The sequence below is a fragment of the Pseudophaeobacter sp. A-200-2 genome, from assembly GCF_041008815.1.
GTDB classification, from domain to species: domain Bacteria; phylum Pseudomonadota; class Alphaproteobacteria; order Rhodobacterales; family Rhodobacteraceae; genus Phycobacter; species Phycobacter gallaeciensis_A.
The window spans coordinates 455,624-513,294 of sequence record NZ_JAXGFU010000001.1 but is presented as its reverse complement, the minus strand read 5'-3'; the positions used below and the strand labels follow the sequence as shown (position 1 = coordinate 513,294).

The following is a 57,671-nucleotide window of genomic DNA, read 5'->3' as shown; positions in this document are numbered from 1 at the left end:
GAGCCGCGTGTGCGACGGTTGGGCCTGGCGCCGCGGAAGCGCGGCGCGGTGGCGTCAGTCCGCAGGCGTCAGGAGGCTTAGCGACCTCTGGCCCAGCGTGTCTTGGTCCTGAACAGTGGCGTCTTTACCGTCAGGCTGACCAGCGCATAGGCGGCAAACCCCAGCGGGTCGCGCAGGAAGAGACGCATCAGACCCGATGCGCCGAGACTTCGTTTGTCATCGTTTTCCAACAGATGCGGAAATCGCTTGGCGATTTCCTCGACGCCGACATTCTGCCGTCTGCGGACCCGCACAAGATTGGCAAAGCCTTCGACCATCGGCCAGTCATAGCGGGCGGGCACACGAAAGCGCTCGGCAGGGGCAAAGGACAACCGTGCGAATGTGTCGTCCGAGATGATGTCGGGCCAGTCCTGCCAGCGCTCACGCCCGGTACGAGTCATGGCGAAAAGACCAAAACCGGGGGCGCCATCCGTGACAAAGGGCAGTCTGGACCAGAACTGCCCATAGGCGCGGGTCAGGGAAGAGCGGGCCGGGGCGACACGGGGGCTGCCACTGGCATAAAGCGGTCGCTCTGGCGTCAGAGCCCCTGCCAGTTGCGCCAAGAGAGGCGGGGTAACCGTGACATCGGCATCAAGATAGACCAGCACAGCGCCGCGAGCCCGGGTATCCCCGGCGTTGAGCGCGGCCAGCTTGCCGCCCTGTGGCAGGTCGGCCACCTCGCGGGTCCACCCTCGCGGCAGGGTGACGGAACGGGCAATTTCAGCGGTATCATCGCTGCAACCATTGGCCAGCACCAGCACCTCAGCCGGGCCGGGCAGCGGATCCGAGGCAAAGAGCGCCTCAAGACAGGGGCGGATATACGCCGCCTCGTTATGGGCCGGGATCAGCACGGATATCAGGGGCGTCATTTCACCGCCTCCAGCACCCGCCAACGCGGGTTGTCGTCGCTGAGCGTGCGCCGCGCACCCCAGCTGCCCCATTTGCCGGGCACAGCCACATCGGCATAGGCCGCGAACAGGGTGCCGCCATGCTCGGCCCAGCCAGTCAGCATTTTCGTATAAAGCGCGGCCATTTCTTCGGTGTAATTAAAGTGGGTGAAAAAGCCGGTCAGCTCTGCGTCCTCGACCATCTGGCCGACACCCACCACATGGCTGCCGCCCTCGTACATGATTAGGTCCAGCCCGTATTCGTCGGCGACGGATTTGTGATAGGGCAGCTCCTTGTCCAGAAAACCGGCCATAGCGCCATTGCCGTCCTCGCTGAGGAGGCCATCCTCGATTTCGAGCATAGCCTGCGCCGTTGCCACATCGTACTGATGCGCCTCGATATAGGCCGCAGCCTCAGCGCCCTGCAGCCCCAGATCGGCGGCGGTAGAGCGGGCCCGGTCGCGGCTGTCGGCGATCCAGGCGCGTACCATGGGGGCGCTGTCGCGCAGGCCAAGCGTGCCGCCGAAATAGCCGGTGATCGCATAGGCATCGAAATAGCGCGCCGGGGGCAGGCGGTCTGGCGCCCCGGCCACCCAGAGCGGTGCGTTCAGCACCTGTTCCTCAAGGCCCGGCCAGCCGGTCTGACTTGAAATCACCCGCACCAGTCGTTGGTCGGCGTCTGCGCCAAAGACATCGGTCCAGATCCGCGACATTTCCGCAGCGCGCCCGCCATAGAACTGCATCCAGAGGTCCGAGCCACCCCAGACGGTCCGGGCCTGCTCGTCGGCCCATTGGGCCTGTGCAAATTGCCAGTTCCAGACCTCGTTGGAGTATTCCACATAGGCACGTAGATCCTCGTCCAGGCCACCATCCACCAGCTGGGCGAAATTGCGAAGGTAGCTGTCGTCGGCCATATGGGGCATGTTGAACCAGGGATCGGCGCCCAGCGTATTGGCCAGCGCCAGCAGGATCTCGGCCGGAACACCCTTGCGCGCCCAGGTGTAGTCGGAGACCTCCGGGCGGTCTTCCCAGCCAACCTGTTCGGAATCATTGGTTTGCATCCAGTCCATGAACCGCAGCACGTCAAACCCATCCAGCATGTCGAGCCAGAGTGGGTTGAACAGGGCGCCATCTGCATAGGCCTTCAGCTGATCGGCGCGCACCACGGTGATGTTGCGTACATAATCTGTCCCGCGCCCGGTGCGCTGAATGCGGATTTCGACCGGGCCGGGGCCGGGGGTATAGTCAAAGGTGACCTCGCCCTTGCCGTAGCGGACGTTTTCGGCGCGGCCAGAGACCTCGACAATGCCGGAGCCGTCAAAGCGCAGCACATAACGCCCGGCAAGCGAGTGCGCCGTGGCGGGCAGATCGGTCAGAATGACGGTGCCGATGGAGCCAAGCTCGGGCGGCATGGCGGTGGGCCAGCCTTGCGGGTCCAGATAGCCTGCAGCGGCAAGATCGTCATGGCCGACACCGCCCCAGCGCCCAGGTAGGTGGCCGATCCACGGGCGGGCGGTTTTGAAGTGGTCAAGGAAAGGTGCCTGCGGGCTCCAGTCGGCGACCTCCATCAGGTTCATGGCGATCGGCTGGCGCGGCGGTCCCTTTGCGGTGATTTCCGGCGCGTGGGCAGAGGCCGCAACCTCCTCATTCAGGCGTGGCGCAGCGGGGTCGGAGGGCAGCGGCGGCGGGTCGGGCGGCAGGGCGGCGGTGCGCACCTCCTCGCCCTGGGCCGCGGCCCAGGCGATCTCCTGCAGCCGCCGGGCCAGTGCGGGCGCAGGCGCCGGATAGGCTTTGCCCCAACGATCCTTCAGCCGGTGCGGCAGGCCCATTGGGCTGTGTCCGGTCAGAACCGCATATTGCAGCGCGCTGATATAGTAGAACCCGGTGGCATTTGGGTGGATGTCATCGGAAAAGACTTCGGAAATCTCGGTGAGGCCCGGCACCGTTCCGGCCCGGATGGCATCGTCCAGACGCGCCATGGCCTGCCCGGCGGGAAGTAGGCGCATATCACCACCGACGCTGTCGTTGACTTCATCGACCACAGCCTGCCAGCGGGGCAGGTCCTGCTCCAGCCGGTCACGCCAGGCGATATCGGCGCCTTCGTCAAACGGCACCTCGGTGCCGGTTCCGCTGCTGAGGCTGTGCCAGGTTTCCTGCAGATAGACCGCGGCAGCCGGATTGGCATCCTTGGCCAGCTGGTAATAGCGGGTGACGGTCTCTTCGGTATTGCTCCATTTCAGGTGATTGGCCAGCGGAAGGCCCTCGGTGAGGATCACCGCGTCGACTGGGGTCTGGAGCCGCTCGCGGGCGTTCACCCCTTCGGCGCTGTCGCCGTGCTCCCAGTTATAGCTGAGCGGCGCGCCATTGATGATCTGCGCTTCGACGGTGGCACTACTACTGGACTGGCGCAACAGCTGTTCCAGCATGGCGGGATTGTCCTGGCCAAACAGCGAATGGCCCACCATCAGGACCGAGGTGATCAGTGTTTCAAGGTTCATCCGTTCTGGCCTGCGTCAGAGAGACCCGTGCGGGGGATCCCTGTCACCACCTGCCAGACGATTTGCTGCACCGTCTCGGCAGCGGCCGGTGACAGCGCCGTCGCTGCCTCTCCATCCGGACGCGACAGCTGGTGCGGCAGGCCAACAGGGGAGCGGTGATAGAGCACGGCATAGTGGGCGAGGGCGACAATGTATGTGCCCAAGTCATTGATATGAATAGTGTCCTGTGCGCCTTCCGGTGTCTTGGCGAAAAGATCCGAAACATCGCTCAGCCCGTCGATCTGGCCTGCATCAATGGCCCGTGCGACAGCGGCCATGACCTGTCCGGCGGGGATCAGGTAGACCGGGCGTTTGGGATTGCGACGCGTGTCTGATCCGAGCACCTTGCCCAGCCAGAGCCGGTCCAGATCGCTTGCGATGCGCGCCTGCCAGCCGTCCGGGTCATCAAGGTGATGCCAGGTCTCATAAAGATAGATCCGCGTGTCAGGCGAAGCATCACGGGCCAGCGCGGCCCAGCGGCGCATGTATTTGGCGGAGCCGAAATACTTCACCGCGTCGCGCAGCTCGACCATTTCTGTCAGCACCACCGCATCATAATCGCCAGAACCGATGGCCTCTTTGGCGTCGCGCCAGATGGGGGCCTGATTCACCAGATCGAAATGAAGGATCGTCTCCTCCGGCTCCCAGTGCTGCTTTAGCGATGTGCCCGACCCGAGCTGGCTATTCCAGCTGTGCCCCTTGGGGGCAAGCTGCGCCAGCATATGCGGCATCACGGGGCCAACCAGAGAGTGGCCAAGGTGATAGACCTTCATTGGCTGCTCTGGTGGGGTCAGCACCGGCAACGGAAACGGCGCGGCCTGCAGGTGCAGGCTGGCCCAAATCCCGTGCAGGCAGGTCGTCAACGCCAGAAGCAGAGATCGTTTTCCCATTGCTCACGCCTCCAGGCTTGCTGCGGTGAAAATGATACCTTCCCCGATGACATAGGCGCCGTTGATCCGGGCGCCAGTGCGAAACGGCGGGCGGTCGACGGTGAAGGCGGCTATGAAACGTCCGCGCCGGACCGTTTCGCACACGTCTTCTGGTTCGATTTCCAATTCCATGCCGTCAAAGCCGAAAAACTGTTCACTGACAGTATACTGGCACTTATAGGCGGCTTCCTTGGCGGAGAAGATCAGCTTGGCCATCTGGCCGGGGTTGTCCTGCGAGCTCAGCCAATCCTGTTCGCGGGTAGAGCAGATCGCCGGGCGCAGGTCGTCTTTCAGGGGCGTGTCTTCCTCGACGTCGATGCCAATGGCGCGCCGGGTCTGTGTTGAGGTCACGGCGGCAAGGGCGCAGCTGTGGGTATGGGTGATCGATCCGGTCAGCCCTGTGGGCCAGATGGGCGCGCGGGATTTGGCAATCACGATGGGGCAGGGCGCCCGGCCAAGATCCTGCATCGCCCGGTGCGCAGCCGCCCGCCCGGCGGCAAATTCGCGGCGGCGTTTCTCCACGGCGCTGGGCGACAGGCAGGCGCGCTCCTGCGGGAAGGGATCGGGCAGCGCCCCCAGCGGGTTGGCCGCCCCCAGCGATATGCCCGCGCCAAAGAGCGGCCGGACCAGAGCCAGCCGCGCATCGGTTGTCTGATCAAGGGGGGCGGGGCTGTCAGTTATCATCCGGTCCGGGCTTTGCGGCTGGCGCGCATCGCCCGCCGTTTCGACATGGTTTCCGATTTGGCCGCCTCGGCTACGGCGGCCTGTTCTGCATCGGCCGGATCATCCGGCGATTCCGCGCCGCCTGCAAGCCCTTCGATATGGGCGGCCAAACCGGCCAGCGTCGGGAAGCGGAAGATGTCGGTGATCGACAGTTTCGGCACCTCCAGCGCCGTGCGGATGTCCCGGTGCGCCTGCACCGCCAGCAGGGAGTGACCGCCAAGGACAAAGAAATTGTCCTGCGCGCCGATCCCATCGAGACCAAGAATCTGCCCCCAGATCGCGGCGATCTTGCCCTGCGCGCCGCCCTTGGGAGGGGTCACTGCGGTGGGTGCGGCAACCCGCGCCGGTTTTGGATCCGGCAGCGCCTTGCGGTCGATCTTCTTGTTGGGGGTCAGTGGAAACGCATCCAGCGTCACGATATGCGATGGTACCATCACCTCGGCCAGCCGGGCCGAAAGCGCCTGTTTCAACGCAGCCTCCTGCACCGGAGCAGAGGTGGTGATATAGCCGACCAGTTGTTCCCCCGCGCCGATCTTGCGCGGCATGACAACCGCGCCGGTGACGCCGGGCTGGACGGCCAGGGCCGCTTCAATCTCTCCAAGTTCAATACGTTGGCCGCGGATCTTCACCTGATGGTCGGTCCGTCCCAGGAAATCGAGCCGCCCATCCGCGCGCCAGCGCACCAGATCGCCGGTGCGATACATCAACCCGCCGCCAAAGGGATCGGGGACAAACCGCTCCGCTGTCAGTTCGGGCCGTTGCAAGTAACCTGCGGTCACCCCGTGTCCGGCGATGAACAACTCCCCCGGTGCACCGATGGGCTGCGGTGCGCCCGCAGCATCCAGCACGTAAACTTGGGTATTGGCGATGGGTCCGCCGATATCGGCAACGCCTGCCGGGACGCCATCAAGGGTTTGCATGGTCGACCAGATGGTAGTTTCGGTCGGCCCGTACATGTTGTGGATCTGCCCGGGTCCAGCCTCGCGCAGATCACCGGCCAGATCGCCGGGCAGCGCTTCGCCACCGACCAGAAGGTGCTGCAGATGTGGCAGCACCATGCGGGCCTCATCGTTCTGCACAATCATTCGCGCCATGGAGGGCGTACATTGCATATGGCTGACGTCATGGCGCAGGATCTGCGCCGCAAGTGAAAAGTCGTCCGCGGCCAGTTCTTGCGGGGCGTTGGACAGGCGCAGCACCTCGGCCAGAGGTTTCAGCCCCTCGAGCACCACCTCGGGCGCGATGCCATAATCGATCAGACATGCCACCTCATCCACGCCGATGCGTTTCAATTGCTCCACGCGGGCAACGCCATCCTGCACGGTGCCGAACAGGCCTGAGTCCTCGAAATAGCGTTCGAAGGCAAAGTCGAGGATCGCATCCAGTTCTTCCTCGGACAGGATGCCAAGATCCATTTCAAAGGGATTATTGACGCCTTTGGGTTTCTTAAAGGCGGGGAAGGCCCAGGCGTATTGCTTGATCAGACCGGCGGCCGAGCGCAGGTAATCCTTCATCGGCTCGCGCGCGGTCTGACGGGCATCCTCGCGGCTGTCGGCCAGATAGGTGTGCAGCATCAGCGTTACGGTGAACTCCGCCGGATCATGCCCGGCGCCGCGCAGGGCGTCGTGATAGATGCGGATCTTGCCCGCGACCTCATCGATGCTTTGCCCCAGAAGGTGGGTCAGGACATTGGCGCCGATCTCGCCCGCTTCGCGCCAGGTGTCGGGGTTGCCGGCCGTAGTGACCCAGACCGGCAGTTCGCTGGACACGGGGCGGGGCTGCGTGAGCACCGCATGGGTGCCACCATCCTTGCGCGGGAAGGCGACCTCTTCGCCGCGCCAGAGTTTGCGCACGGTTTCGATGGCTTCGTACATCGCCGGTTTGTTGGCAGGCGGCGTGTTCTCGGGGCGCAGGATGAAATCATCCGGTTGCCAGCCTGCGGCAAAGCCGATACCGGCGCGCCCCGCCGTCAGGTTGTCGATCACCGCCCATTCCTCGGCGATGCGGGCGGGATGGTGCAGCGGCGCCACGCAAGAGCCGGAGCGCACACCGATATTCTGCGTCACCGCCGCGACGGCTGCCCCGGTGACCGAGGGGTTCGGGTAGGGACCGCCAAAGGCGTGAAAGTGCCGCTCGGGCGTCCAGACCGCGTTGAAGCCGTGCTGATCGGCGAATTTCGCACCCTCCAGCAGCAGGTTGTATTTGCGTGGGCCGGGGCCATCATCATTGCCCCAGTAGAACAAGTTAAAATCCATCTTCCGGTCCGAGATGGCAATTGGCCCGTTGGATAGCTGCAGGCGGCTTTCATCGCTGGAGAGCACCAGTTTGAAGCCGCGCGCGAGGGTCCAGAACAACTCCAGCACCGAGATATCAAAGGAGAGGCTGGTCACCGCGAGCCAGGCATCGCCGGGCTGATGGGGAATGCGCGCATCCATTGCGGCAAAGAAATTCGCCACATTGGCGTGGCGCACCATCACCCCCTTGGGCAGGCCGGTAGAGCCGGAGGTATAGATCACATAGGCCAGATCCTGTCCGGTGGCGCCGCCATCAACAGGCGTTTCACTCGGGGCCGGGGCATCCGCGCCATCCAATACCAGCAGCTGCGCGCTTGGGGCGGGCAGGCTGCCTTGCAGGGCGTCTTGTGTCACGATGACATCGGCGCCGCTGTCCTTGATGAAATGGGCAATCCGATCCGCAGGATAGGCGGGGTCGAGCGGCACATAGGCGCCGCCTGCCTTCATCACCGCGAGGGCAGCCACCACCAGATCCGGACTGCGGGAGACGTAAATCCCCACATGGCTGCCGGGTTTGACGCCCATGTCCTGTAGTCTGGCCGCGACCCCGTTGGCGCGGGCATTGAGGTCTGCGTAGCTGAGGCTTTGATCTTCGAACACCAGAGCGGTGGCCTCGGGTGTGCGGGACACCTGCGCGGCAAATGCAGCGTGGATGGTCTGATCCGGGCCCGTGTCTGCGGCTGTCTGGTTCCAGTCGCTGAGCAGCACCCGGCGCTCATCCTCGGGCAGGACCGGCAGATCGGCGAGAGGGCTATCTGCGTGATCCGGGGTGGAAATGGCGCCCAGCAGCAGCTCCAGCCGCGCGGCGAGCAGCTCCGCGGCCTTTGGTGTCAGCTGGGCACCATCCACATGGAGCGCAAGCACCCCATCCGCCCATGACACGGTGGCGACGCAGCCTGGCAGAGCTGCATCCCGTCCCATGGACAAACCAATGCCGGGCTGTGCTTGCGGTGCCAGTTCCGGCGCGCGGGCAATCAAATCCTCGGCAAACCCGCCTGTCGCGCGGGCTTTTTCGATCTTTTTGGCGACGCGGTCCTGCAGATCCGCGAGGGGGTCGTCGCGCTGTCCCTGCACCGGAACCCAGCCAGAGACAAGCCCCGCCAGCGGTGTCATGGTCTCAAGGCTGAGGGCAATATCGGCAGTCTCTTCCCCCGCACTGCGCAGGGCCCAGGTCAAGACTGCGGCGGCGATCTGTGCCTCTGTCAGGCCATCCGGCGCTGCAATGGGACGGCGGGTGAGGCCGCTGTTGCCGGTTGGTTCAGCAAGGGGAACAGTGACCGGGCGCATCGCAGCCAGCGCGCGGCGCCAATGGCTTTCGCCTTTCTGTGTCTTGGCAAGGGCTTCGGTGATCGCGTGCTTTTCCGCCGCATCCAGGACCGGCAGCGCATCGCCCGGCTTGCACAGATCGACAGGCGCCCGTTTGCGTCCTGCAGGATCGGTCAGACCGCTGAGCCGCACCGCGCCATCGCCGCAGGCCACGGTCAGGCTGTCCTTGCTGACCGCGATCACACTGCCGGGCGTGCCTGCGCCCTCCGCCGCGTCAGCACTGCCGACCAGCAGGATTTGCTCTCCGATGGTACATTTCGCGGCGCAAAGCGGGTTCCAGTAGCCGCCAAAATCAAGCGCGCGCACCAGACGGGTGATCGCCGCCGCTGGGGCGGTGAAATCGATCAGCGCGCCTGCCGCGGGCCGATCGCTACGGGCGTAATAACTGCGCTGGCTCAGGTCCTGTGGCTGGCGGTTGAGTGTGCCTGCCTCCAACTGGTCTATCACCGTGCCAAAGCTGTCCATCGCGGCGGCATAGCATTTGGAGTTGAGGCTGAAGGCGGTGTCATCCGCCGCCACATCGAACAGGCGCTGGGCGAGGATATCGCCCTCGTCGATGCCGCCTTCGATCATGTGCCAGGTGATGCCATAGCTGTCGGCGCCCTCAATCAACGCCCAGTTCGGCGCGTTGAGGCCGGCGTAACGTGGCAGCGGCCCGTCGTGAAAGTTTACCGCGCCCTTGGCCGCCAGCGTCAGCACCCGGTCGGGAATGACCCGCAGGTTGGCAATGGAGAGCAGCCAGTCAAAGTCTTCGTTCAGCGTATCCGGGCTGGCGTGTACTGGGATTCCGTGTTTCTCGGCCCAGCTGCGAATGCCATCATCCTGCGATACGACGGCAGAGATTTGATGCCCGCGCGCCAGCAGCGCATCGCCGCATCCCACCGCGAGGGATTCATTGCCGATGATGACTGAGGAAAATTGGCTCATTTCTGTTCCTCCGGAACATGACTGTGAGGGCGCGTTTCACGTATTGCTGTCTTGGGGCGGATCGCCGACCGCAGCGCGTGGATCAGCAGATCGCGCAGAAAATGCGGCGCATCCGCGGCTGGCTTTTTCTGGATCAGTCGCCGCAGCCCATAAAGGCCGCAGCCGAGGACGCGCGCCAGCGTGGCGAGGGCGGCGTAGATCACCCCGTGCGTCTTGACGAAATAATGCATGCGGGAATCAAACCAGTAGGTCGGTGTGCGGTCCCAGGACTTCATCCCGGTCGAGGCCGAGCCGAGATGCGCCACGGTGCTGGTCGGTACGTAATGCGTGCGCCATCCGGCCTGCGCGGCGCGCTTGCACAGATCCGTTTCCTCGAAATAGAGGAAAAAACTTTCGTCAAAGCCACCGATATCCTCGATCACTTCGCGGCGGATCATCAGGCTGGCGCCGGCGGTCCAGTCGACCTGGGTCTCCTGCTGCGGCATATCCATCGCCACCACTGCATGGGACAGCAGCCGCGTCACGATACCGGTGCGGGCGGCCATTTCGAACTCTCCCGCGATCGAGGGAAAGCGGAAGGCGGTGCGGTGGGGCACATCATCCGTGCCATGCACAAAGGATCCGGCTAGGCCAGCTCCCGGGTTGGAAAGGAGAAATTCCCGCAGCCGGGAAATCGTTGTGCCCTCTACAAAGGCATCGGAGTTCAGCAGGTAATAGAACCCCGGCGCGCTGCCGTCGGGCAGACCGGCATCCATGCCGATGTTCATGCCCGCGCCAAAGCCACCGTTGACGGGCGAACGGATCAGTCGCAGTTTGCCGCTGTCCAGCCAGCCCCGGCTGGCGGCGCCTGCCTGCAACTCTTCCCACGAGTTATCGCCCGATCCGTTTTCCACGATCACCACGGCGCCGGGCAGATCTTCCATTTCCGCCAGCGCTGCCTCTGCCGCCTGCAGCGTCATCTGCGGGGTGCGGTAGTTCAGGATGATGGTCAGAACGCTGTCGCTTTGGGTCTGTGGGGGAGGGGCCATGGACATCTACTCCGCCGCCTGATTGCGCACTTGCTCGGCATGCACCGGTGCTGGCGCAGTATAGCCAGCCTCGGCCCGGTCCAGCCGCGCTTTGACCTCAGCCGCCAGAACGCTGACGTTGGGTACCAGCACCATGCTGTCGTGGTCACCGGGCACTTCGATCACCTCCATCTCCGGCGCCCAGCGGGTCCAGTCGTTGTCGGCAAAGACATACTCCCGCTCGGCGCTGACCCAATTGCCACCAGAGACCTGCCAGTGCTGGTCCAGTGGCGGACGGAACAGCGACATGGCGCCGTCCCAGGGCTGCAATTCATAGCTGGCAACAGCGGCGCGGAAGCCCATTTCGATCTGCCGGTTGTTAAAGGCAGGCGCGGCGCCTGCATCGTTGCTGCCCTGGCGACGTTGGCGTTTTGTGATCTCCCAGGCAACGCGGTTGCGCGCCCATTCCGCCAGATAGGACGGTCCCTTGCGGCGCAACTCCTGCAGTTTGATCAGCGCCTTGTCCTGTCGGCTCAACGGTGGGCGCACTGGCAGCGGTGTGTCGAGCAGGATCAGCGCTGCGATTTCCTCTCCGGCAGCCTTCAGCTGCTGCGCCATTTCATAGGCGGTGATGCCACCGCCCGAGAAACCGCCCAGAAGATAGGGGCCCTGCGGCTGGATCTGCCGCACCTCGTGCAGGCAATCGGCGGCGGCCTCGGCAATGTTGTCGTGTGGCGCGACGTCCCCGATCAACCCGCGGGCTTGCAACCCGTAGACCGGGCGGTCGCTGCCCAGCATCTGGGCCAGATGCCGCAGGTTCAGCACGTTGCCAAACATGCCAGCCACAAGGAAGAAAGGACGCCGACCGGTGCCATCTCCAGAGTGCAGCTTGACCAGATGGGTAAAGGGTTCTGGCCCTGCCTCATCGGTAGTGTCCGGGGCCTGCGCGCTGCCTTCGGTGGTCACGCCGCCACCTGTTCGGGCGATAATCCTGGTCGCCAGATCAGCAACGCTTGGGGCTTCGAAGAGGACTGACAGGGGGAACTCGACGCCAAAATCCCGCTTGATCTGGGCAAACAGCCGCACCGCGATCAGGGAATGCCCACCCAGATCGAAGAAGCTGTCGCGGGTGCCGACCTCGCCCACCCCCAGAAGGGTCTGGAAATATCCCGCCAGGACCTCCTCAACCGCGTTTTCCGGCGCTACGTAATCAGTGTCGAGCTGCGGGCGCTCAAAACTTTGGCTGTCCGATGGGGCCTCGGAACTGGTCATCTTGGCCTGTTCGATCAGGGCAGGCAGATCAAGGGCTGAGACCACGACCTGCGACAGGCCGCCGGAATTTGCCGCGGCAAGGGCGCGCGTCAGGGCCTCGCCCCCTTCTTCGGCGCGGATGCCGTTTGCGATATTGTGGTGAAGGCGGCGTTCCTCGGGCGACAGGGGCTGGGCGCTGCCACCTTTGCCCATGGCAATATCGGCGGCGCTGACATCAGCCGCCGCAGTTGCAGCGGGAGCCAGAGCCTGCGTCATCCGCTGCATGCGGAAGCCTTCGATCTCGACCAGAACCCGCCCTGTATCATTGCATAGCGTCACGTCGAATACGGCGGTCCCTTCGCCAGCGGCGTCGGCGGCTTGCGCGGACAGGCGCATGTGGCTGTGGATTGTCTCGGTCAGTGGCGCATGGATGCGGATGGCCCGGTACGACAGGGGCACCCAAAGGTGGTCAGGGCTATAGCCCGGCGCCAGCGCGATGGCCCAGCCGGTTGCCAGATCCAGCAGCCCCGGGTGCAGAATCGTTCCGTCGGATTTGGCCGCATCGGCCAGTTGCAGTGTCGCGATCCCTTCGCCACTCCCAAAGGCCATGCGCTGCAGCACATGCCAGCGCGGGCCAAAAAGCAGGTTGGCCTCCTGCGGGGATTTCAGCCGCGCGCCATCGGTTTCGGTCTGCGACGGGCAGCGGGCGGCAAGAGCTCTGAGGTCAACAGGCGCCGCCATGGTCTGTGTTTCTGCAAATGTCACCTTGGCCTCGGCATGCAGGGCATAGCCTTCGCCGCTAGCGGTGTAGAAGGACAGCGCGTAGCCGTCTTCCTCGGCCAGCAGCCGGATCAGCAGATCTGCCGGGCTGTCATCGGCGACCACAAGCGGGCGCAGGAAGTAAAGGTCGTGCAGTTCAAAGGCCGGAAGCGCGCCATCCTCGGCCATGCCAAGGGCCGTCATCGCCTCTGCAGCCAGTTCGATGTAACCGGTGCCGGGCATCACTGCGGTGCCATCGGCGGTGCGGTGTTCATTCAGCAGCCAATGACGGGCCGCCTCGAGCCGGGTGCGGTAGATCCGGTTGCCGCTGCCATCAAATCCTTCGCTGTCCAGCAGGGCCTCTGCGCAGGGCACAGGATCCGAGGGGCCGTCACTGCCTTGCCGCGCGGCCATCGCTTCGGAGGCCATGCCGGTATCGGCCCAGACGCCCCAATCTACCGCCACGACACGGGTCTTGCCGCCCCGGCGATGCGCTGCCCATGCATTGAGGTATTCGTTGGCGGCGATGTAGTCCACCTGTCCCGCCGGTCCCGTCACCGTCGAGGAAGAGGAGAACAGCACCATCAGATCAAGGCTGCCATCGGGGAACAGGCTGTCCAGAACTCGCAACCCGCTGACCTTTGGGGCCAGGACCTTGGCGATCTGTTCGTCCGATTTCGCCAGCAATGGCCCGTCATCGATACTGCCCGCGCCATGGATCACCCCGGTAAGGGGGCCAAAGCGGTCCTCGGCGGCCTTCAGCGCGGCGCGCATCTGGCCGGAGTTGCAGACATCGGCGGCCAGCGGCAGCACCGCGCCCTTGCCGATCTCCTCCAGCACCTCGACCGCGCGGATGCGCGTGGCGGTGCGGTTGGCGGGGCTGTGACTACGCAGATATTGCGCCCATCCGCCGCGTTCGGGCAGGCCCTCGCGCGAAATCAGGATGACATTTGCGGCGTATTCTTCCAGCAGGTGCCGGGCGATTGAGAGGCCAATGCCACCATAGCCACCGGTGATCAGATAGGTTCCGCCTTTTTTGAAGGTGGGCAGCTCGGCAGGCGGCAGTTCGACCGGGCGCCAGTCCAGCTCATAACGTTTTTCACCGCGCCAGGCGGCGGCTGTGCTGGTCGGCTCGGCCAGAAGTTCCTCAAGCAGGCGAGAGGAGATATCTGGCGCCGCCGCGCCCTTGATCCGGGCCAGCAGACCTGTTTCTGCGCGGGGAAGTTCGATGTCCACCGTGGCGCAGGAGAATCCAGGCAATTCGCGTGGGATCACCCGGGCAGGACCGGCGATCATCGCCTTTTCCGGATCCGGCAAAGCCTCGTCCCGCAACTGCGCGGCGCCGGTGGTGAAGACGGTGATGTGCGGCGGCTGGGGCAGATCGGCGCTGCCAAGCTCCTGCGCCAGCGCGGTCAGGGCGTAAAACCCGGTTTCCAGATTGCGGTCAAAGAAGGAGCTGCCGGGGCGGAAGGTCTCGCCGTCGGTCGCTAGCCAGAAATGCGCAATCCGGGTTGGCAGCATCTCGGTCCGGGCCAGATCCGCCAGCAGTGCAGCATAGCCCGCGCGGCCCTGTTCGGGCGCCAAGATGTAAGAGGTCGGCGATAGCTGCGCATAGGTATCCCCGGTGCGCAGCCGCACCACGGCGTGCCCTGCCGCCACCAGCCTGTCCGCCACCTGAGAGGCAAGGCCGATGTCGTCTTCGAAGATCAGCCAGCATTGCGGGTCCTGATCCAGCTCGGTGTCCACATCCAGCGCGCAATCGGCAAGGCGCGGGCGCCACGCCGCACGGTAACCCCAGTTGTCGATGTCATCATGGCGGGCGGGCAGGGGAGCCTCTTCGACCTGCGCGGCGGTGCCGGGTTCGATGAAATAGCGGCTGCGCTGAAAGGCATAAGTGGGCAGCGGCAGGCGATGGCGCTTTGCCTCGCCCCAGATCTGATCCCAATCGGCGTCATAGCCGCAGGCCCAGAGCCGACCTATGACGCCAAAGAAATAGGCATCATCCATCACATCCTGTTCGGGATGGCGCAATGAGCTGAGCGCCTGTCCAGGGGTGACCGCCGGGGCCATTTGCGCCAGCGCACTGAGCGCCTTGCCCGGGCCGACCTCCAGATAGATGCGGCCCGGCACCTCGGCCAAGCTGTCGATGCAGGCGCCAAATTGCACAGTGCCGCGCAGCTGGCTGACCCAATAGTCGGGGTCGGTGGCCTGCTCTGGCGTCAGCTGGGCGCCGCTGCGGTTGGACATCACCGGGATCTGCGGCGCCGACAGGGTCAGACCGCGCAGGAAGGCGCCGTATTGCTCAAGGATCCCATCCAGCATCCGCGAATGGGCCGCAATATCGATCTGGATCCGCTGATGGTCGATGTCGCGTGCGCTCAGGTCCTTGGCCAGCCGGTCCAGCGCCGCTTGCGGACCGGAAACTGCGGTCAGGCGCGGCGCGTTGACGCTGGCGATATCGAGATCGTCACCGATCAGTGCCTCCACCTCGGCCAGCGGCAGGGAGACGGACAGCATGCCGCCCGCAGGCACGGTGTCAAAGAGCTGCCCGCGCAAGAGCACCAGATCGATGCAATCCTCGAATGAGATCACCCCTGCCAGACAGGCGGCGGTGTTTTCGCCCATGGAATGGCCGACCAGCGCAGCGGGGCGCACGCCCCAGCTGATCCAGAGCTGCGCCAGCGCGTATTCCACGATCATGATCAGCGGCAGCTGCACCGAGGGCTTTTGCAGGGCTGCATTCGCGGCCTCCTCCTGCCCCTCTTCGGGGAGCCACAGGGCGCGGATGTCATAGTCGAGGCTGGCTTGGAGGTGATCAATCCCCCGGTCCATCCAGTCGGCAAAGACCGGTTCGGTTTCGTAAAGGTCGCGCGCCATGCCCGCGTATTGTGCACCACCGCCCGGGAACATGAAGACGACCTCGGGCGCATCGCCCAGATGGTCGTGTGTAAAGACCTTGCGTGGATCGCCAGTCTCCAAAAGATCGGCGGCCTCGCTTGCGGTTTCGGCCACCAGCACCCGACGCTTGGCAAAACCGCGCCGCCCTTCCTTCAGAGTATAGGCCACATCGGCCAGATCCACCTCGGGGTTCTGGCGCAGCCACGCGGCCAGCGCGGCGCTGTTGTCGTCAAGCGCCGCCTTGGACCGGCCCGAAATGCAGAGCACATGGAAGGGGAAATCGCTTTCGTCGGAGGCGCCGCGGTCTGGCGCTTCCTCCAAAATGACATGGGCGTTGGTGCCGCCAACCCCCAGCGCGTTCACCGCGGCACGTCGCGGTCCGGAATTGGACTGCCAGTCGCTGAGAGCGGCGTTGACCTTGAACGGTGAGCCGTCGAAATCAATGGCCGGGTTTGGTGCCTCGTAGCCAAGCGAGGCCGGGATCTGCTGATGTTTCAGCGCCAGCGCGGTCTTGGCCAGCCCAGCGACCCCTGCGGCCGTATCGAGATGGCCGATGTTGGTCTTGACCGAGCCGATGCGGCAAAAGCCGCTTTCCTCGGTGCTGTCGCGGTAGGCTTCTGTGAGGGCGGTGACCTCGATTGGATCACCTAGGTAGGTTCCGGTGCCATGGCATTCCACATAGTCGATGGTCTCAGCCGCCACATCCGCTGCCGCCAGCGCTTTGCGTACGGCAGTGGCCTGCCCTCCGACCGAAGGCGCCAGATAGCCAGCCTTGTCGGCGCCGTCGTTGTTGATAGCGGAGCCCTTGATCACGGCCCAGATATGGTCGCCATCGGCGATGGCATCCTCCAGCCGTCTGAGCGCCACCGCCCCAGCACCAGAGCCGAAGACGGTGCCCTGCGCCCGGTGGTCAAAAGCATGACAATGGCCGTCGGGCGACAGGATCTCGTTTTCCTTGTAAAGGTATCCACGCCCCTGCGGCAGCTCGATGGTGACGCCGCCTGCCAGCGCCATGCCGCATTCCCCTTCGCGCAGCGCTTTGCAGGCGTAGTGCACCGCCACCAGAGAAGTCGAGCAGGCGGTTTGAATGTTGACCGATGGCCCTTTCAGATCAAAGACATGGCTGACGCGGGTCGACAGGAAGTCCTTGTCGTTGCCGGTGTGGCGCAGCAGGAACATGCCGACCTCGTCCACCAGGGCGGGGTTCGAGCAGATGTTGAAATAGAAATAGCTGCCCATGCCGCAGCCCGCGTAGACACCAATGGGCGCATCCATGGTTTCGGGCGGGTGGCCGGCATCCTCCATGGCGCCCCATGCGACCTCAAGGAACTTTCGGTGCTGGGGATCCAGAATGGCGGCTTCCTTGGGGCTGAAGCCAAAGAAATCGGCATCGAATTCGTCATAGCCCTCAAGACGCGCTGCGGCAGGCACATAGTTGGGATCGCTGAGGACAGAGGCCCGTTCACCGGCTTCCAGCAGGCTTGCCTCGTCCAGCACTTCGATGGCTTCAATGCCGTCACGCAGATTGCGCCAGAACGCAGCAGCTGACTCGGCGCCAGGCAGGCAGACGGACAGTCCGACGATGGCGATGTCACCGGAGTAGGCGTCGGCGCGTGTTTGGCTCTCGTCTTTGTTTCCCAACTTAGTCTTCACCTTTTACGCGTCTTACGCATCAACCCTGAACCGAAACCCGCAGCGCCGTGAAGGTGGAACGGCCGGTCGTCTTTTGTCAATCCCTTCAACCCCTTGTCGCGCCCGGTTAACCTCTGTTCCGAAATAGGAAAAGCCCCCGGGAAAGCGGGGTCCTAGGAATAATAAACCGAGATGCGGCTGGGCTGAATTCAGTCAAAACCTCGGAAATAAGACTTCCGAAATCCTGATTGCCCAAGACCAGAGTGATCGCCATATGCGGCCAAGCTATGAACGGATGGTGACCAATTACGCCGGAAACGCGATAAAATTGAGGCAGCAAGGGCAAAAGCTTGCAAAGCGTCTGTCACAAGACACTGCGTGGCCCCGGAGCCTGTTCCGACGTTCTAATGGCTTGCTGTCGGTCAAACAGGCTGCGCTTACTACGAAATACGTCCGGATTGCGCAGGCGTTCGGCATATCCCAGCACAGAGCCTGCACAAAGCCAGGTGATCGGGATGAGTGTGTCATTCAACAGCATATCGGCCAATGTGGCGGCTAGGATCAGGGCGATCGGTGTTGCATAGGGGGAGAACGCGTGGCCCCGGTGGCGGCGCATTTCCCAAGCGAGGAGAAAAATCGGCAAGGTCAGCATGCCCATTTCGGCAATGTAACCCAGCCAGCCAAATGCGCCGAAAGTGATGATCCAGCGCCCGTCGGGCACAGATATGATCCGGCCGGTTTCCATGTCGCGCACCAGATTGCGCCCCCAGCCCCCCCAGCCGAACCAGGGCTTTTCGGCGGCCCGCTCCAGCATCATCGCCTCGTTGTGGAACCGGTAACCCAGGGACTGTGCCCGCTCGGTGCTGATTGCCTCTGCCTGTGCCAGAATGGCGTCGGTTGGAATAAGACCCTGGTTGCGCAGCATCGGATAGGTCACCGCGATCACCGCAATTACCATCGCCAGACGCATTTGCCAGCGGGCCGGGGCCAGGGCCACAACCGGCACGATGGAAAGCCCGTAGGCAAGCGAAGCCAGGCTCTTGCACAGGTAGAGCACCCCAAAGAGATAGACAGAGGCGAGGGCGAATTTGGTCCGTTCCCGCTCCTGTGCGGCCCGGGCAAGTGCGACAGCTGCAACAATGGAGGAAAAGATGAAGAAGGCCAGCCACAGCGCATGCGGCAGGAACACGATGGGACGAAATCCGCCCTGCCGCATCATCTGGCCGAAATCGTGCTGGAAAAATCCATAGATCCAGATGTTGAGCTGGGGACTCAAGCGGATCTCGAACAGCGACGGAATGCTATAGGCCAGACCGGCAAGACAGAGGGCCAGCAACAGTTCCTTCTGTCCCGCTTCGCAGGACAGATAGCGTCGGGCCAGCAAAAACGGCATCAGCACTATGATCTGATTGATGATCACTGATCCCAAATCACGCCAGCGCAGTCCAGGTAGCATATCGGTCAGAAAGATGATCGGGCCGGCCCCTTCAAGCACCTGAAACAGAACGGGATCTTTATTCGTCATGACCGTCGGGATGACGCATAGGACAAACAGGATTGTCAGCGCACGAGCCAGCGGATGGCGCGGCCACAGCGGCACTGGCTTGCGCAACAGCCAGACGCAGAGGCCAAAAGCGACGACCGAAGGGATCGTGAACTTGTCCATGTCCGGTACCAGCGGCAGGTCGAACTCGGCCAGGGGCGGCAGCACAAGATAGCCACCGATGAAACACCACAGGATTGCCCGTTCCAGCGGCAGCCGCAGGAACAGCAGCAGGCTGACCAGCGGCCAGATTAGCAGCATCATATTGGCCAGGGCGTTGGGCATCGGCGTTCGGGACTCTCGATGGTGACGATCACAAACGATCAGTAATGGCCTGTTTTATAGACCTTACCTGTCAAAGTTTACGTAAACTTGCACCTCGTGTCCCGCTGAAATGCGAAATCGGGTAAACGGATGGCAACAATGCCACGTTTACCTATGCGCACCCCTGCCGGACTGGTCCAGACGCGGGCAGACGGGTAATCAGTCCTTTGCAGACTGGATTTATTGGCAGGGTTTGCAGACAGGGGTGAGGCGGACTGGTGTATTTCGAGTTTCAAGGCACACGGATTGAGGTCAACATCGCGGACCGGCCCCGGCTGGAGAGTGAGGTCCTGTTGCGGTTTGCAAGCGGTGAAGGCTTTGCTCTTGCTACGGTCAATCTGGATCATCTCGTCAAACTGGAAACAAGTGCCGATTTCCTTGCCGCCTATGCGGCGCAGGATCTGGTTGTTGCCGATGGGCGCCCGGTGGTCTGGCTGTCACAGCTGGCGGGCAGACCGGTTGAACTGATGCCGGGATCGGACATGGTGCTACCCCTGTGCAGGCTGGCCGCAAAGGCTGGGGTGCCGGTGGCGCTGGTCGGCAGCACTGCCGAGGCGCTTTCGGATGCCTCCGCCGCGCTGACGGCCAAGGTGCCGGGACTTGATCTGGCATGGTGCCATGCGCCCTCTGGCGTGTTCGACCCCGCAGGCCTCGAGGCGGCAGAGATCCTGCATAACTTGGATCAAAAGGGAATTCGCCTGTGTTTCCTTGCGCTTGGTGCGCCAAAGCAGGAGCTGCTGGCGGCGCGCGGGCGCGAACTAGCCCCGGGCGTCGGGTTTGCTTCGGTCGGTGCGGGTTTGGATTTTCTCGGTGGGCACCAGCAGCGGGCGCCGCTCTGGATGCGCAAACTGGCACTTGAATGGCTTTGGCGGGCGCTCAGCAGTCCGGGTCGGATGGTGCCCCGTTATCTGAAATGCTTTGCCATTCTGCCACGTCAAATTAAGCGCGCCCTGCGCATCAGGCGCAGCTAGTCGCCCTCAGCTGAGGCCCGGATATGCTGACTGTAGTCCTCTGACGCCATCAGAAACCCCTTGTCCTGCAGGGTGGCTATTTCGGGTGCCTGCAGCGCCGCCTCGGACCACAGCGAAAGATCGGGGTTGCTGGACAGAACCGACAGGCGCAATTGGTCCTCACCATGCGCGATGGCCGCCTCGGCAACGGATTTGCGGTCGCGGGCCAGGCTGTCGTTGGCGAATTTATAGTGCCTAAGCAGCCCCGTCATCGGCGCCAGTGTCACCCCGGTGGCGGCATGGGGATGCACGCCTGCCTCAACCCCGGGACCGACAAAGACCAACGGGTGTTTCGTCAGGCAGCAATGCTCTGAAAACACCTTGGCGCGCACGCCGCCAAACAGCACTTGCAGTGGCTGCGAACCACCCATGGCGATCCGGTTCTGGTTCAGAAAATAGGAAAGCCCAGTGTCCGGCGCGTCATAGTCATGGGCGGTAATCGCGCTGAGGTCGCACCAGCTGAACTGGCACAGCACCTCGGGGTAGGTCATGTCCGCGACCTCGGCCAAAGGCGCTTTGGGGAACATTTCCAGCATCTGCGCCATCATGGCGGTATATCCGCGCGCGGACATGTAGCGCGTCAGCCCCTGAAGCCCGACCTCGGCGCACCCTTCGAAATCAAAGATCTCGTCCATATCCACGATCAGGCACCAGCGGTTGTGCGCATAGCGCTGCGCGGCATAGCTGCGGAACATGTTCTCGAACTGGCCCCAGGGCAGGCGCGATTGCAGGATGGCGGTGCCCGGTCTTTCGCGGATCCGCGCAATCGTGTCATCCTCCGAGCCGTTGTCGAAGAACACGAAATGGCGGATGCCAAGGCTGCTGTAGTGATCGAAAAACGCGTCGAGGTAATAACTCCCGTCACGCACAAGGGCGATCAGGGTGACCTCACCCGGGGCTGCAAAGACGCCGCGCGGCCCGTGCAAGTGACGCAGCGAGGACAGGAACCGCATCCGTTGATAGGTTCGGCCGAGCCGTTTGCGCAGCCGTACAGAGACGGAGCTTGGTTCGGCACTGTCCTTCATTTGCATCTGCTTCCTTCAGCTTAGGTGCGGCCAACCTACGGCGAGGGCCGTATCTGCGGCAAGATGTGTTTGCCGATCCTGGCACGGGCAATGGTTGCGCCAACATTTGCATTTTGCTATTCGATGCGGCAGCTTAAAATAACAGCACCCGACAACCGGGGCGCCCGAGGAGGCTGACAGGAATGGCATCGGATCTGACCGTATTGGTGGGGGATGTTGGGGGCAGTAATACGCGGCTGGCTCTTGCGGGGCCGGAAATCGGCGTGACAGGGCTCAAACATTTCCCGAACGACAGCTATTCCAGCCTGGATGAGGTTCTGGCCGCCTATTGCGCGCAGCCGGATTTGCCGCCCTTGCAGGGCTGCTGCCTTGCTGTGGCAGGGCCGGTCTACGGTGGGACCTATCGGCTGACCAATCGTGACTGGCACGGTACTGCGGCAGGACTTGCTGAAAGACTACCGCTGGAAACCGGTGGCCGGGTCGATGTGGTCAATGACCTTGCTGCCCTTGGGCACGCGCTGCCGGTGCTGATCCCCGGACAGCTGTCCTCGCTGCGCGCCGGGCGCCAGCAGGGAGAGCAGGCACTGGTGGCCGGTGTCGGCACCGGCTTCAATGTCTCGCTTTCGGCCGGGGGGAACACGATCGAGGCAGAACTGGGTCACGCCAGCCTGCCGGATCCGCTGGCGCAGGAGTTGGCACGTCTTCTGGGGCGTAGCCCGGAGGAATTTCCCAGCGTGGAAGAGCTGTTTTCCGGTCGCGGACTCGTGCGGCTGCACCGCGCCCTTGGCGGCGATCCCTCCGAAGGCGGGGCAGAGATCGTTGCCGCCTTTCAGGACGGGTCGGAACATGTTGCGCAGCGCAGCGTACCCGCCTGGGCGCGGCTGTTGGGGTTGTTAGCCCGCGAACTGGTGCCTGCCTATATGCCGGGCCAGGGGATCTTCTTTGCCGGTAGCGTCGCCCGCGGGGTGCTTGGCACCGGTGCGCGCGGTGATTTTCTGGCGGCCTTTGCCGAACCGGGGGGCAAACTTGCCGCGCAATGCGCCACCACGCCCCTGTGGCTGATCACCGATGATGCTGCTGGCGTCAGCGGCACCGCCCGCTATGCCATCGAAGCAGCGCAGCGCCGGGGTGCCGCACCCGTTCGAGCGTAATCGGTCGGCTACCAACGCGGAGGGGAGAGTGTTGCCGGGCGCGGCGCCTGCCTGTCAGTAATCACGTTTGAAAAACAGGCCCAGACCGGATTCGCCTTCACTGTCGACCTTGCCGCTCACCGTCAGGCTTTTGGACAGGTCAAGATTGATGCTCAGCTCGCTATCGCCGCGGGTGTTCACATCCACATCGGTATAGACGTTTTCGGAGATATAACCGCCCAGACCCAGTCGCCCGGCGCCAAGGCTGTCCAGGCCGACTTCGGCATCGTCGGCGCCGGTGCTTTGGCGCAGAGTGTCCTGAGTTTGCCCGCCCCGACCGCTCAGCTGCAGGGCCGAGGCCGCCAGCCGGGCCAGTGCCAGCGGCGACAGATCCTTGATGTTATCCCCAAAGAGCAGCAACGCCAGGGCTTCTTCGCTGGGGCGGGGCGGCTCGGAGGTGACCTTGATTTCCGGTGCATCGATCAGGCCCGAAATCTCAAGCGTTGCACTGCCCTGTTCCGTCTGCGCCGAGGAGCGGAATTCAAGATAAGGAACCAGGTTGCCCAGCAGGGTGATTTGCCCTTCGTCCAGATCCAGACGCCGCCCCAGAATGTCGAAGGTGCCGCGGATCAGGCCGATTTGCCCGGCGGGTGAGATCCGCGCTGTGCTGCCCCGCAGGTGAATGCGTCCGCCCAGTTCGGCGCGCAGGCCGCGCCCACGGGCAAAGATCTTGCCCGGAGCATCGATCACCACGTCCAGCGCCATGTTCGAACGGCCCGCGCTGCCACCCGTGCTTTTCGCCTGCGTGATCAGCCCGGCGCGGGCGCGGGTGGCATTCACGGCGCCAGAGGCCCCGATATGAGAGATCGGCGGGATCGGCGCCGCAGTGACCGAACCGCCAGTGGCGTTGAGGTTGATATTGGTTTCACCCACGTCGATGCGCCCGGACAGGCGGCTGTTGCCGGTGAGCGCGCCGGTTAGGGCCAGCCGCCCGTTCAACTGGCTGTCATAGCTCAGATGATCGCTCATCAGCAGATCGAGGATCTCAATGCTAAGGTCTGCATTGAACGGCGCCGCCAGAGCCACCGGCCCGGAGACGCGCAGGCTGCCGCTGTCGCCGGGGCTGGCGGAAAGTTGTAGCAAGGCGCGCGCCTGCTGCAGGGTCACGGTGGCGTTGATATCATCGACGCGCTGTCCCGCCGATGGCAGGGCCAGCGTTGCCCCGGATGTGGTGATCGTGCCCGTAATGCTTTCCAGTGCGGGCGGGCCTTTCATGGCCAGATCGAAGCGGGCCGCGCCCTTGGCAAGATTGGGCTTGATGAAGGGGTTCGCCCCTTCCAGACGCAGCTGACCGGTGGCGGCGATATCGGCCGCGCCGCTGGCCTCGCTAAAGGTGCCGGAGAGATCGGCGCGGGCCTCTGCAGGGGCTGTGGCACTGGCATTGATGCTCCAGACCCCGTCTTTGCGCTGCGCCTCGCCCTTGGCGGCCAGGACGCCCGGCAATTCCGGCACGAACCGCTGCAATTCGTTGAGCGCCGCATCAAATGTCAGATCGGCGCTGCCATCCAGCTGCACGGACCCTTCCAGATCCGCACGCGAGGAATGCGGTCCCTTGAGCCGTGCCTGGCCCGACAGGATGTCGCCATCACGGGTCAGGTCCGCCGCAAGTTCCAGCGTTCCGGGCACCTCTGGCACCAGCTGTTCCAGCTCCAGCAGGCGGGCGGTGAGGGAGAGCCGTCCGGCGGCGCTGTCCAGGCTGCCCCTGGCAGTGGCAGACAGGGCGCGGCTATCTAGGTTGAAATCGTCGATCCGCAACCCGTCTGCGCCGCGCGCGGCTACAAGTTTCAGCGTGGTAGGACCGGTCATCAGCGCATCCAGCTGGGCGATATCCGCGCTCAGGTCCTGCGCCTGCAGGTTCAGATCCACGTCAAAGGCGCCGGAAAGAGGCGTGAACTGCCCGGTGAACAATGCCTGCACCGCGCCGCCCAGCGGGCGGCCCGCCAGCGCAGAGAACCGTGATAGGTCGCCAGCACCTGCACTGAGGTCCGCCGCCACCCGGAGACCGCTATCGAGGCCGGAAAACGTGGCGTCGCCTGCGGCGCGGTAGTCGGAGCCGCTCAGCGTCAGGCCGGTCAGCGACAGCGCATCCGGCCCGTCGGTGGTGAGGGTGGTGACAAGCTCCAGTTCGCTGCCGGTTGCCTGTGCCAGCGCCGGATCGCGCGGCGCGAAATCGCGCAGGGCCAGACGTAGATCTCCGACAAGACCTGCCGGGCCGGTGTCATCTGCTGCGCTCTTGAGGGTGCCGGAGCCGTCAAGGCGCAGTTCCCCAAGGCGCATCTGCGGATGGCTGAGCTGGTTCACCGTTCCGGCGACGCTCCAGGCGCCATCGGTGGTCTTGCGCGCGGTGAGATCTGCCCCGGCAAGGGTCGTTGCCGCGCCGGGGACGGGCAGGACGACGGCGGCTTCTCCTGACGGGGGCTGGATTTGGACCTTCAGGTTGGCGGTATCAAGGTTGCCGGTGGCGCCGGTGGCAAGCGCGCCGGTCACGCGCAGGGCGCGGGTGCTGAGCGCGAGCGTATCAAGCGCGACACCGCCTTCTGCCACGGTCTGGCCACGGGTCACCAGTCGCAGGCCCGGGCCAAAGAAGGGGCGGTAGTCGGGCAAGAGAAGCGGGTCGATATCGCCGCCCAGATCAGCCGAGAAGGCGATCCCGCTGGGGCTTTCATCCGGTTCGCTCTCGGCATCCTGCAGCGCAGCCAGAACGACCTGACCCGAAAGGCGTTCCTGTCCGTTGCTGCTGAGCGCGATATCCGCTTTGAAATCAGTGACCGGGCCACTGCCCTTTGCGGTGAGGCCAAGGGTCGGGCGACCGGGAAGGGCCAGGACGGTGGAGAGCAAACCGCCTGCGGCCTCGGTCAGGGACAGGTCCAGATCAATTTGGCGGGTCTGATCGGAATAGCCCGCCACCAGCGACAGCCGGTCGCCGGGCTTGTCCAGCCGCGCCGTTTCCAGCCGGGTCTGCAGCGCGCCATCGGCCAGGCTCAGTGCCCCCGTGACGGAGAGGCTGGCGGATTGGCCCAGCAGGTCTTCGCCCAGATCCACGCGGCCTGCGCGGATCTCGCCCAGTTCAATCGCGACGGGCAATTCGGGCAGGCGGAGTGGGGTGGCTTCCGGGGTGGGCAGCTCCGGGTCTGCGGGCACCGGTGTCGGGCTGCGAACCACGGTGATGCTCTCGGCGCTGAGGCTGTTGACCGAAAACCGCCCCTGCAGAAGGGCCAGCCGGTTCCAGTCTAGTTTTGCCTCTTCGATGGTGAGCCAGACGCCATCATCATCCGCGACGGTTAGCCGTTCGATCGTGGCTTGTGAGGACAGGGCACCAGTGAGGCCGGTCACGGTGATATAGCGACTGTCGGCAGACAGGGTGTCTTCGAGGAACCCCACCAGCATGCCGCCGCTGTCGCTTTCTGTTTCCTGAGCGTCGGAGGGGCCGACAGCAGCGGTGAGCGACAGGGCCGCAGCCAGGCAGCTGCCGCGCGTGAGGGTGCGGGTACTGGTCAAAACGCCTGTCCTATGCCGATGTAGAGTTGTGGCCCGTCGTCGCTGCCGCCGGTCACGGGATAGGCGAGGTCAACCCGGATCGAGCCGATGCCCGACACGTTGTAGCGCAGGCCCAGCCCGGCGCCCGAGTGGCTGGCCGAGTCCGACGACACGAAGCTATCCGCATCGACGTAGGCGTGGTCGTAAAATCCGACGAGTGAGATTTTCTCTGTGATGCGGCCGCGCAGTTCCGCGGACAGGGCCAGATAGCCCCGGCCGCCTGCGGTCTTTCCTGCGACGGGCACGCCAAGGGATTGATATTCATGCCCGCGCACCGACCCGCCGCCGCCGGAGAAGAACAGCAGCGTCGGAGAGACCCCACTGTGCGAAGGACCAATGACCGACCCGAGCTGCGCCCGCCCGGCCAGCACGATCCGGTCATCGGCGCCAAACCCATGATAGGTTCGGGCATCCAGCGTGAGCTGGGCGCCGGGATCGCTGCCATCGACACCAAAGAAAGGCGTAAAGCGGCCACTCAGGAAGCGGCCCCGGGTGGGATCCACCGTGCTGTCGCGTCCGTCATATTCGGCGCGCAGGCTGGCGAAAGCATATTTGAAACGCCGTTTGCCAAAGGCGTCCGTGGCGAGGATGGAATCGAACCCGACAGTGCCTTCGGCGAAGAGCGTGTCGGAAAACACCCGCCGAACCCCGATGCCGCCCATGCCATGGGTGGCGGTGAAATGCTCCTGATCCAGACGCTCGGCTTCGGCCAGGTAGAAAATATTGTCATCGGGGCCGAGCGTGGCAGGCCTGTCCAGACGCACAGCGATGCGCCCGTCGATATCGCTGCTGCCGCCGATGCCGCTGACGCGGGCCTCGAAGCGTAGTTTTTCGGCAGCGCCGAACAGGTTGCGGTGCATCCAGCTGGTGGTGAGCGTCACCCCCTCGGTGGTGCTCAGCTCGGCGCCGAAGGTCAGCCTGCGGGGCGGCATGTCTTCCAGCGTTACGTTCAGATCAAGCGTGCCATCGGTGTTGGCGCGCTCGGCCTCTTGCAGCGAGACCGAGGAGAAGGCCCCGGTGCGGCGAAGGCGCGTCGCGGATTTCGACATCAGATCGGGGTGATAGACTTCGCCTTGCGGGAAACCTGCGATCTTGCGGATGGCGTCTTCGCGGACGGCGCTGGGGCTGAGAATCGTGGTCTTGCCGAACCGCAGCTGCGGACCGGGCTGCAGCCGCAGCCGCGCGTTCAGCGTGGCGCTGCGATGATCTGCGGTGATGTCCTGCCCGCCAAGGGCGACCTTGGCATGCCCCTGCCGCCGCCAGGCGCGGATCCCGGCATTGGCTGCATCGCGGATGGCACCGGTGCTGGCGGGGGCGCCGCTGGTGAACTCGTCCGGCAGCTTCATATCGCTGGTCTTGGGCCAGGGACGAACCTCGGCCGCACCAAAGGTGAATCTGCGCCCCGGTTTGACCGAAATCTCGATCCGGTCGATGCGGCTGGGCGGCGTCACAGGATCAATCGCCGCTGCCTCGCGTCCATCAAGGCGAATATTCACCACCGGCGCGAAATAGCCCGCATCATACAGAACCTGCACCATGGTGCGGTAATCCGACAGCGCTGCCGCCAGAAGATCCTGAACGTCGCTCTGATCTCTTGTGGCCAGAACCGCAGAGGCGCCTTGCAGACGCGCGGTCAGATCATCCGGCGCACCGGGAGCCACCAGCAGGGTTTCGGCGGCCTCAGCAGGAGCGGACAGCAGGCAGCCGCAGACCAGCAGGCCCGACGCCAAACGCCGCAAGGCAAAGCGTGATTTCGGTTTTGAGTACATCAAGGCTCCGGGCAGCGGCAGGGGGCGGGCGTGCCCCCCTGTCGGCGGAAAACCTAGCACAGCAACAGCCGAGGTAAAGCCGGGATAGGTATCATCGCATGAGCGGATCGGGCAGGTGGCGGATTGGTGCGCACATAGACATGCCGCTCGCCATCAGAAGGCGCGGATCACATCTGCGCGGCGCGGAACCAGCGGCGGATCGCAGCGCGGTCTTCGGGTTCCATATAGGTGATATTGGCCGGGGGCATGGCGTGGGTGACGCCTGCCTGCAGGTAGATTTCGCGGGCGCGGCGGGCCACGTCGCGCTCGGTTTCCAGAACCACGCCCTTGGGCGCTGTGCGGATGCCGTCCCAGAAAGGTTCGCGCGCGTGGCACATGCTACAGCGGCCCATGACGATCTCATGCACCTCTTCGAACCCTGCGGCCTCTGCCATCACCAGGGCGGTGCCTTGGAGAGCCGCCTCTTCCTCAGTATCGCCTTCGTGCTCCAGCCCGGCAGTGGACAGGATGATCACCCCGAGGAACAGCAGGAACGTGGCCAGCCAGGTCCAGGTCGGGTTGCCTGCATTGGCGTGGCGGGTGTTGAAATAATGCCGGATCGTCACCCCCATCAAGAATACCAGCGCCGCGATCAGCCAGTTGTATTCACTGGCAAAGGCCAGCGGATAGTGGTTCGACAGCATCAGGAAGATGACTGGCAGGGTCAGGTAGTTGTTATGGGTCGAGCGCAGCTTGGCGATCTTGCCGTATTTGGCATCGGGGGTGCGCCCTTCCTGCAGGTCCTTCACCACGATGCGCTGGTTCGGCATGATGATGAAAAAGACATTCGCGGTCATGATGGTGGCGGTAAAGGCGCCCAGATGCAGCATCATGGCGCGGCCGGTGAAGACCTGATTGAGTCCCCAACCCATGGCCACCAGCAGTACGAACAGCAGTACCATCAGCAGGGTAGGGCGCTCGGCCAGACCGGATTTGCACAGGCGGTCGTAGACGAGCCAGCCAATCGACAAGGTGGCGGCAGAGATCGCGATGCCCTGCCACAGGGACAGATCCGCCTTGGACTGGTCGATAAGGTAAAGCTCACCCCCGGCCCAGTAGACTACCATCAGCAGCGCAAAGCCGGAGAGCCAGGTCGAATAGCTTTCCCATTTGAACCAGATCAGATGCTCCGGCATCTCGGCCGGGGCCACCAGGTATTTGCGGATATGGTAGAAGCCGCCGCCATGGACCTGCCATTCTTCGCCATGGGCGCCGGGGGGCAGATCCGCCGCCTTGCGCAGGCCCAGGTCCAGCGCGATGAAATAGAAGGACGAGCCGATCCAGGCGATCGCGGTGATCACATGCAGCCAGCGGATGGCAAAGCCCAGCCAATCCCACATCATCACGAGTTCATACATGCGCAAACGCCCCTATTGTCTTTGCTTTCTGGTCTCAGTCCGGTCTCTGGCCCTTACCCTAGGCAAGGGGGACATTCTTCGGTATTGCAGATAAAATCCAAGCTGTATCAAAAATTCTGGAATAATATCGGCCCCGTCCATGTCTTACCTCGACAATATCCGCACCTTTGTGCGTGTCTATGAACTTGGCTCCATGTCGGCGGCAGGGCGGGATCTGCGGATCTCTCCGGCTGTAACTTCGGCACGGATTTCCCAGCTTGAGGATTATCTGGGCGTTCGTCTGTTCCAGCGCACCACTCGCAACCTGACCGCGACCGAGCAGGGACAGGTGTTCTATAGCGGCGCGGTCACGGTGCTGGACGCGGTGGATCAGGCCGAGGCCAAGGTGATGCACCTGACCGATGCGCCGCGCGGCACGCTGTTCGTCGCGGCGCCGCTGGGGGTGGGGCGGCGACTGGTTGCGCCTGCGGTGCCGGAATTCCTGGGTAGCTATCCTGAAATCAACCTGCGCCTGCGACTATCGGACCGGGCGGTGGATCTGACCACCGAAGGGCTGGATTTGGCGTTTTTTCTGGGGCAACCCGAAGACAGCACCCTGCGGATCCGCAAGATCGCCGATTGCCGCCGGGTTCTGGTTGCGGCGCCGGAGTATATTGCTCGCTGTGGCATGCCAAAGGACGGGGCGGCACTGATCCGAGAGGGGCACAATTGTCTCAACCTGCGCTATCCCGGCGCCAGTGAGTTTCAGTGGATGCTGCAAACCCCGGAGGGGCCGCAGCGTTTTGCCGTCTCCGGGCGCTATGAATGCGATGATGGCGATGTGCTGACCGACTGGGCTCTGGCTGGTGAGGGGATCGCCCTCAAACCCGTGTTCGAGGTGGCGCCGCATCTGGAGGCCGCGCGGCTGGTGCCGGTTGCCACCGCGACGCCGCCGGTGCCGGTGCAGATGGCCTGTCTCTACACCCACCGGCGCCATCAGGATCCGAAAACCCGGCTGTTCATGGATTTCATGACCGAGCGGATGGCGCGGGCGATGCGCCAGACCGAAACGGGCGCCGAGGATCCCGGCGCCTGACCGATGCGGCGTTCAGCTGCCACGGTAGGTGGAATAGCCATAGGGCGATAGCAGCAGCGGCACGTGGTAATGGAGCTCTGGATCGCTGATGCCAAACCGGATCGGCACGACGTCGAGGAACAGTGGCTCCTCTGCGGTCTGACCGGTGGCGCGCAGATAGCCGCCTGCGTCGAACTCCAACTCGTATGTGCCGGTCGCAAACTCCCCCTGTGGCAGGATCGGACTGTCGGTGCGGCCATCTGCGTTGGTCTGCATCTGCGCCAGCTCGGTTCGGGTGCCACCTTCGACACGATAAAGCGTGATCGACAGCCCCTCGGCCGGGCAGCCGCGGGCGGTATCCAGAACATGGGTGGTAAGGTATCCGGTCATTGGCAGTTCCTTCGCTATGTCTGTTCTTCCTGCACCAAGCGCGAGAGTTGAGCAAATGGCGCCGGATTGACAGTGTTTTCGGGAAATTTTGATAAAAGGGCCAGGTCCTCTGCCATTATAGAGGTTATGCTTGCGGTTGCCTGCCAAAGTGGCGGGCGACATCAACAAAGAGACAGCAGACCATGAACAGATATCCGCGCAATATGATCGGCTATGGCGCCACCCCTCCGGATGCAGCCTGGCCGGGCGGTGCGAAGGTCGCGGTTCAATTCGTGCTGAACTATGAAGAAGGCGGCGAGAATTGCGTGCTGCACGGGGATGCTGCGTCCGAGGCCTTTCTGTCGGATATCGCCGGGGCCGCGCCCTGGCCGGGGCAGCGGCACTGGAACATGGAGTCGATCTACGAATACGGCGCCCGCGCCGGGTTCTGGCGGCTGCACCGGATGTTCACCGGGGCGAATATCCCGGTCACCATCTATGGCGTCGCCTCTGCGCTGGCGCGCTCCCCTGAGCAGGTGGCCGCGATGAAGTCCGCCGGGTGGGAGATCGCCAGCCATGGGCTGAAATGGGTCGAGCACAAGGACATGCCCGAGGCGGAGGAACGCGCCGCGATCGCTGAGGCGGTGCGCCTTCATACCGAGGTGGTCGGAACCCGCCCGCGCGGCTGGTACACCGGGCGCTGCAGCGCCAATACCGTGCGGCTGGTCGCCGAAGAAGGCGGGTTCGACTATATCTCGGATACCTATGACGACGATCTGCCCTATTGGCTCGAGGTGGGCGATCGGGACCAGCTGATCATTCCCTATACGCTGGAAGCCAACGACATGCGCTTTGCCACCGCACCGGGCTACATCACGGGCGAGCAGTTCTTTCAGTATCTGAAGGACGCCTTTGACGTGCTCTATGCCGAAGGAGAGGCCGGAGTGCCCAAGATGATGTCGGTGGGTCTGCATTGCCGTCTGATCGGCAGACCGGGCAAGGCCGCAGGGCTGAAGCGGTTCCTTGATTATATCCAAGGGTTTGAGGGCGTCTGGTGTCCGCGCCGGGCCGATATCGCCGATCACTGGGCAGAGACCCACCCGCACAAGCGCTACATGCGTCCGAGCCAGATGGAGCGGGAAAGCTTTGTCGCGGCCTATGGCGGCATCTTCGAACATTCTCCCTGGATCGCCGAACGCGCCTTTGATCTGGAGCTGGGACCGGCGCATGACACGGCACTGGGGCTGCACAATGCGCTGTGCCGGATGTTCCGCTCCGCCAGCGAGGCTGAGCGTTTGGGCGTGTTGACCGCCCACCCGGATCTGGCCGGAAAGCTGGCCGCCGCGAAACGCCTGACCGCAGAAAGCACTTCAGAACAGGCCAGCGCCGGGCTGGACGCGTTGACTGACGCTGAGCGGGAGAGCTTCACGCAGCTCAACACTGCTTATGTGGAAAAACACGGTTTCCCTTTCATCATCGCCGTGCGCGATCACGACAAGGCATCAATCCTGGCGGCCTTTGAACGGCGGATCGAAAACGACCGGGATACCGAATTTGCCGAGGCCTGCCGTCAGGTTGAACGGATTGCCGAATTTCGCCTGAAGGATCTCCTGCCATGAGTGAGATCATCGAGATCACGCCGATCAGCGCCGAGGCCTTTGCACCGTTCGGGGATCTGATCGACATTTCCGGCGCGCCCGACAAGATCATCAATCAGGGCCTCTGCGGGCGTTATCACGACCGGGCAAAGATGGATTTTGCGGACGGGCGCGCGGGCCTCAGCCTGTTCAACGCCGAGCCGCGCAGCCTGCCGATGCGGCTGGAAATGGTGGAGCGCCACCCGGAGGGAAGCCAGGCCTTTATCCCCATGGGGGGGCAGGGTTTCCTTGTGGTTGTTGCCCAAGATTTGGGCGATGCGCCGGGCAGGCCGCTGGCTTTTGAGACAGAGCCGGGTCAGGCCATCAATTTCCACCGTGGCACCTGGCACGGCGTGTTGACGCCGCTATGCGAACCCGGCCTCTTTGCCGTGGTGGACCGGATCGGTCCCGGCGCAAATCTGCAGGAACACTGGTTCGATACCGCATATGAGGTGAGGCGCCCCTGACGGGCGCCTCGTCTGTTTTCAAGCCCACCCGATAAGAGGTGGCACCGATAACAACACCAACAGATCCAACAGAAGAGGGAAATGAAAATGGCAGATGGTTCCATCGGAACGGCAGCAGAGCTGCGCGATCCGAATTACACGCCGCCGCTGACCCAGGCGATACCGCTGGGGATCCAGCATGTGCTTGCGATGTTCGTGTCCAATGTGACGCCTGCGATCATCGTCGCCGGGGCGGCGGGGTTCGGGTTTGGTTCGAACTCGCCCGACTTTCCCGAGCTGTTGTACATGATCCAGATGTCGATGCTGTTTGCCGGGGTGGCGACGCTGCTGCAGACGATCACCCTCGGCCCGGTTGGCGCCGCGCTTCCGATCGTGCAGGGCACCAGTTTTGCCTTTCTGCCGATCATGATCCCGCTGGTCGCGGGCAAGGGCGTCGATGCGCTGGGCGCGCTTTATGGCGGTGTCCTGATCGGCGGCCTGTTTCATGCGTTGCTCGGGACGGTGATCGGCAAGATCCGTTTTGCCCTGCCGCCGCTGGTGACCGGGCTGGTGGTGACGATGATCGGCCTGGCGCTGGTCAAGGTCGGCATCCAGTACGCGGCAGGCGGCGTGCCTGCCATTGGTAAGCCGGAATACGGCTCGCTCTTGAACTGGTCGGCCGCGTTGATCGTGATCTTTGCCACCTTGGGACTGAAATTCTTTGCCCGTGGCATGCTGTCGGTTTCGGCGGTGCTTCTGGGGCTGATCGTGGGCTATATCTACGCGCTGATGGTCGGCATGGTGAGCTTTGAGGCCATCGGAACCAGCTGGTCGCGCGCGTCGGCCTTTGCCTTGCCGGTGCCGTTCAAATACGGGTTCGAGTTCTCCTTTGCCGCGATCCTGGGTTTCTGCCTGATGGCCTTTGTCTCGGCTGTTGAGACCGTGGGTGATGTCAGCGGCATCACCCAGGGCGGCGCCGGGCGCGAGGCCACCGACAAAGAGATCGCCGGAGCGACCTATGCCGATGGTTTGGGCACGGCGGTTGCGGGGATCTTTGGCGGGCTGCCGAATACATCTTTCAGCCAGAACGTCGGCCTTATCGCCATGACCGGCGTGATGAGCCGCCATGTGGTGACCTGCGGCGCGATCTTTCTGATCATCTGCGGCCTGGTGCCCAAGGTCGGCGCCATTATCCGCACCATTCCGATCGAGGTGCTGGGTGGCGGCGTCATCGTCATGTTCGGCATGGTGGTCGCGGCAGGTATTTCGATGCTGTCCGATGTGGATTGGAACCGCCGCAACATGGTGATCTTTGCGATCTCCCTGTCGGTTGGGCTGGGGCTGCAGTTGGAACCCGGCGCGGTGCAGTATCTGCCCGATACGCTGCGGATCCTGATGACCAGCGGCCTACTGCCAGCGGCGGTAATCGCCATCGTGCTGAACCTGGTGCTGCCCATGGAACTGCCCGGCAGCGCCACCGAGGAGGTCTCGGGCGGCATGTCGGGGCATGGTCAGGGCAGCCTCGGGCACGACTGATCCAAGTCCCAAGGATTGGCGGGGGCTCTCCCGCCCGTCCTGCGATCATCCTGTGATGATCTGGTCCCGTTGGGCCGGGCGCCGCGCTGCCGCGCGGCGCTTTTCTTTTTGCTGAGAGGTGCCTGAAGGGCAGGTCTGCCTTCAGGTACCTGCGCCATTCTATCGGTCTGGTTTCGGCCTCAAGGGGAGCCCGCGCCAAGGCGCGGCAGCTGCGCTGCCCTTGACCCCGAAGCCAGACCTTGGGAGCGGGGGCAAGATCGGGCCGGGGATGAGGTCAGCTTTGCGCCATCAGCCGGGCCACATCCAGCATGCGGGCGGAAAAGCCCCATTCATTGTCGTACCAACCGAACAGACGGATCTGCCGGTCTCCGCACATCCGGGTTTCCGGCGCTGCGATCACCAGTGATTCCGGCCGGGCCCGCAGATCCGAGGAAACCAGGGGCAGATCGGTCCAGCCCAGCACCGGAGAGCCTTCGACGGCTTTCTTCAGCGCGCTGAGGGCGTCAGTTTCGCTGAACGGGGTTTCAAGGCTAGCCACCAGATCGACGGCGGAAACACTGGCGGCAGGCACCCTGACGGCAGCGCCGCTGATCCGGCCCTTCAGCTGCGGCAGGACCTCGTCGATCAGGTGAGTGGCCGAGCTGGTGGTTGGAACCATCGACATTGCCGCCGCACGCGAACGTGCGAAATCGCCGCGGGGCGCATCTACCAGAGGTTGAGAGTTGGTGTAGCAGTGGATCGTGGTCATATGGGCTGAAGCGATGCCCGCGAGTTCATCAAGCAGGCGTACCAGCGGCGCCAGGGCATTGGTGGTGCAGGAGGCGTTGGAGACGATGCGGGCGTTTGTCAGCCTATCCTCGTTGGCGCCCAGAACCACGGTGCGTTCGGCGGCGGGGGAGGGGCCGGAGATCAGCACCTTGCGCGCGCCGGCCTGCAGGCCGCGTTGCGCCACGTCGGAGGTTCGGGCGATGCCGGTGCATTCGAGAACCACATCGACACCGGACAGATCGACCTCAGTCAGGTCCGCTGCATGGCTGACCGGGATAGTGCGCCCCATCACGTGCAGGCTGGCTTCTCCGGTCTCCACCGGCGCGGGGAAGGGGCCGAATGTGCTGTCGTATTGGAACAGGTATGCGCAGATATCGAGCGGTGCGATATCGTTGATCCGGGCGATCTCGATGCTTTCGGATCCGGGCAGTGTCAGGATCTGGCGCAGGATGGTGCGGCCAATGCGGCCAAATCCGTTGATGGCAATTTTCATGAATTGTTCTCCGGCCCCGGAAATGGAGCGGCGCAGCCGGTCCGGATTGGGGCGATGAATATCTGAATGGGAAGGCAAAAGGGAGCGAGTGGCAGGCGCCGTGCGGCGTCGCGGTACGCGGTTACCGCGACCGGCAGACCAGATCGGCGTAGTAGACGCCGGAAATCGTGCGCAGCATGCTGTCGCGGCGGACGGTGCAGCCGGTGGCGGCCTTGTAGGCGCGCGCAGCCTGACGGGCGCTGATCATTGCAGGAGGGCGGAAGGCTTCCAGCTTGCGGTTCAGCCGCTCGGCCCGGTAGCGACCGGTGCCATCGCCGACAGGGCTGACGATCCAGGTGCGGCCCAGAATTGTAACCTGACTTCCCTGCACCTTCTCCCCGGCCGCGGCGGGTGTGGGGGGCAGCGTCAGCATACCCGCGCCGAGCGTCGCGCAAAGCGCCAGAGTGGGAACCGTTGTGCGGCGGCTAAAAACAAGGCGGGCAAGGGTGCGGGCCGGGGCAAAAGCAAAAGTCATCGGACTGCTCCTGAAGGCAAAGACGTACTCGCAGCCTAGCGTCGCGGCTGCGGTTTGCAATGGGGCGTCCGAGGAAAAGCCGCCGACCCGGCCGTTCAGCGCAGGGGCGTGAGCGGCATATGGCGGTTCACATCCTTGTAAAGCAGGTAGCGGAACCGGCCCGGTCCACCCGCATAGCAGGCCTGTGGGCAGAAAGCGCGGAGCCACATGAAATCACCGGCTTCCACCTCGACCCAGTCCTGATTGAGCCGGTAGACTGCCTTACCCTCCAGCACATAAAGCCCGTGCTCCATCACATGGGTTTCGGCAAAAGGAATGGTGCCGCCGGGTTCAAAGGTGACGATGGTCACATGCATGTCATGGGAGAGGTCTTCGGGATCCATGAAGCGCGTGGTGCCCCAGCGCCCCTCGGTTCCAGGCATCATATGGGGCGACAGATCCTTTTCGTTGACGGTGAAAAAGACGGGTGCGGTCAGGCCCGGTGCGGACTGCCACTGTTTGCGGATCCAGTGGAAGGAGGCGGTGTCTGCGCCGGGATTGCGGAGCGACCAGTCGCTGCCCGGGGGCACATAGGCAAACCCGCCTTCCTCCAGCACATGCGCGGTGCCGTCGATGCTGAGCTCGACCTGGCCAGCGGTAACAAACAGGCTGCCCTGCGCAGCCGGATCGGTTTCCGGGGTGTCAGAGCCGCCGCCCGGTTGCAGCTCGACGATATACTGAGAGAAGGTTTCGGCAAACCCGCTGAGCGGGCGCGCGATCACCCACATGCGCATGCCCTGCCAGCCGGGCAGCACCGAGGTGACAATGTCCCGCATGGTGCCCTTGGGAATGACCGCATAGGCATCGGTGAACATGGCTCGGTCTGTCAGCAGCTGGTCCTGCCCAGGGTGCCCGCCTGTTGGGGTGAAATAGCTGCGCTCTGTCATGGTGCCGCCGTCCTTTGTGAGGCTCTGATGGGGCGCGGACTGTCCCGCCTGGCATTGTTTGGGCAGGCGGTTACCGCGCGTCAGGAGCGACTATGAGCCGATGCGCGCGCGGGTCCAAGGTGCGGCGTGGTAAAAACATTGTTCAATAATTTTTGAATATGCCCCGGAGCCGACGCCCCGGGGTGCGAGCGGGCAACGATCAGAGGCAGTCCACGGCTTTGGACTGGCGCAAATCAGCGGCGCAGAGTTGTAATCCCTGCAGCAGATCGCCGGTGTCGGCCTCGGGGTTGTTTCCGCGCGGGACGGAGGCGCCAACCACGATCGGAGTTTGTCCCGGAACGGAGACGGGCACCGCAAGGCCAAGAATGCCCGGTTCGAATTCGCTGTCGGTCAGGCACCAGCCCTGACGACGGGCGAGGTCGACCTGATTGGTGATGTCTTCGGGGTGGGTCAGGGACTGCTCCGTATGGCGCGGTTTATCCGCGCGCGCGACGGCTTCGCCCGCCTCCTCGGGCGGCAGGCAGGCCAGAAGCATCCGTCCGAGACTGGTGTGCAGCAGCGGGATATGCGCCCCTGCAGTAAAGCCGTAGGTGACCGGTCCTTGATCGACGGTGGATTGTGCCAACAGCAGAACCCGGTCCTGATCCAGAATGCAAAGGGTGATGCCGACCTCCAGCTTGCGGGCATGCTGGTTCAGCACCGGCTGAACTCGGTGGCCGAACTGGTTGGCCTGCAGGAAACCGCCCGCGAGCGCCAGAACCCGCGGCGTCAGCGATAGCATGCGGCCGTCCTGCCGCAGATACCCGGCTTGCACCAGTGTCAGGGCCCCCCGGCGCGCAGTTGCCCGGTCCTGTCCGCTGCGGCGCGCGATTTCGGCCAGGGTGAGGCTGGGTGTTTCGGCGTCAAAGGTCGCCATGACGGCCAGACCCTTGGCAAAGCTGGATGAAATGTTCCGGTCCTGAGGAGGTTTGTTCATTCGAAGTCCCAAAGAAGCCGCTCGCCATAAGGGGAACAGGTCTTGACACCGATCCTCAGGCTGCGCAGTAATTGTGCGTATGAACATATATTGGTGCGTATTTCGAACTTCGTCAAGTCACTCGTTGCAGCCTGTTACCTTCGGTTCGAATTATTGCAGACAGGAATAAGGATCCCGCCATGATCAGCCAGGAACTCAACGACAGTCTGACACGCGTCGGAAAGGGGAGCGATGCCGGAGAGGTACTGCGCCGCTATTGGCAGCCTGCGGCGCTCTCGGATGAACTGCAGCAGGGGCGCCCGGTGGTGCCGGTGCGTCTGCTGGGTGAGGATCTGGTGCTGTTCCGCGATACCGAAGGCAAGCTCGGCCTCATCGGGCGGCACTGTCCGCACCGGGGCGCAGACATGTGCTATGGGCGGCTTGAGGATAACGGTCTGCGCTGCCCCTTCCATGGCTGGCATTTCAACCGTTCGGGGCAATGCGTTGAGCAGCCGGGTGAGCCGGAAGGCAGCCGGATGCACGAGAAGATCCAGACCGCGTCTTACCCGGTGGTCGAAAAGAACGGTATCGTTTGGGCCTATATGGGGCCGGGGGAGCCACCGGAATTCCCTAACTTTGACTGTTTCCGCGCACCCGATACGCATGTTTTTGCCTTCAAGGGCCTGTGGGAGTGCAACTGGCTGCAGGCAATGGAAGTGGGGATCGACCCGGCGCATGCCTCTTTCCTGCACCGGTTCCTGCAGGACGAAGATCCCGCCGACAGCTATGGCAAGCAGTTCCGCGATAAGGCGGGCAACACCGAAATTCCGATGACCAAGCTGCTGCGCGACTATCCGCGCCCGGAAATTCAGGTGGAAGAGGCCGATCACGGGCTGAAAATCACCGCCCTGCGCCACATGGAGGATGGCCGCAGCCACGTGCGGGTCACCAACCAGATCTTCCCCGAGGCGATCTGCATTCCGATGAGCCGGGAAATGACCATCACCCAGTGGCACGTGCCGATCGATGACGAGAATTGTTATTGGTATTCGATGTTCACCAGCTTCGACAAACCGGTGAACAAGGAGCTGATGCGCGAACAGCGCCTCAAGGAACACGTGCTGCCCAGCTATGCGCCGAAAAAGAACAAGCGCAACGAATACGGCTATAACCCGGCCGAGCAGGAAAGCGAGACCTATACGGGCATGGGGCTCGACATCAACGTGCACGATCAATGGGCAGTTGAAAGCATGGGCGCCATTCAGGACCGCACGCAGGAGCATCTGGGCAAGTCGGATGTGGCCATCATCCGCTACCGTCGTATGCTGCGGGCGGCGATTGCGGCCGTGAAGGAAGGCCGCGAAGCGGATCTGCCGATGGCGGGCGGACTGGACCTTGGCAGCATTTTCGGGCCTATTTCCAATGACTCGATCGCCCAGGACGGCGATTGGCAAAAGGCGGCGGAAGAGGCAGACGATGCGCGCCGCGGCCAGTGCTCCTGGGATGCGAGCGTCTGAACCGTCCCGGAAGCAACGCAACACCACAGCCAGCACCGGCCCCGGTAGGGTCGGATGCATAGCGATGAAAGAGGCGAGATGGCCGAAGATATTTCCACAGGCAAGCTGGCCCGTCTTGGCCTCTTGTCCGATGCATGCCGCGCTGAGGCGGCGGATCTGCTGCAAAGGGTCAGGTCAGAGGGTATAGAAACCGTCCGGGTTCTGTTTGCCGATCAGCACGGCATCCTGCGTGGCAAAACCATCGTGGCCGACGCCTTTGACAGCCTGTTCTCTGCGGGGCTCAATGTGCCTTCGACCCTGCTGTTGAAAGATACCTCGCATCGCACCGCCTTTCCCGTCTGGAGCGAGGCAGATGACGGTCCTGCCAGCCTGATGCAGGGGGCGAGTGATGTGCTGCTGGTGCCGCGTCCGGAGACTTTCCGCGTACTGCCGTGGTCGCCGCATTCGGCCTGGATCCTCTGCACGCCGGTGATGCGCGATGGCAGCCCGGTTCCCTTTGCCTCGCAAGCCGTGCTGCAGACGGCGGTGGATCGGCTGGCCGGGCAGGGCATGGCTGCAACATTGGGGCTGGAGGTGGAATTTCAGGTCTTTGAGCGGACCAGCGATGCCCGCGATCACGGTCAGTCGGGCATGCCTGGCGCGCCGGTTGAGACCCGCAATCTGGCGCAGGGGTACCAGTATCTGACCGAAACCCGTTATGGCGAAATGGAAAGCGTGCTGGATCTCATCCGCCGCAACGCGCAGGGGCTGGGTCTGAAGGTGCGCTCGGTCGAGATTGAAATGGGGCCAAGCCAGGTCGAGCTGACCTTTGCCCCTGCCGATCCGGTGACGCAGGCGGACGCGATGGTGATGTTCCGTACCATGGTCAAGGAGGTATGTGCCCGCGAAGGATTGCACGCTAGCTTCATGGCCAAGCCGCGGCTGGAGAACGCGATGGCCAACGGCTGGCACGTGCATCAGTCGCTGCAGGATATCGCCACGGGCCGCAACCTGTTCATGCCACAGGCGGATGGCAGTCTCAGCGCCGAGGCGTCGGGCTGGATTGCCGGGCTGCTGACCCATGCGGAGGCTTCGTCGCTGATGATCGCACCGACGGTCAACAGCTACAAACGCTATATGCCGTTCCAGCTGGCGCCGAACCGGATCCAGTGGGGCGCCGACAACCGCGGCGCCATGCTGCGCGGGCTGATGGCGCCCGGCGATCCCGCGAGCCGGATCGAAAACCGCGCGCCGGACAGTTCCGCAAACCCCTATTACGCCTTTGCCGCGCAGCTGATCGCGGGCGGCGATGGAATCGCGGCGGGGCTCAAGGCGCCGTTGCCCACGACCTCTCCCTATGGTGAGGGGGCGCAGGAATTGCCGAAATCGCTGGGCGCGGCGCTGGCGGCATTCGAGGCAGGGAGCGATCTGTTCAGTGGCGTTCTGGGGGAGGGCTTCACGGGGTATCTGTCCCATCTCAAACGCTTCGAATGGGATCGTTACCTGAACACCATCAGCGAATGGGAACAGGCCGAATATTTCAACCTGTTCTGAAATCGGCATCAAACTTCCTTGAAAGCGACAGTATTGCTGCCGTTTGCGTCTTGAACGGCGGGCGGCACGCTGTTAGCTTCGGGGCGCGCAGACGGGAGAACCGCAGCGGAGCGGAATCACCTCGCTCCAACCGGTGCCGAAGGAGCAACCGCCCCGGAAACTCTCAGGCCAAAGGGACCGCCTACGCAGTAAACTCTGGAGAGACCCCGGCGTAGGTGCCGGGGCGCCGAAGGGATAGCGATCTCAGGCGCAAGGGACAGAGGGGGCATCGAAGTGTGCAGGCGAAATCTGCGCAGAACTTGGATGCCGGACCCATTCGAACAGATGGATCGGACCGGCCGTGACAACGGGACGGACACGCATGTCTGATGAAACCACGTCTGATTTGAAAAAGACGCCTTTGTTTGCCCTGCATGAAGAGCTGGGTGGCAAGATGGTGCCTTTTGCCGGGTATCTGATGCCGGTGCAGTATCCCATGGGCATCATGGGCGAGCACAAGCACACCCGCGCCAAGGCGGGCCTTTTTGATGTCAGCCACATGGGGCAGGTGATCCTGACCGGGGAGAGCTATGCGGCGGTGGCCGAGGCATTCGAAACGCTGGTGCCGATGGACGTGCTGGGCCTCAAGGAAGGGCGCCAGCGCTATGGTTTGTTCACCAACGATCTGGGCGGCATCGAGGACGATCTGATGTTCGCCAATCGCGGTGATCACCTGTTCGTGGTCGTGAATGCTGCCTGTAAAGAGGCCGATATCGCCCGCATGAAGGCGGCGCTGGAACCGGCTGTGACTGTTACCCCCATTACTGACCGCGCGCTGCTGGCGCTGCAGGGTCCTGCGGCCGAGGCGGTTCTTTCGGCGATTGCGCCTGCCGCCGAGGACATGAAATTCATGGATGTGGCCACCCTGGATGCAGATGGGGCCGAAATCTGGGTCTCCCGCTCGGGCTACACGGGCGAGGATGGCTATGAGATCTCCGTACCTGCAGACCAGGCCGAGGCGTTTTCCCGCCGCCTGCTGGCGCACGCTGATGTAGAGCCGATTGGCCTTGGCGCGCGGGACTCCCTGCGCCTTGAAGGCGGTCTGTGCCTTTACGGCCATGACATTGACGCAGAGACCCGCCCGGCGGCGGCCTCGCTCACCTGGGCCATCCAGAAAGTGCGTCGCCCCGGCGGCGACCGCGAAGGTGGTTTTCCGGGCGCCGCGCATGTCTTTGCCGAGATGGCAGAGGGGCCGGCGATGCGCCGTGTGGGCCTGAAACCCGAAGGCCGCGCGCCGATGCGCGAAGGTGTGGAGCTGTTTGCCGAACCCGAGGGCGGCGCGCCCATCGGCAAGATCACCTCTGGCGGCTTTGGCCCCACCGAGGGCGGCCCGGTGGCGATGGGATATGTCCCTGCGGACATGGCCACGCCCGGCACCCGTATCTATGGCGAGCTGCGCGGTAAACGTGCGCCCGTCACCGTTGCAACGCTGCCTTTCGTGGCGGCCAACTTCAAGCGCTGAAACAGAAAAACAGGCGCGTTTGTTCAAAGGGAAAGTGGACATGAAATATACCGAAGAACACGAGTGGCTGCAGGCCGAAGGCGAGATCATCACCGTGGGCATCACCGCCCATGCTGCTGAACAGCTGGGCGATGTGGTGTTCGTCGAACTGCCCGAGGTTGGCAGCGAAGTGACCAAGGACGAAGAGATCGTGGTGATCGAATCCGTCAAGGCTGCCTCGGACATCCTGTCGCCGCTGGACGGCGAGATCGTCGAGATCAACGAAGCCATCGCGGATGAGCCGGGCAAGGTCAACGAAGACCCCGAAGGCGAAGCCTGGTTCTTCAAGATCAAACCGTCCGATCTGTCTCCGATGGACGATTACATGGACGAAGCCGGTTACAAGGCGTTCATCGGCTGATTTCTCATTCCCCGCCGCTAGATCCGGGGGCGGGGAACCTCTGCGCTGTGCGAACGGGCCTGCCCGAATGATAGGGTTTTGCCTGAAACATGAACCTGAAGGGGTGCCTCATGTCTTTTGAACCGACGGACTACCTGCCGTATGACTTTGCCAACCGCCGCCACATCGGCCCGTCTCCCGAGGAGATGGACGAGATGCTGCGCGTCGTGGGCGCCGACAGTCTGGATGCGCTGATCGACGACACCGTTCCGGCGTCGATCCGGCAAAAGGCTGCGCTGGATTTTGGTCGCCCGCTGTCCGAGCGCGAGCTGCTGTTCCACATGCGCGAAGTCGCCCAGAAGAACAAGGTGATGACCTCGCTGATCGGGCAGGGCTATCATGGCACGGTGACCCCGCCCGCGATCCAGCGCAACATTTTGGAAAACCCGGCCTGGTACACGGCCTACACCCCCTATCAGCCGGAAATCTCGCAGGGTCGTCTTGAGGCGCTGTTGAATTTCCAGACGATGATTTCCGATCTGACCGGTCTGGAAATTTCGAATGCCTCGCTTCTGGATGAAGCCACCGCCGCCGCCGAAGCGATGACCATGGCGCAGCGGGTTGCCAAATCCAAGGCCAAGGCGTTTTTCGTCGACCGCGACTGCCACCCGCAGAACATCGCCGTGATCAAGACCCGCGCCGAACCGCTGGGCATCGAGGTGATCGTCGGCAATCCGGAGAAGATGGACCCCGAGCAGGTGTTTGGCGCCATCTTCCAGTATCCCGGCACCTATGGTCACGTGACCGATTTCACCCCCCATATCGAAAAGCTGCACGCGCACAAGGCAATCGCCGTGGTCACTGCCGACCCGCTGGCGCTGACGCTGCTGAAAGAGCCCGGTGCCATGGGCGCCGATATCGCTGTCGGCTCGACCCAGCGGTTTGGCGTACCGATGGGGGCAGGCGGGCCGCATGCGGCCTATATGGCGACCAAGGATGCCTACAAGCGCGCGATGCCGGGCCGGATCGTCGGCGTCTCGGTCGATGCCCATGGCAACAAGGCATACCGCCTTTCGCTGCAGACCCGCGAACAGCACATCCGCCGCGAAAAGGCGACCTCGAACGTTTGTACCGCGCAGGCGCTGCTGGCTGTGATGGCCTCGATGTATGGCGTTTTCCATGGTCCCAAGGGGCTGAAGGCGATTGCGCAGCGTATCCACCGCAAGACCGTACGTCTGGCCAAAGGGCTGGAAGAGGCGAACTTCAAGGTCGATCCCAAGGTGTTCTTTGACACCATCACCGTTGATGTGGGCCCGTTGCAGGCGGCAGTCCTGAAATCCGCGGTCGATGAAGGTATCAATCTGCGCCGCGTCGGTGAAACCCGGGTTGGGATCACGCTGGATGAAACCACCCGTCCGGAAACCATCGAAGCCGTCTGGCGCGCCTTTGGGATTGTTCGCAAGGATGATGATTTCACCCCGGAATACCGGGTGCCAGAGAACCTGCATCGGACCTCGGACTACCTGACCCATCCGATCTTCCACATGAACCGGGCTGAGACTGAGATGATGCGCTACATGCGTCGTCTTGCGGATCGCGATCTGGCGCTGGACCGGGCGATGATCCCGCTGGGTTCCTGCACCATGAAGCTGAACGCTGCAGCCGAAATGATGCCGCTCAGCTGGCCCGAGTTCGCCCATATCCACCCCTTTGCCCCGGCAGACCAGACCGAAGGCTATGGTGAGATGGTGACGGATCTGTCCGACAAACTGTGTCAGATCACCGGTTATGACGCGATTTCGATGCAGCCGAACTCCGGCGCGCAGGGTGAATACGCCGGTCTTCTGACCATTGCAGCCTACCACCGGGCGCGCGGCGAAGGGCACCGTAACATCTGCCTGATCCCGGTCTCGGCGCATGGCACCAACCCGGCCTCGGCGCAGATGGTCGGATGGAAGGTCGTGGTGGTGAAATCGGCCGAGAACGGTGATATCGACCTCGACGATTTCCGGGCCAAGGCGGAAAAGCACCGCGACAACCTTGCGGGCTGCATGATTACCTATCCCTCGACCCATGGCGTGTTCGAGGAAACCGTGCATGAGGTTTGCAAGATCACCCATGATCTGGGCGGTCAGGTCTATATCGACGGCGCCAATATGAACGCCATGGTCGGCCTGTCCCGTCCCGGTGATCTGGGCGGCGATGTCAGCCACCTGAACCTGCACAAGACCTTTGCCATCCCGCATGGCGGCGGCGGCCCCGGCATGGGACCGATCGGTGTGAAATCGCACCTGGTCTCGCACCTGCCGGGCCATCCCGAAACCGGCGGCGAAGAAGGTCCGGTGTCGGGTGCGCCCTTCGGCTCGGCTTCGATCCTGACCATCAGCTGGGCCTATTGCCTGATGATGGGGGGCGCCGGTCTGACCCAGGCGACGCGGGTGGCGATCCTCAACGCTAACTACATCGCCAAGCGGCTCGAAGGGGCCTACGACGTCTTGTATAAAGGTCCCTCGGGCCGCGTCGCGCATGAGTGTATCCTGGATACTCGCCCCTATGCGGACAGTGCTCATGTCACCGTGGACGATGTTGCCAAACGTCTGATGGACAGCGGTTTTCACGCCCCGACGATGAGCTGGCCGGTGGCAGGTACCCTGATGGTGGAGCCGACGGAATCCGAAACCAAAGCCGAACTGGACCGGTTCTGTGAGGCCATGCTGTCGATCCGCGAAGAGATCCGCGACATCGAGGAAGGCCGTATCGACGGGGAGAACAACCCGCTGAAACACGCGCCGCACACGATGGAGGATCTGGTCAAGGATTGGGACCGTCCCTACAGCCGCGAACAGGGCTGCTTCCCGCCGGGCGCCTTCCGCGTCGACAAATACTGGCCACCGGTCAACCGGGTCGACAACGTCTATGGTGACCGCCATCTGATCTGCACCTGCCCGCCGCTGGAGGACTACGCCGAAGCGGCAGAGTAAGGCGCGGTCTCAATTGAAGAAGGACAGCGGGCCCCATTTGGGGCCCGTTTTCTATTGGCGGATTGCCTTCGGCGGCCGACTATCTCTGTTTGCGCGGGAATACGTTGACCCTCCAGAGAGACGTAAGTGTTCAAAGTGTGGCTTGTTTTGGAAATAATATTTCGCGCCGCTTTCGAGGCGCTTCCACATTGATGCACATTTTATGTGCAGGTCAATTTTTCGCGAAGTTATGACCTTTTTTGCAACCTACAGGCGCGTGAGTGATAAGCACCCGTTAAGACGAATCGACTTCTTTGGCTTGGTACTCAATACCAGGAGCGAAGTATGAAGTTCGGAATTGCAGCATGTGTGTCTGCGTCTCTTCTCGTCTTTTCCAATCCCGCAGTCGCGGCCGAAATTACAGTCATGGCCGGTGATCTGCCTCCGATGATCAATCAGGATGGCACCGGGCGCGAGGCTGAGATTATCTCGGCGGTTCTGGGGCACTGCGGCCACAGCGCTGTTTTCAAGGTGCAGCCTTTTACCCGTCACTGGCAGTCCTTCGAAAAAGGGTCTGGTGATGCGGTGGCCACCGTGCCGCTGGGCATGCCCACAGCCGGGACACAAACCAAGACCTACATCAACTATCAGAATGGTGTTTCGTTCCTGACCTCTTCAGGGCAGCAGGCCGATGCGCTGTCGGATCTGGATGGCTGGAACATCGTGGCCTTTGAGGGCGCGAGCAACATCATTCCCGGTCTGGATGGGGCAACCGCAGGCTTCAAATCCTATCGCGAGATGGCTGACCAGAAGACCCAGAGCAAGCTGCTCTATGGCAAGCGGGTCGATGGCATTCTGGGCGATGGCATGCTCTTCGCAGAGTTCAGCCGCCAGCTGCAGGAAGCTGGTTCTTCCGCTGGTGTCGACGCCAGCCAGCCGCTTGAATTCCGCGCCATCTTTGAACCCAGCCCCTATGTCATGAGCTTCCGGGATCCGGCGATTGCTGCTGATTTCGACCGCTGCTTTGGTGAGCTGGAAGCAGATGGAACCATCCAGGAGATCAACACCCGCTGGACCGACAAATACCGGGACGCGCTGGAAGACAACTACATGTCCTTCTGATCCGCAGCGGTGGCAGGCGTGTCGGTCTAACCCGGCCCGCGCCTGCCACCCTGTGCAATCTGCCTTCGCGGGGGAACGACCCTTTGCGTGCGGCAGGCGCATAACCTCTCCTTCGGGAAAACGGGGCGCCATGCGTGGCGCCTCCAAAAAGAATTTTTGAACCCGGAACCCTGCTTGCCGGGGGTGTACGCAGCTCTGCATGCAGCCTGGCCTCAAGATCACTGACACGTTCGTCACCAAACCGGAGCACCATAATGAAACGCCAGCTTTCACGTTTCTTGGGCATGTCCATCAAGAAGAAACTGCTGCTGCCCATCCTCGCCTGCATTGTTGTATCGAACATTGCTTACACCGTCTTCTGGGCGTCCAAGCACAGCAGCGCCTTGATTGACGCCTTCGAGGATGAGGTCGGGCTGGCGCAACGGTTTGTCGGGCCTCCGGTCGCTGCAGCGGTCTGGGATTTCAACAGTGATGCGGCGCAGGGGGTGATCCAGGGCGTGGCCGATATGGAAAACGCTCTGTTCGCGCAGGTCGTGGTCGATGGTGAGACCTTTACCGAGGTGTTCGTGAGCGAGGACCGGCGCGCGGAAGTTACCGGGGCGGTGGAAACCCTGCTGGCGGATCCGCAGGAAGAGAAGACCACCGAGGTCAATCAAGTGGTCTACGTCAAGTTTCCGATCTCCCTCACCGATGGCACCGTTGTGGGTGAAATGGTGATGGGTTTTGACAACAGCGCGATCCAGGACACCGTCTCTGCTCTCTATCTGCAGTCGGCGGTCATCGGTCTTGCGATCTGCCTTGCAATTGGCCTGATCGTCTATTTCTCTGCCGCCTCGGTCACGCGTCCGCTGGACCGGATCGTTGATCGTATCGATGCGCTGCGCAATGGTGACACCGACAGCGCGGTTCCGGAAAAGGCGCGAGGCGACGAGTTGGGGCGTCTGGCTGCTGCGGTTGTCGAATTCGTCGAGGCGATGCGCGCCAATGCCGAGCTTGAGGGGCAGTCCCGCGCTGCCGCGAAGGAGCAGGCAGATGTGGTTCAGGAGTTGGCGAACGGTCTGAATAACCTGTCCAAAGGCAACCTCGGATACCGGATCACCACGGAAATGAGTGCTGAATACGCCGCGCTGCGCTCCGACTTCAACCAGACCGCCGAAGCATTGGATGACGTGATCGGGCGGGTGCTGAGCACGGTCGGAGATATCGAAGGTCAGATCGGCGAGATGGCGGTTGGCACGGACGAGCTGTCCCGCCGCACCGAAAATCAGGCGGCGACCCTGGAAGAAACTGCGGCTGCACTGGACAATATCACCTCCAATGTACAATCCGCCACCGAACAGACAAAAGCGGTCGAAGGCACTATTGCCGAAACCACCAGCGAGGCGATGCGCAGCGGCGATATCGTGAAGCGGACCGTCGTGGCCATGCAGGAGATCAATGAGGCCTCGGGCAAGATTTCGGAGATCAACAGCGTGATCGACGATATCTCGTTCCAGACCAATCTGCTGGCGCTGAATGCCGGGGTTGAGGCGGCGCGCGCAGGTGAGGCCGGCCGTGGTTTTGCCGTGGTGGCCTCCGAAGTGCGGTCGCTGGCGCTGAAGTCGGCCAATTCGGCGAATGAAATCCGGGAACTGATCCAGAGCAGCTCGGAAAAGGTCAAGATCGGCGTGGAACTGGTTGATGAGGCTGGTAAATCTCTGGACGAGATCATCACCAAGATCCAGTCGGTGTCGACCCTGGCCAGCCAGATCGCAGAGTCATCCGGTGAGCAGGCCTCGACCATATCCGAGATCAACTCGGGCATGACCGAGCTGGACAGGGTGACGCAGCAGAACGCGAGCATGGTTCTGAAATCCAGTGAGCAAGGCAAGTCGTTGCAGCAGGCCGCGACCGAGCTGGCGCAACTGGTGGCGCAGTTCAAACCCTCGTCTTCGTCTTTCGCTTCGGCTCCAACGCCCAGTGCCCATGGTGATTGGGATCTCTCGGGGCAGGGCTATGACGATGATTTTGGTCAGGAGCTCATGGCGGGCTAACTCGCTTTTCCGCGCAGGGAAATCCATTGCGCCCGGGCCCTTGGTCCGGGCGTTTTTGTGTTTTCCTGGGGTTAGCTGCAGATGTTCTGTAGGCGCACCCAGTCGCGGTCATTCAGAACCGGTTCCAGAACCCGGCCTGCCATCGGATCGGCCTCGATCAGCCCGATGGTGGTCTCTCCGGTGATATCCAGCGCATAGGCGTAAGGGGTGGACGGGATCGCGGTGCGGGCAAATTCGGCCAGCAGCGTCTCATCCGCAACCTCGGGGCGCGGTGTGCTGAGAACCGTTTCAACATAGTGATCGAGTGTCTCGCGTTTCAGCTGTCCCGTGGTCAGAAGCCGGAAAGAGGCCAGCACACCGCCTGATGCCAGCAGTTCTGCCAGCGGGTCCTGCGCCTCCGCCCGGGCCCGTTCGGCCAAAACGGCTCCTGCTGCCACGGCAGGGTCTTCGTGATCCTCGACAAACGTCCGGTTCAAAAGAACGATACCACCCGGCAGGTGCAGGCTGGTGGCGAGGCCGGAGCGGAACACAACAAGACGGCGCACGCCTGTGCGCAGCGCGAGTTTTTCCAGAATGGGCACCGTGTCCGCCGTGCTGCAGGCCTGACCGGTAACTCGCTCAATCCGGCCAAGCAGCGCCTGACCCAGCGCCTTGCGCTTGATATCGGGCACAACGCTGACGGCGTGGTTCTGCAGCGCGCTCGGCAGCCATAGAAATACCACCAGCGCAAGGACGGCCAGACTGGCAAGGACGCTTGCCGCGCGCAGGCGCCCGGGATGCGGACGGCGCCTATCAATGGCGGCCCGCACCTTGTCGATCGCCTCGAGCATGGTGGTTTCGTCTTCTGCGATCTCCAGCGTTTCACCGGGATCGCCATCGGGATGAAAGATCGCCGGGAATTCGCCGGGGTTGGCACGTTCGACAGCCGCCAGGGACCAATGCGCCAGGGGGCGGTCGCTCATGTCGGTAATGGTGAGGGTCGCATCCCCAACCGAGATGATCACATCCCGGCGTTGCGCATCAGGGGCTGCGCGCCACAAACCCGCAGCCTCCAGCCGTTCGAAGTCCCTGAGTGCCGTCATCCAGCCTGCCTGTATCGTTGCGGTTGTTTTCTTTGCCGCAGGATAGCACGGCCCACGGCAAGGCAGCAAACCGCTTTGCCGTGGATTTCACAACTCAGTGCGCAGGCTCGCGACGGCTGAGCCTCAGGCCGGTTTCAGTCCCATGCGGGCAAAGATCATCGCTGCCGGGCAAAAGCCGGTGAAGGCCGATTGAAACAGGTTGGCGCCGACAAAGACCGTCAGCCAGACCCAGTTGGGCGACACGAATTGCGTCAGCACCACGGACAGCAACACCATGAAACCGGCAAGCGCCATAACCGCTTTGTTGATCGTCATGTCTTATCCTTTCTGATACGCGCGCCCTGCGGCGCCTTCATATTCAAAAATAAGAATAAGACTTGGTGAATGCAAGAGGCAACCGACGGGCAGGCCCGCCGGTGCCGATATTATTGGCCGTTTGCGATCTTGCGCAGCTCAAATTTCTGGATTTTCCCGGTCGATGTCTTGGGCAGCTCCTGGAACACCACCTTTTTGGGCGCCTTGAACCCAGCCAGCGTCTCGCGGGAGAAGGCGATCAGCCCGGCCTCATCCACAGATGCGCCTTCTTTCAGTTCGACAAAGGCGCAGGGAACCTCTCCCCATTTGTCGTCCTGCTTGGCCACAACGGCAGCCAGATTGACATCCGGGTGTGCCATCAGCACGCCCTCTACCTCGACCGAGGAGATATTCTCGCCGCCCGAAATGATGATGTCCTTGGCACGGTCGGCGATCTGGATATAGCCATCGGGGTGCTGGATCGCGATATCGCCCGAATGGAAGTAGCCACCTTTGAAGCTTTCGGCGGTGGCTTCGGGGTTTTTCAGATACCCCTTCATCACCGAATTGCCGCGCATGACGATTTCGCCCTGATCCTTGGCGTTCATCGGGATCTGATGCATGTCGTCATCCACGACGGTGATATGGTCCATCATCGGGAAGGCAACGCCCTGACGCGCCTTGATCGCGGCGCGGCCCTGCTGGTCCAGCGTGTCCCAGCTGCCGCCTTTCCACAGGCATTCGGTGACATGGCCATAGGTCTCGGTGAGGCCATAGACCTGGGTTACGTGAAAGCCGAGCTTTTCGATTTTCTCCAGCGTCGCCGGGGCAGGCGGGGCGCCGGCGGTAAAGACCTCGACCGTGTGGTCAAAGTCGCGGCGGTCCTCTTCCTTGGCGTTGACGATGGTGTTGAGCACAATGGGCGCGCCGCCGAAATGTGTGACGCCTTCATCCGCAATCGCGTTATAGACAGCAGACGCGGTAATGTTGCGGCAGCAGACCAGCGTGCCGCCCAGAACCGGCATCATCCATGTGTGGTTCCAGCCGTTGCAGTGAAACAGTGGCACGATGGTCAGGTAGACCGGGTGCATCACCATGCGCCAGGAGATCACTGTGCCCATGGTCATCAGATAGGCGCCGCGGTGATGGTAGACGACCCCCTTGGGACGTCCCGTGGTGCCTGAGGTATAGTTCAGCGCCAGGCTTTCCCATTCGTCCTCGGGCATGATCCAGTCGAAATCATGCGCTGCATTGCCTAGCACGTCCTCATAAACGGAATAGCGGCCCGACGGGGTAAAGCCCGCCTCGGTGTCCGGCACTTCGATCAGGATCGGTCCGTCGCCCTCCATCCGCTCCTTGGCCGCTTCGGCGAGGGCCAGGAATTCGCTGTCCACCAGCGCGACCTTGGCCTCGCCATGCTCAAAGATATAGGCGACCGTGTCCACATCCAGGCGGGTGTTGATGGTGTTGAGGACGGCGCCGCAGGCGGGCACGCCAAAATGCGCTTCGGCCTGGGCGGGCAGGTTGGGGATCAGCGTTGCGACCACATCGCCCGGTTTCACGCCCATCCCCGCCAGCGCCGAGGCCAGCCGCGTGCAGCGGTCGTAATAGGCGGCATAGGTCTTGCGGTGCTTGCCATAGACCACCGCCGGAACGTCCGAAAAAACATGCGCGGCCCGGCGCAGATGCGACAGCGGGGTCAGCGGAACATAGTTTGCCGCATTTTTTTCCAGTCCCGTTTCATCCTGCATCCAGCCCATGAATTTTCCTCCCATGATTCTGCGCCGTGTCGCTTAGAGGACAGATATTGCCGAAAGTTACTTTCATTGAAAGAGATATGAAACAATTGACCATTCCCCCTGGCGTGGCAGGCAGCCAGACCACAGCCGCGCAGGCGATGCTGGCCGCCATGGCCATCATCGGTATCAGTGACAATGCCGTGCCGCTCATGGCGGAGCAGATCGGAATCTGGCAGTTCTACTTGTTGCGTACGGTCATCACCCTGCCGTTGATCTGGGTCATGATGCGGGCCGGCCTGGGCGGGCTACGGCCTCAGCGGCTGGGGCCGGTGGCGCTGCGGGGCTTTCTGGTGGCGGTGTCGATGGTGTTCTACTTTTCAGCCGTCGCGCTGATGCCGCTGGCGCAGGCGCTGGCCGGGCTCTTCACCTCGCCGATCCTGATCGTGCTGATCTCGGTGCTGTTCCTGAAGCACCGTATTGGCCCGGTCCGCATCGGGGCGGTGGTGCTGGGGTTTGTCGGTGTGCTGTGCGTGTTGCAGCCGGACCTGTCCGATTTCGACTGGCTGATCCTGCTGCCGATCTGTGGCGGGCTGTTCTACGCGCTGGGATCTATGGCGACCGGGCTGATGTGCCGGGGCGAAAGCACGGTGTCGATGTTGTTTGCCATGCTGCTGGCGCAGGCGGTGATCGGGGCTGTGGCCCTAGGCGGGCTCACGATCTGGCCGTTGCCAGTGGCCGAGGGCGCCGATGGGTTTGTGACCCGGGGCTGGGTCTGGCCAGTGTGGGAGATTTCGCATTGGCTGCTGCTGCAGGGGATGGCTTCGGTCGTCGGGGTGTTCCTGATCACCAAGGCCTATCAGCAGGGCGAGGCGTCTTATGTTGCAGTCTTCGAATATTCGGTGATCATCGTCGGACCCGCCTTTGCCTGGCTTGTGTTCGGTCAGACGCTGGATCTGCTGCAGATGGCGGGGATCGGACTGATTGTGCTGGCCGGGGCGACACTGGCCCTGCGCGGATCGTAAATCGCAGCGGTCCGCCGTTTTCTTTTCCCACGGGACTGCATAGGCTGGTGTCATGATCCTGTCCCCCGGCCGCAACTTCATTTTTATCCATATCCCCAAAACCGGGGGCACCTCCCTGTCGCTGGCGCTGGAGGCGCGGGCGATGAAGGACGACATGATGCTGGGGGATACGCCCAAGGCGCGCAACCGGCGGCGGCGGCTGAAGGACGTGCAGACGCGGGGTAGGTTGTGGAAGCATTCCACCCTCGCAGATATCGAAGGGCTGCTGCCAGAGGGCCAGATGAGGGGGCTTTTTGCCTTTACTCTGGTGCGCAATCCCTTTGATCGGGCGGTCAGCTATTACCACTGGCTGCGGGACCAGACGTTCGATCATCCCGCAGTCACGCGATCCAAGGCCTTGGATTTCCGGGAATTTATCCTGCATTCCGATACGCTTTCGGCGTTTCGTGCGCATCCGCCGCGTTCCTACATGCGCCATGCGGACGGGAGCGAACAGTGTCAGGCCTATATCCGCATCGAGTATTTTGAGAAGGATGCTGAGCCGCTGTTTGATCATCTCGGCTTTCGGCTGGACCTAGAGCGGGCCAATGCCTCGGTCCGGGCGCGGGATTGGCGGGAATATTACGATCCTCAAAGTCGCGCCGCACTGGCGGCAAGCTGCGCTGAAGAAATCGAGCAATTTGAATATTCTTTTAACGTTTAACCTTTACCTCTGTTTAAGACGGGCAAAACCGCCCGCGCGAAACGGATGTAACAGGCTAAACGGCGCAGGGGACAGGCACCCCGGACCGAAAGGCCGGAAAGGATCGCAGATGCTTGATTGGTTCCAGAAACGCAGCAACCCTTTTTCCGAGGGCGCGGCGCCGATGGTGTCGGTTGGGCAGGGTGGTTTTCTGGCCGGAACCCATGCGGCGTCGAACCTGGGCTGGCGCCCGGTCGAGGCGTTGACTGTCGGCGACCAGCTTTTGACCTTTGATCATGGCATGCAGCCACTGGTCGAAGTGCGGCGCGAAACGGTGCTGGTGGGTGAAGGCGACGTGGATCCGGTGTTCTGCCCACTGCTGGTGCCGCAGGACGCGCTGAACAACCGCGTGCCGATGTATCTGATGCCGGATCAGGGCGTTCTGATAGAAAGTGATCTGGTCGAGGACGCCCATGGCGATCCCTTTGCCGTGGTTCCCGCCTGTGCGCTGGACGGCTATCGCGGTATCCGCCGCCTGCATCCAGGCGAGCGGATGGAGTTGATCATCCCCCGCTTTGCCCGGGACGAGGTGATCTATTTGGAGGCTGGCTTCCTTGGCTTTGCACCGATGCAAGGCGATCTGCTGAATGGCGCCGCCGCACCTGAGTTCTACAATGTACTGTCGGCAGCCGAGGCGCGCGATCTTGTGCTGGCGATGGCTGCAGCAGAGCAACTTGGGGGGTTGGGTGCTGGCCCCACGATTGACCCTTCGGGAGCTCCGTCCCTGATCTGAGGTTTCGCCCGATAAAAAACTGGGTGAGCCGGTCAGGGCTTTGTTTTTCTACAGAGCCTTGCCGAGAAAGAAAAATGGCCGACCCGGTTTGGGGTCGGCCATTTCGTTTGTTGAGTGCCCAATCTTAAGCAGCGGCGGCTGCATCCGGATTGAACCGGCCATAGAAGGTCTGACCCTTCTCCGCCATCTCCCGCAGCAACGCCGGGCAGGTAAAGCGCTCACCGTAGGCTTCGGTCAGCTGATCGCAGCGTTCGGCAGCATAGGGCGTGCCGATGATGTCGAGCCAGCTGAGCGGGCCGCCGGACCAAGGCGCAAAGCCCCAAGCCAGGATTGCACCCACGTCGCCTTCGCGGATATCCATCAGAACGCCTTCTTCCAGCGCGCGCACGGCTTCCAGCACCTGCGCAAACATCAGGCGTTCCTGCACTTCGATCAGATCGGGCTGGTCTTCGGCCAGCGGGTATTTTTCCTGCATGCCTTTCCAGTATTCGACCCGCTTGCCCTTTTCGTCATAGTCGAAGAAGCCGGCATTGGATTTGCGGCCCAGACGACCCAGACCTTCCATCCAGAAGATCAGATCATCCGCCGGGCTGTCGGGATAGGCATCGCCCATGGCAGCCTTGGTTGCGCGGGCGATCTTGGCGCCCAGATCGATCGAGGTCTCGTCGTTGAGCTGGATCGGACCCACCGGGAAGCCCAGCTGACGCGCCGCATTGTCGATCAACACAGGCGAGACGCCTTCGGTGATCATGCGCAGACCTTCGTTGATATAGGGAATGATGCAGCGGTTGGCGTAGAAGAAACGCGCATCGTTCACCACGATCGGGGTCTTGCGGATCTGGCGCACATAGTCGAGCGCCTTGGCCACGGCACGGTCACCGGTTTCCTTGCCCTTGATGATCTCCACCAGCAGCATCTTTTCAACCGGAGAGAAGAAGTGGATGCCGATGAACTGCTCAGGACGGCTCGACGCCTTGGCCAGATCGGTGATCGGCAGGGTCGAGGTGTTGGAGGCAAAGATGCAGTCCTCGGGGATGATCGCCTCGACCTTCTGGGTCATCTCGGCCTTGACGGCCGGATCTTCGAAGACCGCTTCGATGATCAGATCGCAGCCCTTCAACGCGTCCAGATCCGGCGTTGCGTTGATCAGACCCAGCATCGCCTCTTTCTTCTCGGCAGTGACCTTGCCGCGCTTGATGCCCTTGTCGAGATAGGCTTCGGTATAGGCCTTGCCCTTGTCGGCTGCGGCCTGATCGCGGTCCACCAGAACCACTTCCATACCGGCCTGCGCCGAAACCAGCGCGATGCCCGCGCCCATCATGCCGGCACCCAGAACGCCGAGTTTCTTGACGCGCTGATCAGGCACGTCCTTGGGCCGCACGGCGCCTTTTTCCAGGGCTTCCTTGTTGAGGAACAGCGAACGGATCATCGCGCCGGAGGAGGGGTTCATGATCACGGAAGTGAACCAGCGGGCCTCGATCTTCAATGCCGTGTCGAAATCGACGAGCGCGCCTTCATAGACTGCCGACAGAAGCGCCTTGGCCGCCGGGAAGGCACCTTGCGTCTTGCCGTTGATCATCGCCGAAGCGCCAACGAAGTTCATGAAACCAGCCGGGTGATAGGGCGCGCCGCCGGGCATCTTGTAGCCCTTGGCGTCCCAGGGTTTCACCAGATCGGCGGGTTTGGCATTCAGCACCCATTCTTTCGCGGCGGCGACGGGATCGGCTGCGATCTCATCGATATAACCTGCACTCTTGGCCTTTTTCGCGTCCAGCATCTTGCCTTCGAGCAGCAGCGGCGCGGCTGCGATGGCGCCCACCTTGCGTACCATGCGGGTGGTACCGCCGGCGCCGGGGAAGATACCGATCAGGATTTCCGGCAGGCCATATTTTGCCTTGGGGTTTTCCGCGGCAAAGATGCGATGCGTGGACAGCGGCAGCTCCATGCCGATGCCTGCGGCGGTGCCGGGCAGGGCGGTGGCAATCGGCTTGCCGCCTTTCTTGGTCTTGGGGTCCATGCCTGCCAGCTCGATCTTGCGTAGCAGGGCGTGCATTTTCATGATGCCGTCAAAGACGCCGCGCGCGGGATCGTCTCCGGCCTCTTCCTTCATCACCGCCAGCAGGTTCAGGTCCATGCCGCCGGCAAAGGAGCCTTCCTTGCCCGAGGTGATCACGATGCCCTTGACCGCGTCGTCGGCCAATGCGTCGTCGATGGCGGCTTCCAGTTCCATGAGCCCGTCAAAGGACATCACGTTCATGGTCTTGCCGGGCACATCCCAGGTGATGGTTGCGACGCCGTCGGCGTCCTTGGAAAGCGTAAACTCAGTCATGTTTCGTCTCCGATCTGGTCAGCCGTCAGCGGGCTGCCGTCCTTGCGGGTGAAGTTGAAGCCATTGGCGTCGTCCTTCACCATCATGTCTATGTCGCTGTAATAAGCGGTCTCTGTTTCGGTGCGCGTGCCCACCACCAGGAAGGTGGCCGGCGCGTCGGTGCTGTTTTTCAGGTGATGGCCGTTGGCATCTCCTGCAGGAAAAGTGGCGCAGTCGCCGGGGTGTAGCTCGGTTTCCCCGTGATCATCGATCAGGGTGCAGACCCCGGCGGTGACCATCAGGAATTCGTCCTGCTCCATGTGGTAATGGCGCAAGGACGACAGGCCACCCGGTTCCAGCTGAACGAGGTTCACGCCAAACTGCGTGAGGCCACCCGCATCGCCCAAGCGCTGGCTGGAGCGGCTCGCGACCGCCTCTGCCAGCTTACCGGGGTAGGCGGAGCCGGTCCGCCAGGGGATATCGGCCAGGTTCAGCTTGGGCATCAGACGCGCTCGATGATCGTGGCCGCGCCCATGCCGGATGCGATGCAGAGCGTCGCGAGACCAACTTCCTTGTCGGTGCGCTCCAACTCGTCCAGCAGCGTGCCGATGATCATCGCGCCGGTGGCGCCCAGCGGGTGGCCCATGGCGATGGAGCCGCCGTTGGGGTTCACGATGGCAGGGTCCACGTCAAACGCCTGCTGGAAGCGCAGCACGACCGAGGCGAAGGCTTCGTTCACTTCGAACAGGTCGATGTCGCCGATTGCCATGCCGTTGTCGGCAAGGATCTTCTGCGTTGCGGGCACGGGGCCGGTCAGCATGATGGTGGGATCGGTGCCGATCTTGGTCGTCGCCTTGATGCGCGCGCGGGGTTTCAGGCCGTATTCCTCGCCGAACTCCTTGTTGCCGATCAGAACGGCGGCAGCGCCATCGACGATGCCAGAGGAGTTGCCCGCGTGGTGGATGTGGTTGATCCGCTCCAAGTGCGGGTACTTCAGCTTGGCC

39 protein-coding genes and 2 riboswitches (1 of these 41 cut by a window edge) are annotated in these 57,671 nt (G+C 62.9%); of the genes, 16 read left to right on the top strand and 23 right to left on the bottom strand.

The genetic code is table 11. The annotated features are described in order from the left end of the window. Window positions 1–77 precede the first annotated feature (77 nt). From SM766_RS02285 to SM766_RS02250, 8 genes are all read right to left on the bottom strand, one after another. Window positions 78–908, bottom strand: a complete 831-nt coding sequence (locus SM766_RS02285) for a glycosyltransferase family 2 protein (RefSeq protein WP_368946756.1) — start codon at window positions 906–908, stop codon at window positions 78–80. Next, entirely contained in the window at window positions 905–3,424 is a 2,520-nt protein-coding gene (locus tag SM766_RS02280) for a hypothetical protein (RefSeq protein WP_368946755.1), read from the bottom strand. The genes SM766_RS02285 and SM766_RS02280 overlap by 4 nt, the downstream gene beginning before the upstream one ends. Then, window positions 3,421–4,353, bottom strand: a complete 933-nt coding sequence (locus SM766_RS02275; RefSeq protein WP_368946754.1) for a hypothetical protein — start codon at window positions 4,351–4,353, stop codon at window positions 3,421–3,423. Before SM766_RS02275 ends, SM766_RS02280 begins: the two co-directional genes overlap by 4 nt. Window positions 4,354–4,356: 3 nt before the next feature. Further along, window positions 4,357–5,076: a 4'-phosphopantetheinyl transferase family protein gene (locus SM766_RS02270; protein WP_274867610.1), complete on the bottom strand. Its 720-nt coding sequence runs from the start codon at window positions 5,074–5,076 to the stop codon at window positions 4,357–4,359. Continuing rightward, window positions 5,073–9,662 carry a MupA/Atu3671 family FMN-dependent luciferase-like monooxygenase gene (locus SM766_RS02265; RefSeq protein WP_368946753.1) on the bottom strand — a complete coding sequence of 1,530 codons (4,590 nt, stop codon included), beginning with the start codon at window positions 9,660–9,662 and terminating at the stop codon, window positions 5,073–5,075. The genes SM766_RS02270 and SM766_RS02265 overlap by 4 nt, the downstream gene beginning before the upstream one ends. Beyond that, window positions 9,659–10,690 carry a glycosyltransferase family 2 protein gene (locus SM766_RS02260; RefSeq protein WP_368946752.1) on the bottom strand — a complete coding sequence of 344 codons (1,032 nt, stop codon included), beginning with the start codon at window positions 10,688–10,690 and terminating at the stop codon, window positions 9,659–9,661. Before SM766_RS02260 ends, SM766_RS02265 begins: the two co-directional genes overlap by 4 nt. 6 nt (window positions 10,691–10,696) lie before the next feature. Then, window positions 10,697–17,218: a type I polyketide synthase gene (locus tag SM766_RS02255; RefSeq protein WP_368946751.1), complete on the bottom strand. Its 6,522-nt coding sequence runs from the start codon at window positions 17,216–17,218 to the stop codon at window positions 10,697–10,699. A gap of 355 nt (window positions 17,219–17,573) precedes the next feature. After that, on the bottom strand, window positions 17,574–19,037 hold the full coding sequence (locus SM766_RS02250; RefSeq protein WP_368946750.1) for a hypothetical protein: 1,464 nt from the start codon (window positions 19,035–19,037) through the stop codon (window positions 17,574–17,576). A 257-nt stretch (window positions 19,038–19,294) separates the two neighbouring features. Between SM766_RS02250 and SM766_RS02245 the strand changes: the two genes are divergently transcribed. After that, complete coding sequence (locus SM766_RS02245) at window positions 19,295–20,047, top strand: WecB/TagA/CpsF family glycosyltransferase (protein WP_368946749.1); 753 nt, start codon at window positions 19,295–19,297, stop codon at window positions 20,045–20,047. On the opposite strand, the gene SM766_RS02240 is transcribed toward SM766_RS02245, so the two are convergent. Continuing rightward, window positions 20,044–21,111, bottom strand: a complete 1,068-nt coding sequence (locus SM766_RS02240; protein ID WP_368946748.1) for a glycosyltransferase family 2 protein — start codon at window positions 21,109–21,111, stop codon at window positions 20,044–20,046. The genes SM766_RS02245 and SM766_RS02240 overlap by 4 nt on opposite strands. Before the next feature lie 182 nt (window positions 21,112–21,293). Between SM766_RS02240 and SM766_RS02235 the strand changes: the two genes are divergently transcribed. Beyond that, window positions 21,294–22,262, top strand: a complete 969-nt coding sequence (locus SM766_RS02235; protein WP_368946747.1) for a glucokinase — start codon at window positions 21,294–21,296, stop codon at window positions 22,260–22,262. Window positions 22,263–22,316: 54 nt separating this feature from the next. Here SM766_RS02235 and SM766_RS02230 read toward each other — a convergent pair whose 3' ends face one another. The 3 genes from SM766_RS02230 to SM766_RS02220 all read right to left on the bottom strand — a co-directional run bounded on the left by SM766_RS02230 (window position 22,317) and on the right by SM766_RS02220 (window position 29,004). Then, window positions 22,317–25,799 carry a translocation/assembly module TamB domain-containing protein gene (locus tag SM766_RS02230; RefSeq protein ID WP_368946746.1) on the bottom strand — a complete coding sequence of 1,161 codons (3,483 nt, stop codon included), beginning with the start codon at window positions 25,797–25,799 and terminating at the stop codon, window positions 22,317–22,319. Next, window positions 25,796–27,607, bottom strand: a complete 1,812-nt coding sequence (locus SM766_RS02225; RefSeq protein ID WP_368946745.1) for an autotransporter assembly complex protein TamA — start codon at window positions 27,605–27,607, stop codon at window positions 25,796–25,798. The genes SM766_RS02230 and SM766_RS02225 overlap by 4 nt, the downstream gene beginning before the upstream one ends. 167 nt (window positions 27,608–27,774) lie before the next feature. Beyond that, the gene (locus SM766_RS02220) at window positions 27,775–29,004 is read right to left on the bottom strand and encodes a urate hydroxylase PuuD (protein ID WP_274833802.1); all 1,230 of its coding nucleotides are present in this window, start codon (window positions 29,002–29,004) and stop codon (window positions 27,775–27,777) included. Window positions 29,005–29,143: 139 nt separating this feature from the next. Here SM766_RS02220 and SM766_RS02215 point away from each other — a divergent pair, with 139 nt between their 5' ends. Next, window positions 29,144–30,079, top strand: a complete 936-nt coding sequence (locus tag SM766_RS02215; RefSeq protein WP_368946744.1) for a LysR family transcriptional regulator — start codon at window positions 29,144–29,146, stop codon at window positions 30,077–30,079. Window positions 30,080–30,091: 12 nt separating this feature from the next. Here the strand turns inward: SM766_RS02215 and uraH are convergent, their stop codons facing one another. Next, window positions 30,092–30,448 (bottom strand): hydroxyisourate hydrolase, encoded by a 357-nt coding sequence (gene uraH / locus SM766_RS02210; RefSeq protein WP_368946743.1) that lies wholly within the window; start codon window positions 30,446–30,448, stop codon window positions 30,092–30,094. A 182-nt stretch (window positions 30,449–30,630) separates the two neighbouring features. Here uraH and puuE point away from each other — a divergent pair, with 182 nt between their 5' ends. From puuE to SM766_RS02195, 3 genes are all read left to right on the top strand, one after another. Beyond that, a complete protein-coding gene (puuE, locus tag SM766_RS02205; RefSeq protein WP_368946742.1) occupies window positions 30,631–32,046 on the top strand; it encodes an allantoinase PuuE in 1,416 nt (471 codons plus the stop codon). Then, complete coding sequence (locus SM766_RS02200; protein WP_368946741.1) at window positions 32,043–32,531, top strand: ureidoglycolate lyase; 489 nt, start codon at window positions 32,043–32,045, stop codon at window positions 32,529–32,531. Before puuE ends, SM766_RS02200 begins: the two co-directional genes overlap by 4 nt. 87 nt (window positions 32,532–32,618) lie before the next feature. Continuing rightward, window positions 32,619–34,046: a uracil-xanthine permease family protein gene (locus tag SM766_RS02195; RefSeq protein ID WP_274833812.1), complete on the top strand. Its 1,428-nt coding sequence runs from the start codon at window positions 32,619–32,621 to the stop codon at window positions 34,044–34,046. A gap of 274 nt (window positions 34,047–34,320) precedes the next feature. Here SM766_RS02195 and SM766_RS02190 read toward each other — a convergent pair whose 3' ends face one another. From SM766_RS02190 to SM766_RS02175, 4 genes are all read right to left on the bottom strand, one after another. Next, the gene (locus SM766_RS02190; RefSeq protein WP_368946740.1) at window positions 34,321–35,307 is read right to left on the bottom strand and encodes a type I glyceraldehyde-3-phosphate dehydrogenase; all 987 of its coding nucleotides are present in this window, start codon (window positions 35,305–35,307) and stop codon (window positions 34,321–34,323) included. A 121-nt stretch (window positions 35,308–35,428) separates the two neighbouring features. Beyond that, complete coding sequence (locus SM766_RS02185) at window positions 35,429–35,821, bottom strand: hypothetical protein (RefSeq protein ID WP_274827877.1); 393 nt, start codon at window positions 35,819–35,821, stop codon at window positions 35,429–35,431. A 95-nt stretch (window positions 35,822–35,916) separates the two neighbouring features. Further along, the gene (locus tag SM766_RS02180; protein WP_368946739.1) at window positions 35,917–36,747 is read right to left on the bottom strand and encodes a bifunctional allantoicase/(S)-ureidoglycine aminohydrolase; all 831 of its coding nucleotides are present in this window, start codon (window positions 36,745–36,747) and stop codon (window positions 35,917–35,919) included. Between the two features lie 199 nt (window positions 36,748–36,946). Continuing rightward, window positions 36,947–37,723 (bottom strand): IclR family transcriptional regulator, encoded by a 777-nt coding sequence (locus SM766_RS02175; RefSeq protein WP_065273328.1) that lies wholly within the window; start codon window positions 37,721–37,723, stop codon window positions 36,947–36,949. Between the two features lie 179 nt (window positions 37,724–37,902). Between SM766_RS02175 and SM766_RS02170 the strand changes: the two genes are divergently transcribed. The 7 genes from SM766_RS02170 to SM766_RS02140 all read left to right on the top strand — a co-directional run bounded on the left by SM766_RS02170 (window position 37,903) and on the right by SM766_RS02140 (window position 48,747). Then, on the top strand, window positions 37,903–39,219 hold the full coding sequence (locus SM766_RS02170; RefSeq protein WP_065273329.1) for an aromatic ring-hydroxylating dioxygenase subunit alpha: 1,317 nt from the start codon (window positions 37,903–37,905) through the stop codon (window positions 39,217–39,219). 78 nt (window positions 39,220–39,297) lie between these two features. Next, the gene (locus SM766_RS02165; protein WP_368946738.1) at window positions 39,298–40,752 is read left to right on the top strand and encodes a glutamine synthetase family protein; all 1,455 of its coding nucleotides are present in this window, start codon (window positions 39,298–39,300) and stop codon (window positions 40,750–40,752) included. 82 nt (window positions 40,753–40,834) lie between these two features. Beyond that, window positions 40,835–40,942, top strand: a riboswitch (glycine riboswitch). Between the two features lie 3 nt (window positions 40,943–40,945). Continuing rightward, window positions 40,946–41,014: riboswitch (glycine riboswitch) on the top strand. A gap of 99 nt (window positions 41,015–41,113) precedes the next feature. Next, a complete protein-coding gene (gcvT, locus tag SM766_RS02160) occupies window positions 41,114–42,253 on the top strand; it encodes a glycine cleavage system aminomethyltransferase GcvT (RefSeq protein WP_368946737.1) in 1,140 nt (379 codons plus the stop codon). A gap of 40 nt (window positions 42,254–42,293) precedes the next feature. Further along, on the top strand, window positions 42,294–42,653 hold the full coding sequence (gene gcvH / locus SM766_RS02155; protein ID WP_065273332.1) for a glycine cleavage system protein GcvH: 360 nt from the start codon (window positions 42,294–42,296) through the stop codon (window positions 42,651–42,653). Window positions 42,654–42,763: 110 nt separating this feature from the next. Beyond that, window positions 42,764–45,613, top strand: a complete 2,850-nt coding sequence (gene gcvP, locus SM766_RS02150) for an aminomethyl-transferring glycine dehydrogenase (protein WP_368946736.1) — start codon at window positions 42,764–42,766, stop codon at window positions 45,611–45,613. Between the two features lie 324 nt (window positions 45,614–45,937). Next, complete coding sequence (locus SM766_RS02145) at window positions 45,938–46,714, top strand: transporter substrate-binding domain-containing protein (RefSeq protein ID WP_368946735.1); 777 nt, start codon at window positions 45,938–45,940, stop codon at window positions 46,712–46,714. 254 nt (window positions 46,715–46,968) lie between these two features. Further along, window positions 46,969–48,747, top strand: coding sequence for a methyl-accepting chemotaxis protein (locus tag SM766_RS02140; RefSeq protein ID WP_368946734.1), 1,779 nt, complete (start codon window positions 46,969–46,971; stop codon window positions 48,745–48,747). A gap of 71 nt (window positions 48,748–48,818) precedes the next feature. Here SM766_RS02140 and SM766_RS02135 read toward each other — a convergent pair whose 3' ends face one another. From SM766_RS02135 to SM766_RS02125, 3 genes are all read right to left on the bottom strand, one after another. Next, window positions 48,819–49,829, bottom strand: a complete 1,011-nt coding sequence (locus tag SM766_RS02135) for a hypothetical protein (protein ID WP_368946733.1) — start codon at window positions 49,827–49,829, stop codon at window positions 48,819–48,821. A 123-nt stretch (window positions 49,830–49,952) separates the two neighbouring features. Continuing rightward, window positions 49,953–50,144, bottom strand: coding sequence for a YgaP family membrane protein (locus SM766_RS02130; protein WP_065273337.1), 192 nt, complete (start codon window positions 50,142–50,144; stop codon window positions 49,953–49,955). Between the two features lie 110 nt (window positions 50,145–50,254). Then, on the bottom strand, window positions 50,255–51,883 hold the full coding sequence (locus SM766_RS02125) for an AMP-binding protein (protein WP_274867641.1): 1,629 nt from the start codon (window positions 51,881–51,883) through the stop codon (window positions 50,255–50,257). 77 nt (window positions 51,884–51,960) lie between these two features. On the opposite strand from SM766_RS02125, the gene SM766_RS02120 reads away from it, so the two are divergent. The 3 genes from SM766_RS02120 to SM766_RS02110 all read left to right on the top strand — a co-directional run bounded on the left by SM766_RS02120 (window position 51,961) and on the right by SM766_RS02110 (window position 54,359). Next, window positions 51,961–52,884 (top strand): DMT family transporter, encoded by a 924-nt coding sequence (locus tag SM766_RS02120; RefSeq protein WP_368946732.1) that lies wholly within the window; start codon window positions 51,961–51,963, stop codon window positions 52,882–52,884. 52 nt (window positions 52,885–52,936) lie between these two features. Then, window positions 52,937–53,587, top strand: coding sequence for a sulfotransferase family 2 domain-containing protein (locus tag SM766_RS02115; protein WP_368946731.1), 651 nt, complete (start codon window positions 52,937–52,939; stop codon window positions 53,585–53,587). Between the two features lie 109 nt (window positions 53,588–53,696). Next, on the top strand, window positions 53,697–54,359 hold the full coding sequence (locus SM766_RS02110; RefSeq protein ID WP_368946730.1) for a Hint domain-containing protein: 663 nt from the start codon (window positions 53,697–53,699) through the stop codon (window positions 54,357–54,359). A 124-nt stretch (window positions 54,360–54,483) separates the two neighbouring features. On the opposite strand, the gene SM766_RS02105 is transcribed toward SM766_RS02110, so the two are convergent. The 3 genes in view from SM766_RS02105 to SM766_RS02095 are tightly spaced (each overlapping or abutting the next) and all read right to left on the bottom strand, a layout consistent with a single transcriptional unit that may run on beyond the window. Beyond that, window positions 54,484–56,688 (bottom strand): 3-hydroxyacyl-CoA dehydrogenase NAD-binding domain-containing protein, encoded by a 2,205-nt coding sequence (locus SM766_RS02105; RefSeq protein ID WP_368946729.1) that lies wholly within the window; start codon window positions 56,686–56,688, stop codon window positions 54,484–54,486. After that, entirely contained in the window at window positions 56,685–57,170 is a 486-nt protein-coding gene (locus tag SM766_RS02100) for a cupin domain-containing protein (protein ID WP_368946728.1), read from the bottom strand. The genes SM766_RS02105 and SM766_RS02100 overlap by 4 nt, the downstream gene beginning before the upstream one ends. Then, window positions 57,170–57,671, bottom strand: the 3' end of a protein-coding gene (locus tag SM766_RS02095; RefSeq protein ID WP_274827891.1) for an acetyl-CoA C-acetyltransferase. The gene runs 710 nt beyond the window's last position; the window shows 502 of its 1,212 coding nt (coding positions 711–1,212); the start codon falls outside the window, past its right edge — the gene reads right to left on this strand; the stop codon is at window positions 57,170–57,172. The genes SM766_RS02100 and SM766_RS02095 overlap by 1 nt, the downstream gene beginning before the upstream one ends.

What these genes read in the sequence shown, in the direction of transcription:
- SM766_RS02175 (WP_065273328.1), bottom strand. Translation starts at nt 37,723, where the DNA reads ATGAACAAACCTCCTCAGGACCGGAACATTTCATCCAGCTTTGCCAAG.
- uraH (WP_368946743.1), bottom strand. Translation starts at nt 30,448, where the DNA reads ATGACCGGATACCTTACCACCCATGTTCTGGATACCGCCCGCGGCTGC.
- SM766_RS02115 (WP_368946731.1), top strand. Translation starts at nt 52,937, where the DNA reads ATGATCCTGTCCCCCGGCCGCAACTTCATTTTTATCCATATCCCCAAA.
- SM766_RS02235 (WP_368946747.1), top strand. Translation starts at nt 21,294, where the DNA reads ATGGCATCGGATCTGACCGTATTGGTGGGGGATGTTGGGGGCAGTAAT.
- puuE (WP_368946742.1), top strand. Translation starts at nt 30,631, where the DNA reads ATGAACAGATATCCGCGCAATATGATCGGCTATGGCGCCACCCCTCCG.
- SM766_RS02215 (WP_368946744.1), top strand. Translation starts at nt 29,144, where the DNA reads ATGTCTTACCTCGACAATATCCGCACCTTTGTGCGTGTCTATGAACTT.
- SM766_RS02270 (WP_274867610.1), bottom strand. Translation starts at nt 5,076, where the DNA reads ATGATAACTGACAGCCCCGCCCCCCTTGATCAGACAACCGATGCGCGG.
- SM766_RS02105 (WP_368946729.1), bottom strand. Translation starts at nt 56,688, where the DNA reads ATGACTGAGTTTACGCTTTCCAAGGACGCCGACGGCGTCGCAACCATC.
- SM766_RS02280 (WP_368946755.1), bottom strand. Translation starts at nt 3,424, where the DNA reads ATGAACCTTGAAACACTGATCACCTCGGTCCTGATGGTGGGCCATTCG.
- SM766_RS02275 (WP_368946754.1), bottom strand. Translation starts at nt 4,353, where the DNA reads ATGGGAAAACGATCTCTGCTTCTGGCGTTGACGACCTGCCTGCACGGG.
- SM766_RS02125 (WP_274867641.1), bottom strand. Translation starts at nt 51,883, where the DNA reads ATGGGCTGGATGCAGGATGAAACGGGACTGGAAAAAAATGCGGCAAAC.
- SM766_RS02165 (WP_368946738.1), top strand. Translation starts at nt 39,298, where the DNA reads ATGGCCGAAGATATTTCCACAGGCAAGCTGGCCCGTCTTGGCCTCTTG.
- gcvH (WP_065273332.1), top strand. Translation starts at nt 42,294, where the DNA reads ATGAAATATACCGAAGAACACGAGTGGCTGCAGGCCGAAGGCGAGATC.
- SM766_RS02170 (WP_065273329.1), top strand. Translation starts at nt 37,903, where the DNA reads ATGATCAGCCAGGAACTCAACGACAGTCTGACACGCGTCGGAAAGGGG.
- SM766_RS02145 (WP_368946735.1), top strand. Translation starts at nt 45,938, where the DNA reads ATGAAGTTCGGAATTGCAGCATGTGTGTCTGCGTCTCTTCTCGTCTTT.
- SM766_RS02140 (WP_368946734.1), top strand. Translation starts at nt 46,969, where the DNA reads ATGAAACGCCAGCTTTCACGTTTCTTGGGCATGTCCATCAAGAAGAAA.
- SM766_RS02225 (WP_368946745.1), bottom strand. Translation starts at nt 27,607, where the DNA reads ATGTACTCAAAACCGAAATCACGCTTTGCCTTGCGGCGTTTGGCGTCG.
- SM766_RS02135 (WP_368946733.1), bottom strand. Translation starts at nt 49,829, where the DNA reads ATGACGGCACTCAGGGACTTCGAACGGCTGGAGGCTGCGGGTTTGTGG.
- SM766_RS02100 (WP_368946728.1), bottom strand. Translation starts at nt 57,170, where the DNA reads ATGCCCAAGCTGAACCTGGCCGATATCCCCTGGCGGACCGGCTCCGCC.
- gcvT (WP_368946737.1), top strand. Translation starts at nt 41,114, where the DNA reads ATGTCTGATGAAACCACGTCTGATTTGAAAAAGACGCCTTTGTTTGCC.
- SM766_RS02180 (WP_368946739.1), bottom strand. Translation starts at nt 36,747, where the DNA reads ATGACAGAGCGCAGCTATTTCACCCCAACAGGCGGGCACCCTGGGCAG.
- SM766_RS02220 (WP_274833802.1), bottom strand. Translation starts at nt 29,004, where the DNA reads ATGTATGAACTCGTGATGATGTGGGATTGGCTGGGCTTTGCCATCCGC.
- SM766_RS02285 (WP_368946756.1), bottom strand. Translation starts at nt 908, where the DNA reads ATGACGCCCCTGATATCCGTGCTGATCCCGGCCCATAACGAGGCGGCG.
- SM766_RS02250 (WP_368946750.1), bottom strand. Translation starts at nt 19,037, where the DNA reads ATGCCCAACGCCCTGGCCAATATGATGCTGCTAATCTGGCCGCTGGTC.
- SM766_RS02190 (WP_368946740.1), bottom strand. Translation starts at nt 35,307, where the DNA reads ATGAAAATTGCCATCAACGGATTTGGCCGCATTGGCCGCACCATCCTG.
- SM766_RS02185 (WP_274827877.1), bottom strand. Translation starts at nt 35,821, where the DNA reads ATGACTTTTGCTTTTGCCCCGGCCCGCACCCTTGCCCGCCTTGTTTTT.
- gcvP (WP_368946736.1), top strand. Translation starts at nt 42,764, where the DNA reads ATGTCTTTTGAACCGACGGACTACCTGCCGTATGACTTTGCCAACCGC.
- SM766_RS02195 (WP_274833812.1), top strand. Translation starts at nt 32,619, where the DNA reads ATGGCAGATGGTTCCATCGGAACGGCAGCAGAGCTGCGCGATCCGAAT.
- SM766_RS02200 (WP_368946741.1), top strand. Translation starts at nt 32,043, where the DNA reads ATGAGTGAGATCATCGAGATCACGCCGATCAGCGCCGAGGCCTTTGCA.
- SM766_RS02265 (WP_368946753.1), bottom strand. Translation starts at nt 9,662, where the DNA reads ATGAGCCAATTTTCCTCAGTCATCATCGGCAATGAATCCCTCGCGGTG.
- SM766_RS02130 (WP_065273337.1), bottom strand. Translation starts at nt 50,144, where the DNA reads ATGACGATCAACAAAGCGGTTATGGCGCTTGCCGGTTTCATGGTGTTG.
- SM766_RS02120 (WP_368946732.1), top strand. Translation starts at nt 51,961, where the DNA reads ATGAAACAATTGACCATTCCCCCTGGCGTGGCAGGCAGCCAGACCACA.
- SM766_RS02110 (WP_368946730.1), top strand. Translation starts at nt 53,697, where the DNA reads ATGCTTGATTGGTTCCAGAAACGCAGCAACCCTTTTTCCGAGGGCGCG.
- SM766_RS02260 (WP_368946752.1), bottom strand. Translation starts at nt 10,690, where the DNA reads ATGGCCCCTCCCCCACAGACCCAAAGCGACAGCGTTCTGACCATCATC.
- SM766_RS02240 (WP_368946748.1), bottom strand. Translation starts at nt 21,111, where the DNA reads ATGAAGGACAGTGCCGAACCAAGCTCCGTCTCTGTACGGCTGCGCAAA.